At 71.6% G+C, this 54,440-nt stretch carries 56 protein-coding genes and 1 riboswitch (1 of these 57 running past the window's edge); of the genes, 38 read left to right on the forward strand and 18 right to left on the reverse strand.

What is annotated here, in order from left to right; genetic code table 11:
• Positions 1-275 precede the first annotated feature (275 nt).
• The 3 genes from AB0G63_RS22970 to AB0G63_RS22980 all read left to right on the forward strand — a co-directional run bounded on the left by AB0G63_RS22970 (position 276) and on the right by AB0G63_RS22980 (position 4,971).
• Positions 276-2,735 carry a SpoIIE family protein phosphatase gene (locus AB0G63_RS22970; RefSeq protein WP_360753229.1) on the forward strand — a complete coding sequence of 820 codons (2,460 nt, stop codon included), beginning with the start codon at positions 276-278 and terminating at the stop codon, positions 2,733-2,735.
• A gap of 56 nt (positions 2,736-2,791) precedes the next feature.
• Positions 2,792-4,018 carry a SpoIIE family protein phosphatase gene (locus AB0G63_RS22975; RefSeq protein WP_360753232.1) on the forward strand — a complete coding sequence of 409 codons (1,227 nt, stop codon included), beginning with the start codon at positions 2,792-2,794 and terminating at the stop codon, positions 4,016-4,018.
• Between the two features lie 227 nt (positions 4,019-4,245).
• Positions 4,246-4,971, forward strand: coding sequence for a lysophospholipid acyltransferase family protein (locus AB0G63_RS22980; RefSeq protein ID WP_360753234.1), 726 nt, complete (start codon positions 4,246-4,248; stop codon positions 4,969-4,971).
• 57 nt (positions 4,972-5,028) lie between these two features.
• Here AB0G63_RS22980 and AB0G63_RS22985 read toward each other — a convergent pair whose 3' ends face one another.
• From AB0G63_RS22985 to AB0G63_RS23020, 8 genes are all read right to left on the reverse strand, one after another.
• On the reverse strand, positions 5,029-6,630 hold the full coding sequence (locus AB0G63_RS22985; protein ID WP_360753237.1) for an alpha/beta hydrolase: 1,602 nt from the start codon (positions 6,628-6,630) through the stop codon (positions 5,029-5,031).
• 237 nt (positions 6,631-6,867) lie between these two features.
• Positions 6,868-7,671 carry an urease accessory protein UreD gene (locus AB0G63_RS22990; protein WP_360753450.1) on the reverse strand — a complete coding sequence of 268 codons (804 nt, stop codon included), beginning with the start codon at positions 7,669-7,671 and terminating at the stop codon, positions 6,868-6,870.
• Positions 7,668-8,345 (reverse strand): urease accessory protein UreG, encoded by a 678-nt coding sequence (gene ureG / locus AB0G63_RS22995; protein ID WP_360753239.1) that lies wholly within the window; start codon positions 8,343-8,345, stop codon positions 7,668-7,670. Before ureG ends, AB0G63_RS22990 begins: the two co-directional genes overlap by 4 nt.
• A 124-nt stretch (positions 8,346-8,469) precedes the next feature.
• Positions 8,470-9,144 carry an urease accessory UreF family protein gene (locus AB0G63_RS23000; protein ID WP_360753242.1) on the reverse strand — a complete coding sequence of 225 codons (675 nt, stop codon included), beginning with the start codon at positions 9,142-9,144 and terminating at the stop codon, positions 8,470-8,472.
• Entirely contained in the window at positions 9,144-10,865 is a 1,722-nt protein-coding gene (locus AB0G63_RS23005; protein ID WP_360753245.1) for an urease subunit alpha, read from the reverse strand. Before AB0G63_RS23005 ends, AB0G63_RS23000 begins: the two co-directional genes overlap by 1 nt.
• The gene (locus AB0G63_RS23010; protein ID WP_360753248.1) at positions 10,858-11,169 is read right to left on the reverse strand and encodes an urease subunit beta; all 312 of its coding nucleotides are present in this window, start codon (positions 11,167-11,169) and stop codon (positions 10,858-10,860) included. Before AB0G63_RS23010 ends, AB0G63_RS23005 begins: the two co-directional genes overlap by 8 nt.
• A gap of 11 nt (positions 11,170-11,180) precedes the next feature.
• Positions 11,181-11,483 (reverse strand): urease subunit gamma, encoded by a 303-nt coding sequence (locus tag AB0G63_RS23015; protein ID WP_351894403.1) that lies wholly within the window; start codon positions 11,481-11,483, stop codon positions 11,181-11,183.
• A 173-nt stretch (positions 11,484-11,656) separates the two neighbouring features.
• Positions 11,657-11,935, reverse strand: a complete 279-nt coding sequence (locus tag AB0G63_RS23020) for a type II toxin-antitoxin system Phd/YefM family antitoxin (protein WP_360753251.1) — start codon at positions 11,933-11,935, stop codon at positions 11,657-11,659.
• A gap of 97 nt (positions 11,936-12,032) precedes the next feature.
• Here AB0G63_RS23020 and AB0G63_RS23025 point away from each other — a divergent pair, with 97 nt between their 5' ends.
• The 4 genes from AB0G63_RS23025 to AB0G63_RS23040 all read left to right on the forward strand — a co-directional run bounded on the left by AB0G63_RS23025 (position 12,033) and on the right by AB0G63_RS23040 (position 14,684).
• Positions 12,033-12,668 (forward strand): ATP-dependent Clp protease proteolytic subunit, encoded by a 636-nt coding sequence (locus tag AB0G63_RS23025; RefSeq protein ID WP_360753253.1) that lies wholly within the window; start codon positions 12,033-12,035, stop codon positions 12,666-12,668.
• 7 nt (positions 12,669-12,675) lie between these two features.
• Entirely contained in the window at positions 12,676-12,984 is a 309-nt protein-coding gene (locus AB0G63_RS23030) for a hypothetical protein (RefSeq protein WP_324784912.1), read from the forward strand.
• A gap of 335 nt (positions 12,985-13,319) precedes the next feature.
• A riboswitch (cyclic di-AMP (ydaO/yuaA leader) is annotated at positions 13,320-13,531 on the forward strand.
• A gap of 3 nt (positions 13,532-13,534) precedes the next feature.
• Positions 13,535-14,008, forward strand: coding sequence for a C40 family peptidase (locus AB0G63_RS23035; protein ID WP_360753257.1), 474 nt, complete (start codon positions 13,535-13,537; stop codon positions 14,006-14,008).
• A gap of 82 nt (positions 14,009-14,090) precedes the next feature.
• The gene (locus tag AB0G63_RS23040; RefSeq protein ID WP_360753260.1) at positions 14,091-14,684 is read left to right on the forward strand and encodes a DUF6328 family protein; all 594 of its coding nucleotides are present in this window, start codon (positions 14,091-14,093) and stop codon (positions 14,682-14,684) included.
• Positions 14,685-14,752: 68 nt separating this feature from the next.
• Here the strand turns inward: AB0G63_RS23040 and AB0G63_RS23045 are convergent, their stop codons facing one another.
• Positions 14,753-15,211, reverse strand: coding sequence for an ATP-binding protein (locus AB0G63_RS23045; protein ID WP_360753262.1), 459 nt, complete (start codon positions 15,209-15,211; stop codon positions 14,753-14,755).
• A 214-nt stretch (positions 15,212-15,425) separates the two neighbouring features.
• Here AB0G63_RS23045 and AB0G63_RS23050 point away from each other — a divergent pair, with 214 nt between their 5' ends.
• Positions 15,426-16,286: a helix-turn-helix transcriptional regulator gene (locus tag AB0G63_RS23050; protein ID WP_360753264.1), complete on the forward strand. Its 861-nt coding sequence runs from the start codon at positions 15,426-15,428 to the stop codon at positions 16,284-16,286.
• Between the two features lie 9 nt (positions 16,287-16,295).
• Complete coding sequence (locus AB0G63_RS23055; RefSeq protein ID WP_360753267.1) at positions 16,296-16,523, forward strand: DUF397 domain-containing protein; 228 nt, start codon at positions 16,296-16,298, stop codon at positions 16,521-16,523.
• A gap of 82 nt (positions 16,524-16,605) precedes the next feature.
• On the opposite strand, the gene AB0G63_RS23060 is transcribed toward AB0G63_RS23055, so the two are convergent.
• The gene (locus AB0G63_RS23060; RefSeq protein WP_360753270.1) at positions 16,606-17,733 is read right to left on the reverse strand and encodes an 8-amino-7-oxononanoate synthase; all 1,128 of its coding nucleotides are present in this window, start codon (positions 17,731-17,733) and stop codon (positions 16,606-16,608) included.
• Between the two features lie 148 nt (positions 17,734-17,881).
• Between AB0G63_RS23060 and bioB the strand changes: the two genes are divergently transcribed.
• The 11 genes from bioB to AB0G63_RS23115 all read left to right on the forward strand — a co-directional run bounded on the left by bioB (position 17,882) and on the right by AB0G63_RS23115 (position 30,640).
• Positions 17,882-19,108, forward strand: a complete 1,227-nt coding sequence (bioB, locus tag AB0G63_RS23065; RefSeq protein WP_360753273.1) for a biotin synthase BioB — start codon at positions 17,882-17,884, stop codon at positions 19,106-19,108.
• Positions 19,101-20,381, forward strand: coding sequence for an adenosylmethionine--8-amino-7-oxononanoate transaminase (locus tag AB0G63_RS23070; protein ID WP_360753275.1), 1,281 nt, complete (start codon positions 19,101-19,103; stop codon positions 20,379-20,381). Before bioB ends, AB0G63_RS23070 begins: the two co-directional genes overlap by 8 nt.
• Before the next feature lies 1 nt (position 20,382).
• Positions 20,383-21,099, forward strand: a complete 717-nt coding sequence (bioD, locus tag AB0G63_RS23075; protein WP_360753277.1) for a dethiobiotin synthase — start codon at positions 20,383-20,385, stop codon at positions 21,097-21,099.
• A gap of 238 nt (positions 21,100-21,337) precedes the next feature.
• A complete protein-coding gene (locus tag AB0G63_RS23080) occupies positions 21,338-22,024 on the forward strand; it encodes a class I SAM-dependent methyltransferase (protein ID WP_360753279.1) in 687 nt (228 codons plus the stop codon).
• Between the two features lie 226 nt (positions 22,025-22,250).
• On the forward strand, positions 22,251-23,171 hold the full coding sequence (locus tag AB0G63_RS23085) for an ABC transporter ATP-binding protein (RefSeq protein ID WP_360753282.1): 921 nt from the start codon (positions 22,251-22,253) through the stop codon (positions 23,169-23,171).
• Positions 23,172-23,175: 4 nt separating this feature from the next.
• The gene (locus AB0G63_RS23090) at positions 23,176-25,743 is read left to right on the forward strand and encodes an ABC transporter permease (protein WP_360753284.1); all 2,568 of its coding nucleotides are present in this window, start codon (positions 23,176-23,178) and stop codon (positions 25,741-25,743) included.
• A gap of 145 nt (positions 25,744-25,888) precedes the next feature.
• Positions 25,889-26,830, forward strand: a complete 942-nt coding sequence (locus AB0G63_RS23095; protein ID WP_360753287.1) for a hypothetical protein — start codon at positions 25,889-25,891, stop codon at positions 26,828-26,830.
• Positions 26,827-27,252 carry a GNAT family N-acetyltransferase gene (locus tag AB0G63_RS23100; RefSeq protein ID WP_360753290.1) on the forward strand — a complete coding sequence of 142 codons (426 nt, stop codon included), beginning with the start codon at positions 26,827-26,829 and terminating at the stop codon, positions 27,250-27,252. The genes AB0G63_RS23095 and AB0G63_RS23100 overlap by 4 nt, the downstream gene beginning before the upstream one ends.
• Positions 27,253-27,454: 202 nt before the next feature.
• The gene (locus AB0G63_RS23105; RefSeq protein WP_360753293.1) at positions 27,455-28,789 is read left to right on the forward strand and encodes a hemolysin family protein; all 1,335 of its coding nucleotides are present in this window, start codon (positions 27,455-27,457) and stop codon (positions 28,787-28,789) included.
• On the forward strand, positions 28,786-29,799 hold the full coding sequence (locus AB0G63_RS23110) for a hemolysin family protein (RefSeq protein ID WP_360753295.1): 1,014 nt from the start codon (positions 28,786-28,788) through the stop codon (positions 29,797-29,799). The genes AB0G63_RS23105 and AB0G63_RS23110 overlap by 4 nt, the downstream gene beginning before the upstream one ends.
• A 58-nt stretch (positions 29,800-29,857) precedes the next feature.
• Positions 29,858-30,640, forward strand: coding sequence for an SGNH/GDSL hydrolase family protein (locus AB0G63_RS23115; protein WP_360753298.1), 783 nt, complete (start codon positions 29,858-29,860; stop codon positions 30,638-30,640).
• Positions 30,641-30,826: 186 nt separating this feature from the next.
• On the opposite strand, the gene AB0G63_RS23120 is transcribed toward AB0G63_RS23115, so the two are convergent.
• Together AB0G63_RS23120 and AB0G63_RS23125 are read right to left on the reverse strand one after the other, a co-directional pair.
• Entirely contained in the window at positions 30,827-32,014 is a 1,188-nt protein-coding gene (locus tag AB0G63_RS23120; protein ID WP_360753301.1) for a tyrosine-type recombinase/integrase, read from the reverse strand.
• Positions 32,015-32,047: 33 nt separating this feature from the next.
• Positions 32,048-32,635, reverse strand: a complete 588-nt coding sequence (locus tag AB0G63_RS23125; RefSeq protein WP_360753304.1) for a helix-turn-helix transcriptional regulator — start codon at positions 32,633-32,635, stop codon at positions 32,048-32,050.
• A 180-nt stretch (positions 32,636-32,815) separates the two neighbouring features.
• On the opposite strand from AB0G63_RS23125, the gene AB0G63_RS23130 reads away from it, so the two are divergent.
• From AB0G63_RS23130 to AB0G63_RS23195, 14 genes are all read left to right on the forward strand, one after another.
• Positions 32,816-33,040: a helix-turn-helix domain-containing protein gene (locus tag AB0G63_RS23130; RefSeq protein ID WP_360753307.1), complete on the forward strand. Its 225-nt coding sequence runs from the start codon at positions 32,816-32,818 to the stop codon at positions 33,038-33,040.
• Entirely contained in the window at positions 33,040-33,255 is a 216-nt protein-coding gene (locus tag AB0G63_RS23135; protein ID WP_360753310.1) for a DNA-binding protein, read from the forward strand. The genes AB0G63_RS23130 and AB0G63_RS23135 overlap by 1 nt, the downstream gene beginning before the upstream one ends.
• A gap of 131 nt (positions 33,256-33,386) precedes the next feature.
• The gene (locus AB0G63_RS23140) at positions 33,387-33,836 is read left to right on the forward strand and encodes a GIY-YIG nuclease family protein (RefSeq protein WP_360753313.1); all 450 of its coding nucleotides are present in this window, start codon (positions 33,387-33,389) and stop codon (positions 33,834-33,836) included.
• The gene (locus tag AB0G63_RS23145) at positions 33,833-34,231 is read left to right on the forward strand and encodes a hypothetical protein (RefSeq protein ID WP_360753315.1); all 399 of its coding nucleotides are present in this window, start codon (positions 33,833-33,835) and stop codon (positions 34,229-34,231) included. The genes AB0G63_RS23140 and AB0G63_RS23145 overlap by 4 nt, the downstream gene beginning before the upstream one ends.
• A 67-nt stretch (positions 34,232-34,298) precedes the next feature.
• Positions 34,299-36,977 (forward strand): hypothetical protein, encoded by a 2,679-nt coding sequence (locus tag AB0G63_RS23150; protein ID WP_360753318.1) that lies wholly within the window; start codon positions 34,299-34,301, stop codon positions 36,975-36,977.
• A 212-nt stretch (positions 36,978-37,189) separates the two neighbouring features.
• On the forward strand, positions 37,190-37,627 hold the full coding sequence (locus tag AB0G63_RS23155) for a hypothetical protein (protein ID WP_360753321.1): 438 nt from the start codon (positions 37,190-37,192) through the stop codon (positions 37,625-37,627).
• Positions 37,624-37,881: a hypothetical protein gene (locus tag AB0G63_RS23160; RefSeq protein WP_360753324.1), complete on the forward strand. Its 258-nt coding sequence runs from the start codon at positions 37,624-37,626 to the stop codon at positions 37,879-37,881. The genes AB0G63_RS23155 and AB0G63_RS23160 overlap by 4 nt, the downstream gene beginning before the upstream one ends.
• 539 nt (positions 37,882-38,420) lie before the next feature.
• On the forward strand, positions 38,421-38,621 hold the full coding sequence (locus AB0G63_RS23165; RefSeq protein WP_360753453.1) for a WhiB family transcriptional regulator: 201 nt from the start codon (positions 38,421-38,423) through the stop codon (positions 38,619-38,621).
• A gap of 106 nt (positions 38,622-38,727) precedes the next feature.
• Positions 38,728-39,438 (forward strand): hypothetical protein, encoded by a 711-nt coding sequence (locus tag AB0G63_RS23170; RefSeq protein ID WP_360753327.1) that lies wholly within the window; start codon positions 38,728-38,730, stop codon positions 39,436-39,438.
• 193 nt (positions 39,439-39,631) lie between these two features.
• Entirely contained in the window at positions 39,632-40,246 is a 615-nt protein-coding gene (locus AB0G63_RS23175; RefSeq protein WP_360753330.1) for a hypothetical protein, read from the forward strand.
• Positions 40,243-41,244, forward strand: coding sequence for a tyrosine-type recombinase/integrase (locus AB0G63_RS23180; RefSeq protein WP_360753333.1), 1,002 nt, complete (start codon positions 40,243-40,245; stop codon positions 41,242-41,244). The genes AB0G63_RS23175 and AB0G63_RS23180 overlap by 4 nt, the downstream gene beginning before the upstream one ends.
• Before the next feature lie 181 nt (positions 41,245-41,425).
• On the forward strand, positions 41,426-41,713 hold the full coding sequence (locus AB0G63_RS23185; RefSeq protein WP_360753335.1) for a hypothetical protein: 288 nt from the start codon (positions 41,426-41,428) through the stop codon (positions 41,711-41,713).
• A 50-nt stretch (positions 41,714-41,763) separates the two neighbouring features.
• Positions 41,764-42,057, forward strand: coding sequence for a hypothetical protein (locus AB0G63_RS23190; protein ID WP_360753338.1), 294 nt, complete (start codon positions 41,764-41,766; stop codon positions 42,055-42,057).
• On the forward strand, positions 42,050-46,357 hold the full coding sequence (locus AB0G63_RS23195; protein ID WP_360753340.1) for a phage tail protein: 4,308 nt from the start codon (positions 42,050-42,052) through the stop codon (positions 46,355-46,357). Before AB0G63_RS23190 ends, AB0G63_RS23195 begins: the two co-directional genes overlap by 8 nt.
• 122 nt (positions 46,358-46,479) lie before the next feature.
• Here AB0G63_RS23195 and AB0G63_RS23200 read toward each other — a convergent pair whose 3' ends face one another.
• Positions 46,480-46,674, reverse strand: coding sequence for a hypothetical protein (locus AB0G63_RS23200; RefSeq protein WP_360753343.1), 195 nt, complete (start codon positions 46,672-46,674; stop codon positions 46,480-46,482).
• The gene (locus AB0G63_RS23205; protein ID WP_360753346.1) at positions 46,671-47,027 is read right to left on the reverse strand and encodes a DUF6415 family natural product biosynthesis protein; all 357 of its coding nucleotides are present in this window, start codon (positions 47,025-47,027) and stop codon (positions 46,671-46,673) included. Before AB0G63_RS23205 ends, AB0G63_RS23200 begins: the two co-directional genes overlap by 4 nt.
• Positions 47,028-47,154: 127 nt before the next feature.
• Here AB0G63_RS23205 and AB0G63_RS23210 point away from each other — a divergent pair, with 127 nt between their 5' ends.
• Both AB0G63_RS23210 and AB0G63_RS23215 read left to right on the forward strand, forming a co-directional pair.
• Entirely contained in the window at positions 47,155-48,420 is a 1,266-nt protein-coding gene (locus tag AB0G63_RS23210) for a Twin-arginine translocation pathway signal (protein WP_360753349.1), read from the forward strand.
• Positions 48,421-48,436: 16 nt separating this feature from the next.
• Positions 48,437-48,742 carry a 4a-hydroxytetrahydrobiopterin dehydratase gene (locus AB0G63_RS23215; protein ID WP_360753352.1) on the forward strand — a complete coding sequence of 102 codons (306 nt, stop codon included), beginning with the start codon at positions 48,437-48,439 and terminating at the stop codon, positions 48,740-48,742.
• A 98-nt stretch (positions 48,743-48,840) separates the two neighbouring features.
• Here the strand turns inward: AB0G63_RS23215 and AB0G63_RS23220 are convergent, their stop codons facing one another.
• Positions 48,841-49,365 (reverse strand): hypothetical protein, encoded by a 525-nt coding sequence (locus AB0G63_RS23220; protein WP_360753354.1) that lies wholly within the window; start codon positions 49,363-49,365, stop codon positions 48,841-48,843.
• Positions 49,366-49,687: 322 nt separating this feature from the next.
• Entirely contained in the window at positions 49,688-50,083 is a 396-nt protein-coding gene (locus tag AB0G63_RS23225; RefSeq protein WP_360753357.1) for a hypothetical protein, read from the reverse strand.
• Between the two features lie 226 nt (positions 50,084-50,309).
• Here AB0G63_RS23225 and AB0G63_RS23230 point away from each other — a divergent pair, with 226 nt between their 5' ends.
• Together AB0G63_RS23230 and AB0G63_RS23235 are read left to right on the forward strand one after the other, a co-directional pair.
• The gene (locus tag AB0G63_RS23230; protein ID WP_360753360.1) at positions 50,310-51,008 is read left to right on the forward strand and encodes a hypothetical protein; all 699 of its coding nucleotides are present in this window, start codon (positions 50,310-50,312) and stop codon (positions 51,006-51,008) included.
• A gap of 138 nt (positions 51,009-51,146) precedes the next feature.
• Positions 51,147-51,656 (forward strand): hypothetical protein, encoded by a 510-nt coding sequence (locus tag AB0G63_RS23235; protein ID WP_360753363.1) that lies wholly within the window; start codon positions 51,147-51,149, stop codon positions 51,654-51,656.
• Between the two features lie 111 nt (positions 51,657-51,767).
• Here AB0G63_RS23235 and AB0G63_RS23240 read toward each other — a convergent pair whose 3' ends face one another.
• Positions 51,768-52,277, reverse strand: a complete 510-nt coding sequence (locus AB0G63_RS23240) for a hypothetical protein (protein WP_360753365.1) — start codon at positions 52,275-52,277, stop codon at positions 51,768-51,770.
• A gap of 188 nt (positions 52,278-52,465) precedes the next feature.
• Positions 52,466-54,440 carry the 3' portion of an FtsK/SpoIIIE domain-containing protein gene (locus tag AB0G63_RS23245; RefSeq protein ID WP_360753368.1) on the reverse strand. Its footprint extends 125 nt past the window's final position, so only the last 1,975 of its 2,100 coding nucleotides appear in the window; its start codon lies off the right edge, out of view; its stop codon occupies positions 52,466-52,468.

Consider the following 54,440-nt stretch of genomic DNA (forward strand, 5'->3'; position numbering starts at 1 on the left):
CCCCGGGCGTGGCGCGGGTGCCGGCGCTCGCACCGCTGGAGACGGTGCTCCGGCTGGGGGCCTCACCACGGGCCCCCGGGCCGGGCCGGGGCGCGCCCCGCGCGCCCCGGCCGGGCCTTCCCGCGTCTTCCCGCGTGTCCCCCGCTCGCCTTACGCCTTCGCCTTCCACTCCCGCCTTCCGCTTTCGGCTCCCGTCGGCAGGGCTCCCGTGAGCCGGAAGGGCGAAGATTGAGACATGTGGTGGTAGACCACTCTCGACGACGGAGAGGTCGGCCGTGGGAATGCACGAGGAGCGGAGCGTCGCTCGGCAGCGGTTCGACGTGGCTGATGCCGTGCCCTTCCTGCTGGACGCACAGGGCGTGGTGACGAGCTGGACCAGGGGGGCCCAGCAACTGCTGCGCTACCACGCCTCCGAGGTGGTCGGCAGAGACGTCAGGGGGCTGCTGACCCCCCGGGACGCCGCTCGGGTGCCGGAACTCATCGAGCGCTGCCGCGAGGACGGCGGCTGGATGGGCCTGCTGACCGCCCGGCGCGGGGACGGCCAGCCGGTGAAGGTCATGGTCCGCATCACCCCGGCCGTCGAGTCGGGCGGTTTCGCACGCTGGCTGGTCCTGCTGTCCGACATGGCCGGGGCGCCCGGCTGGGACATGAGCCGCACGGTGCTGGAGCAAGTGGTCACGAGCTCGCCGGTCGGCATGGCGATCGTGGACGACGAGCTGCGCTGCGTGTGGTCGAATGCCGCCCTGAGTCAGTTCGGCGGCGGACCGGCCGAGAGCCGGCTGGGGCGGCGGCTCTCGGAGATCCAGCCCGGTCTGGACTTCACGGGGATCGAGGCGCAGATGCTGCACGTCCTCAGGACCGGCGAGCCGGTGATCGGCTACGAGCACGTGGGCAAGATCCGCTCCGCGCCGCACCGGGAGACCGCGCACATGATGTCGTTCAGCCGGCTCGAGGACGACCACGGCCACCCGATGGGCGTCTACTACACGGTCATCGACATCACCGACCGGTACCGGGCCCGGCAGCGCGTGGCCCTGCTCGACCGGGCCGGCGAGCAGATCGGCCGGACGCTGGACGTCGTGCGGACCGCGCAGGAGCTGGCCGACGTGGCCGTGCCGGCCTTCGCCGACCTCGTCTGTGTGGACCTGCTGGAGTCGGTGCTGCGGGGTGCGGAGCCGGCGTCCGGGCCGCTGGACGGCACCGAGCCGGTGCCGCTGCGCCGGGCCGGCCACCGGTCGGTGGACGGCGGCGCCGCGGAGGCCGTCGTGGAGATCGGCGGGGTGGCGGCCTACCTGCCGGGTTCGCCCCCGATCCGCTGTCTGGTCACGGGCAAGTCCTATCGCGAGGAGCGGCTCGACCCGCTGGCCAGGGAGTGGGTGACGGACGTAGCGGGCGGCCGGGGGACGACCTTCCTGGAGTCCGGACTGCACAGCGTGGTGATCGTGCCGCTGCGCGCGCGGGGCGTGACCCTCGGCGTCACCGCCTTCTTCCGGCGCCGCCGCCAGGAGCCGTTCGACGAGGACGACCTGAGCCTCGCCGAGGACCTGGTGTCGCGGGCGGCCGTCTGCGTGGACAACGCCCGCCGCTACACCCGTGAGCGCGACGCCGCGCTGGTGCTGCAGCGCAGCCTGCTGCCGCGCCGGCTGCCCGAGCAGGGCGCGGTGGAGGCCGCCGCCTGCTACCGGCCGGCCGACGAGCTGACCGGGCTCGGCGGCGACTGGTACGACCTCGTCCCGCTGTCCGGCGCGCGGGTCGCCCTCGTCGTGGGCGAGGTGCCCGGTCACGGCATCGACGCGGCAGCGGCGATGGGCCGGCTCCGCACCGCCGTCCGCACCCTCGCGGCACTGGACCTGCCGCCGGAGGAGGTGCTCGGGCACCTCGACGACCTGGTCGCCCGGGCGGCCCACGAGGAGGGCCTGGAACCGGACGTGCCGGGTGTCGAAACGTTCCGCTCCGTGGGCAGCGGCTGCGTGTACGTGGTCTACGACCCCGTCGACGGACAGTGCTCGATGGCCGCCGCGGGCCACCCGGCGCCCGCCGTGATCCTGCCCGACGGCACGGTCAGCTTCGTCGACCTGCCGGTGGGTCCGCCGCTCGGCACCGGCGGACCGGCCTTCGAGGCGGTCGAGCTGGCTCTCGCGGAGGGCAGCACGATCGCGCTGCACACCGACGGGCTGCTGGCCCACGGGGAGGACTGGGCCGTCGACGCCGACCGCGGCCGGCTGCGCCGGGCCCTGGAGAGGGACGCGCCCTCGCTCGAGCTGCGCTGCCGCACGGTGGTCGACGCGCTCGTTCCGGCCCGCCCGCACGACGACGTCGCCCTGCTGATGGCCCGCACCAGGCTGCTGGGCGCCGGGCAGGTGGCGGACTGGGACCTGCCCCCCGACCCGGCCGTCGTCTCCCAGGCCCGCAAGGAGGCCACCCGGCAGCTGACCGACTGGGGCCTGGAAGAGCTGGTCTTCACCACCGAACTCGTCGTCAGCGAGCTGGTCACCAACGCCCTCCGGCACGCATCCGGACCCATCCGCCTGCGTCTGATCCGTGACAGCGCCCTGATCTGCGAGGTGTCCGACGGCGGCGCCACCGCTCCGCATCTGCGCCATCCGCGCACCACGGACGAGGGCGGGCGCGGGCTGCTGCTGGTCTCCCAGTTCTCGCAGCGGTGGGGGACCCGCTTCTTCGCGGAGGGCAAGGTCATCTGGGCCGAGCAGTCCCTGGCCGAGCCACCGGAGTGACGCATGACCGACATACCATGTGAAAACATGATGATCCCGGTGGTGAGGCGGGAGCCATGAGCGAGGCGATCGACTACGCGGCGGTGTTCCAGACGCTGCCCGGCATGGTGGCCCTGCTCACCCCGGACCTCGTCTACGCGGACGTCAACGACGAGTACGTGGCCCTGTCCGGTCGCAGGCGCGAGGACCTGGTGGGCTGCTACCTCTTCGACGTCTTCCCCGACAATCCCAACGACTCCTCTGCCTCCGGCACGCGCAACCTGGCGGCCTCGCTGCGGCGGGTGGTGGCCACCGGCGAACGCGACGCCATGGCCCTGCAGCGCTACGACGTGCAGAACCCGGAGCGGCCCGGGGAGTGGCAGGAGCGGTACTGGAGCCCGGTCAACGCGCCGGTGCTCGACGCGGACGGCAAGGTGGTGCTGCTGGTGCACCGCGTCGAGGAGGTCACCGAGCTGATCAAGGCCCGCGGCGGGCCCAGCGGCAGCCGTGCCCGCGTCCTCGAGGCCGAGCTGTACTCGCGCGCCCGCGAGCTGCAGGCGGTCAACGAACGTCTCCGCCAGGCCCACGCCCACGAACGCGAGGTGGCGCTGGCCCTGCAGGAGGCGATGCTGCCCGCGTGCCGCCAGGTGCGCCACCTCCCGGCGGCGGTGCGCTACCGGCCCGCGATCGGCGCGCTGCACGTGTGCGGGGACTGGTACGACCTCGTCGACCTGGTCGGCGGCAACCGCATCGGCGTGTCCGTGGGCGACGTGGTCGGGCACGGTCTGCCGGCCGCGGGTGTCATGGGCCAGCTGCGCAGCGCGCTCAGCGCCGCCTCCCGCGTCGCGGACGGACCGGCGCAGGCCCTGAACGTGCTGGGGCGGTACGCGCACGTGGTCGACGGCGCCGAATCGGCCACGGTCGTCACGACGTTCATCGACCTCGACGCGCACACCATCACCTACAGCAGCGCCGGTCACCCGCCGCCCGTGCTGCTGCACGCCGACGGACGCGTGGAGTTCCTCGACCAGGCCACCGACCCGCCGCTGGACGCGCGCCCCGTCCCGTATCCCAGACCGCAGGCCACCACCGGCTACGCCTCGGGCGCCACGCTCGTGCTGTACACCGACGGCCTGATCGAACGCCGGGGCGAGGACATCGACATCGGTCTGGCGCGGCTCGCCGACTCCCTGGGCAGCCACCGCGCGGACGACCCCGAGACCCTCGCCGACGCCGTGCTCCTGGAACTGCTGCCGCCGGGGGGCGCGACCGACGACACGGCGCTCGTCATCGTGCGCCTGTGACGGCCCCGCTCGTTCCCGGTCGCCGGTGAGGGGCCGCGCTCGCGCCACGTGGCACCCGCGCGCGAGAGCGGGTGCTGACCTGACGGGCCGTCGGGGAACCCGGGTGGGGACCGAACGGCCCAGTTCCGGCGGGTTGCGCCCGCGCTTAGACTGGCAGCCCCACGGCACGCCGGTTGACCTGCTGAAACGCGGCAGTCCACCGATCCGCCGGAGTGAGGAGTGACCTCTTGTTCTACTACCTGCTCAAATACGTGTTGCTGGGACCACTGCTGAGACTGCTCTTCCGGCCCCGGATCGAAGGCCTCGAACACGTCCCGGACTCGGGCCCGGCCATCATCGCGGGCAACCATCTGTCCTTCTCGGACCACTTCCTGATGCCGGCGATCATCAAGCGCCGCATCACCTTCCTCGCCAAGAAGGAGTACTTCACGGGTTCCGGCATCAAGGGACGCCTCACCGCGGCCTTCTTCCGCAGCGCCGGGCAGATCCCGGTCGACCGCACGGGCAAGGACGCCGGCCAGGCCGCGATCCGCGAGGGGCTGGGAGTGCTGCGCAGGGGCGAACTGCTCGGCATCTACCCGGAGGGCACCCGCTCGCACGACGGACGCCTGTACAAGGGCAAGGTCGGCGTCGCCGTGATGGCTCTGAAGGCCCAGGTCCCGGTGGTCCCGTGCGCGATGATCGGCACCTTCGAGGCGCAGCCGCCGGGACAGGTCGTGCCCGACTTCCGGTCCGTCACGATCCGCTTCGGCAAGCCCCTCGACTTCTCCCGCTACGCCGGCATGGAGAACGAGAAGGCGATCCTGCGGGCCGTCACCGACGAGATCATGTACGCGATCCTGTCGCTGTCCGAGCAGGAGTACGTCGACGAGTACGCGGCCGTCGCCAAGGCCCAGCAGGCCTCCCCGAACGGCGAGAAGGCACGCAGGTTCCCCCGGATGCCGCTCGGCTGAGGGACGAGGAAGGGGCGGCCGGACACCGGCCGCCCCCTCATGCCGTACGGCCGCCGGTCACGGCTTGGGCGTGGCGTGCGGGGTGCACGTCACGTCCGCCGCGTCCAGCTTGCCGGTCAGGAGGTAGTCGTCCACCCGCTGGTTGATGCAGGGGTTGACCAGACCGGTGACGCCGTGGGAGCCCGCGTCCTTCTCGGTGATCAGGCGGGAGCCCTTGAAGCGGTTGTGCAGTTCGACGGCGCCCTCGTACGGGGTGGCGGCGTCACGCGTGGACTGCACGATCAGCACCTGCGGCAGGCCCTTGTGCGTCTTGACCTCGACCGGCGTCTGCTGCTTGACCGGCCAGGTGGCGCACGGCAGGTTCATCCAGGCGTTGGCCCAGGTCATGAACGGGTAGTTCTTGTTGAGCTCGGTGTTGTCCCGGTCCCACTTCTTCCAGCTGGTGGGCCACTTGGCGTCGGTGCACTCGACGGCCGTGTAGACGGCGTTGCTGTTCTCCGAGGAGATGTTGCCCGCGGTGTCCGTGAGGTCCGGCGCGGCCGCGTCGACGAGCGCCTGGGTGTCGCCGGCGACGTACTTGCTGAACACCGTCGCGATGGATATCCACGTCGAGTCGTAGTACGGCGCGCTCTGGAAGAAGGAGATCAGCTCGGCCGGGCCGACGACCCCGCCGATGGGGCTCTGCTTGGCGGTGGCGCGCAGCTGGAGCCACTTGTCCTGCACGGCGGCGCGGGTGGTGCCGAGGTGGAAGGTGGCGTCGTTGGCGGCGACCCAGTCCTCCCAGTCCTTCCAGCGGCCCTCGAAGGCGACGTCCTGGTCCAGGTTGGCCTGGTACCAGATCTTCTCCCGCGAGGGGTTGACCACGCTGTCCACGATCATGCGGCGCAGGTGGCCGGGGAACATCGTGCCGTAGACGGCGCCGATGTACGTGCCGTAGGAGACGCCGAGGTAGTTGAGCTTCTTCTCACCGAGGGCGGCGCGGATGACGTCCAGGTCGCGCACGGTGTTCGGCGTGGTCATGTACGGCAGCATCTCGCCGCTGCGCTCGTAGCAGCCCTCGGCGTACTCGCGGGCCAGCTTGCGCTGGGCCAGCTTGTCGGCCTCGGTGTCGGGCACCGGGTCCGCCTTGGGCGCCTTCACGAACTCCTGCGGGTCCATGCAGGAGATGGGCGCGGAGTGGCCGACGCCGCGCGGGTCGAAGCCCACGAAGTCGTACGCCTTGGCCGCGTTGGCCCACACGGCGCTCTTGGTGGTGACCCGGCGCGGGAAGCGCAGGCCCGAGCCGCCGGGGCCGCCGGGGTTGTAGACGAGCGCGCCCTGGCGCTCCTGAGCGGTCCCGGTGTTGCCGATGCGGTCGACGGCGAGCTTGATCTGCTTGCCGTACGGCTTGGCGTAGTCGAGCGGCACGGTGACCCAGCCGCACTGGATCGGCTTCTCCAGCCCCCAGTCCCCGGGGCAGTCCTGCCAGTCGATCCCGGCCTTCGCGGCCCGCTCCGCCGCGATCGCGGCTCCGCGCGCCTCGCGGTCCTGGCCGTGCCGGGCGCCCGCGCTCGCGCTGGCCGAGGGCGCGGCGACGGCGCCGGCGATCAGCGTCGCCGTGACCAGCACTCCGGCCGAGCCGAGCGCCGCCACACGCCTCTTCGGTCTGATGTCCCTCAAGTGGGGCCTCCCCCTGCGTGGTTGCGGTTGACAGGGGGATCCTTCCGGCTGTGAACCGTCTGGGAACAGGGTTTGTTGACCTTCTTTACCAATCCGATAAACGGATAGGCAAATCCCGCTCAGCGGAGACGTGACGCTCCGCTGGACGGGGGGCGTTGTGCCGTGAGTCGGCTGCGGCGCCGTCGTGGCTGGTCGCGCAGTTCCCCGCGCTCCTTCAGGGCGTTGTCCGACCGCAGCTCAAGTGAGAACGGCCAACGCCTCGTCCAGGACGCGCCGCAGGCGGAGCGCGTCCGTGGCCACCGCGGTCACCAGCACGGCAGGCCCGGCGAGCGGCACCAGCGCGGCGCTCTCCCCGAGCATCCGCGCAGGCATCGCACGGGTCGCGAACTCGGGCCGTGCGACGACCAGTTGCCCCACGGCACGGTGCCCGCCGAGCACGGCCGGCCCGTCCCACCCGGCCGGCGCTCCGGGCCCGCAGCCGAGTTCCTGGTCGAGCACCGTCCGCTGTCCGATCCGTACGGTGAGACGGCTGGTCAGCCGCCCGGGTTCCTCCCCCACCCGCCCCAGCACCTGCTCCTCGCGCAGCACGAGCCGCGCCGCCGGGCCCAGCTCGGCCCGCGTGGTGACGCGCAGGTCGCTCCCCCGGGCGGAGATCAACTGCTCCGGCAGCCAGAGCAGTTCGCCGCCGTCGGCGACGCTGAGCCGGACGTCGTAGCGGGCCTCGCCGCCCGCCTGCCCCGGCAGCGCGATGGTCGCGGCGGCCGACCGGACCCGCAGCCGGGCCCCGTCCCGCACATCGGCCCGCACGGTGAAGTGGTCTCCGCCGAGCGGGCCGCTCATCGCGCCGACCAGCATCACCCGCGCCTCGGCGCCGCTCCCCCGGGTGCGCCGCAGCGCGAGCGGCCCCTCGCTCTCCAGCACGGGCAGCGCGGTGCCGCCGCGCCCGTCGCCCCGCGCCAGCATCCGCGCGGTCGCGCGCACCCCGGCCGAGGTCACGCCGCCCGCGGTCACGTCAGCCGCGGTCACGTCGGCCGCGGTCATGCGGTCCACGCCGCGAGTCGCGCACGCACCCAGTCGGCGACGTCGCGCACGCCCCCCTCGCTCCGCAACGACTGCAGCACGACCGGCAGTTCGCCGCGCTGCGCCTTGGCGTCGGCGGCCATCCGCCCGAGGTCGGAGCCGACGTACGGCGCGAGGTCGGTCTTGTTGACGACGAGCAGGTCGGCGGTGGTGACGCCGGGGCCGCCCTTGCGCGGGATGTCGTCCCCGCCGGCCACGTCGATCACGAAGATCTGCGCGTCCACCAGCCCCTTGGAGAAGGTCGCGGTGAGGTTGTCCCCGCCGGACTCGACTAGCACGAGATCGAGCGGCCCGGCCTCGTCCTCCAGGTCCTCCACCGCCTCCAGGTTGGCGGAGATGTCGTCGCGGATCGCGGTGTGCGGGCAGGCCCCGGTCTCCACGGCGGTGATCCGCTCGGGCGGCAGCACGGCCTCGCGGAGCAGGAACTCGGCGTCCTCGCGCGTGTAGATGTCGTTGGTGACGACGGCGAGGGACAACTCGTCGCGCAGGGCCCGGCACAGGGCGGCGACGGTGGCGGTCTTCCCCGAGCCGACGGGCCCGCCGAGGCCGATCCGCAGCGCCCGGCGGGAGCCGTCGGGGCGCCGGGCGTCGGCGCTGACGGCGGAGGGGCCGTCGTGGGAGTGGTCGAGATGCATGGGTCGGCTCCTATGACGTTGCGAAGGTCTTCCGGCGCCGGTCCGGCGATTCCGGCCCGTCCGGCGTTCTGTGCGGCGGCCGTTCAGGCCGAAGGGAGTCCGGGGCAGGCGGCGGTCCCCGGGGTCACGAGGCGAACAACCGCACGCCCCAGGCCGCGTGCGCCTCCGCGCCGATCTCCAGCAGCGGGGCCGACGCGGCGGGCAGCGCGTCGACGCCCTCGCGGGCGACCCGCCGCGCCGCCTCGACCGCCCGGTCCGCGACGCGGTCCAGCTCCGGCGCCAGCCGCGCCAGCACCCCCGTCGCGTCGAAGGGGTCGAGGGCGAGCAGCCGCACGGTGGCGCTCGCCGGCCCGCTCACGCTCTCGTACGCCGCGCAGTGCGCCGCGTCCTGCGGCGAGAGGCCGGCCGCCCGTGCCGCGAGCCCCAGCACCACGGGCTGGTGCGCCCCCTTGGGGAACTCCTCAGCCAGGGCGTCGAGTTCGCCGGAGGGCCAGGTCGCCCGGGCGGCCCGCGTCAGCTGCCGCCCCAGCTTCCGCGCGGCCAGGCGCAACGCCGGCGAGGGGGTCCGCGCGTCGGCGGCGGCGTCCAGCGCCGACGGGTCCACGCCGAGCACCGCCGCCGCGGCCGTCGCCGCCGCGACGAGGCCCGTGGTGTGCAGCCGCCCCCGGCAGAAGTCCTCCAGGCTCGCCGCCGACGTGATCCGCCCGGCCTTCACCGCCGCCTCCGCCCCGCCGGAGTGCGCGTGCCCTCCGGCGGGAAAGCGGCCGTCGGCCAGGACGAGAAGCGCGGCCCGGGACATCAGAAGAGGAAGTAACGCTGGGCCATGGGCAGTTCGGCGGCCGGCGTGGCCTCGACGAGTTCGCCGTCGATGTGCACGGCGAAGCTGTCGGGGTCGACCCGTACCTCGGGCCGCGCGTCGTTCTCGCGCATGTCCGCCTTGGTCACCCCGCGCGTCGAGTCGATGGCGGTGAACCGCTTGCCGAGCCCGAGCCGTTCCGGCAGCCCGTCCTCGATCGCGAGCGGGGCGACGAAGTTCAGCGAGTTGGCGGCCGGCGCCCGCCCGATCGCCCCGTACATCGGCCGCGGCAGGACCGGCTGCGGCGTCGGGATGGAGGCGTTGGCGTCGCCCATCTGCGCGTAGGCGATCTGGCCGCCCTTGAGGACGAGGTGCGGTTTCACGCCGAAGAACGCCGGCTCCCACAGCACCAGGTCGGCGAGCTTGCCGGTCTCCACGGACCCGATCTCCCGGGCCAGGCCCTGCGCGAGGGCCGGGTTGATCGTGTACTTGGCGACGTAGCGGCGCACCCGCCGGTTGTCCGCCCGCCCGTCACCGGGCAGCGCGCCCCGGCGCCGCTTCATCACGTGCGCCGTCTGCCAGGTCCGCAGGACCACCTCGCCGACGCGGCCCATGGCCTGGGAGTCGGAGGAGATGATCGAGATCGCGCCGAGGTCGTGCAGGACGTCCTCCGCGCCGATGGTGGACGGCCGGATCCGGGACTCGGCGAAGGCCAGGTCCTCCGGCACCGCCGGGTTGAGGTGGTGGCACACCATCAGCATGTCGAGGTGCTCCTCGGCGGTGTTGACGGTGAACGGCCGTGTCGGGTTGGTTGAGCTGGGCAGCACGTTGGGCTGGGAGACGACGGTCATGATGTCCGGCGCGTGCCCGCCGCCCGCGCCTTCGGTGTGGTACGCGTGGATGCCGCGCCCGGCGATCGCCGCGAGGGTGTCGCCCACGAAGCCGGCCTCGTTGAGCGTGTCGGTGTGGATGGCGACCTGGATGCCGGTCCGGTCCGCGACGGTCAGGGAGGCGTCGATGACGGCCGGGGTGGATCCCCAGTCCTCGTGCAGCTTCAGGCCCAGCGCGCCGCCGCGGATCTGGGACAGCATGGCCTCCTGGGAGACGGTGTTGCCCTTGCCGAGGAAGCCGATGTTCAGCGGGTAGGCCTCCATCGCCTCCAGCATCCGGGCCAGGTGCCAGGGGCCGGGGGTGACGGTGGTGGCCTTGGAGCCCTCGGCCGGTCCGGTGCCGCCGCCGACCAGGGTGGTGATGCCGGCGGACAGCGCCTCGTCGGCGATCTGCGGGCAGATGAAGTGGACGTGCGCGTCGATCGCGCCGGCCGTCAGGATGCGCCCGTTGCCGGCGATGACCTCGGTCTCCGGGCCGATCACCAGGTCGGGGTGGACCCCGTCCATGGTGTCGGGGTTGCCCGCCTTGCCGATCCCGGTGATGCGGCCGTCGCGGATGCCGATGTCGGCCTTGACGACGCCCCAGTGGTCGACGACGACGGCGCCGGTGATGACGGTGTCGGGGGCGCCGTCCGCGCGCGTGGCACGCGACTGGCCCATGGACTCGCGGATGACCTTGCCGCCACCGAAGACGGCCTCGTCGCCGGCGGTGCCGGGGCCGCCGCTGCGGTCCTCCTCGATCTCGATCAGCAGGTCGGTGTCGGCGAGCCGGATGCGGTCGCCGGTCGTCGGGCCGAACAGGTCGGCGTACGCGGCGCGCGAGATCTCAGGCATCGAGGGCACCTCCGGTCTCCCCGCGCAGCCCCGGCACGATGCGGGCGCCGGCGAGCGGGACGAGTTCGACGTCGACGGGGATCCCGGGCTCGAAGCGCACGGCGGTGCCCGCGGCGACGTTCAGCCGCTTGCCCCGGGCCGCGGCGCGGTCGAACTCCAGGCCGGGGTTGGCCTCGGCGAAGTGGTAGTGGGAGCCGACCTGGACGGGCCGGTCGGCGGTGTTGAGCACGGTCAGCCGGGTGACCTCGCGGCCCTCGTTGTAGACGATCGGGCCGTCGGCGAACAGGATCTCTCCGGGAATCATCGACGCCCCTCTCAGACGATCGGGTCGTGGACGGTGACGAGCTTGGTGCCGTCCGGGAAGGTCGCCTCGACCTGGACGTCGTGGATCATCTCCGGCACGCCGTCCATGACGTCGTCCCGGGTCAGCAGCGTGCGCCCGGAGGCCATCAGCTCGGCGACCGTGCGGCCGTCGCGGGCGCCTTCGAGGATGTGCGAGGTGATCAGGGCGACCGCCTCGGGGTGGTTGAGCCTGAGCCCGCGGGCCCGGCGCTTCTCGGCGACGTCGGCCGCCACGTGGATCAGCAGCCTCTCTTGCTCGTGCGGCGTCAGTTGCACGTAACCACCTCACAGTCCTCGCTCCGGACCGTGCGGGGCCCGGTTGCCGCGGCCACGGGGCAAAGTCCCTGGTGGCGTGGGAGGGCAGGCTAGTTGGACCGGGTTTCGGGCACGTTAACCGAGCCGTGACCTTCCCGGCCGCCGCCCCGGGAGCCTCTACCCCGGCGCGGGGTCTACGACGCGCCCGGCCTCCGGTGCTCCGCCGCGATGCCGAACCGCCCGGGTTCGCGGGGCGCGGACGCTACCTCGCGGACCGTGGAGACCGCGCTGATCACCTGCTCGTCGTCGGGCTGGTCGAGCGCATCGAGCCGTTCCAGGTCGGCGGCGGAGACGAGGGCGACGAGGGGCTTGCCGTGGCGCGTCACGACGACGCGCTCACCGCCGTACACCACCCGGTTGATCAGGTCGGCGAGCTCAGCCCTGGCTTGCGTCACCGGAATCTCGTAGGCCATGCCTCCATCATAACGTCATGTACGTCCTGTACATTTTTTACAGAGACAGCTCCGGGGACAGCTCCGGGAACAGCTCTGTCGCGAGGAGGGGTATGCCATGACCCGACCGTCCGCCCGACACGTCCTGCCCGGGTTCACCGAACGGACCGCGTCCGGGCGCCGATCGACGGATCCGTACGCGAAGCTGCTGGAGGAGCGGATCCTCTTCCTCGGCACGCCTCTCGACGACACCGCGGCGAACGACCTGACGGCCCAGTTCATGTACCTCGAGCACAAGGACCCCGACCGGGACATCGCGCTGTACATCAACTCGCCGGGCGGCTCGTTCAGCGCCATGACGGCGCTCTACGACACGATGCGGTACGTCTCCTGCGACGTGGAGACGACCTGCCTGGGGCAGGCCGCCTCCTCGGCCGCGGTGCTGCTGGCCGCCGGGACGCCGGGCAAGCGCTCCGTGCTGCCGGGCGCGCGGGTGGTGATCCGCCAGCCCGCGCTCGCCGAGCCGGTGCGGGGCCGGGCGAGTGATCTGGCGGTGCAGACGGAGGAACTGACGCGCAATCGCCGCCTCGTGGAGGAGATGCCGGCCCGGGCCACCGGACACAGCCGGGAGAAGATCGGCGCCGATATCGAGCGGGACCGGGTCTTCGACGCCCGGCAGGCCGTGGACTACGGCCTGGTGGACCGGATCGTCCCCGGCCGCCGGGCCCCCCTCGTCCCGCCCGTCGGGAGGTGAGCGACCGGTGATCCCGCCCGAACTCCCGCCGCTGCCCGCGCTGACCCGCGCCGAGGGCGAGCTGATCGACCGTTACCTCGACGTGGTGGACCTGCTCGGCCGCATCAATCCGGCCCACCACGGCGACACCTACCGCGGGCTGCGGGCCGCGCAGGCGCTGGTGGCCAGGGCGGCCGAACTGCGCGACGCGCTCGCCCTGATGCACCAGCGGGGCGAGACCGAACTGCACGCTCCCACCCTGGCGCGGGCGCTGCGGGTACTGGACGGCGAGCGGCGCACCGCCCGGGTCACCGTGCCTCCCCAGCCCGGCACTTGAGGCACGCGCCGGGCCCGGGCCGCGGTCGCCCGGCGCCGGTGTCCGGGCCGGGGCCGAAACGGACCAAACGGCGTACCGCCTTCCGGACTAGACACACCTCCTCTTTTTTGACCGGTCGAGTTGCGCAACGGGCCCGGCCCCAAGGCGGGATGAGGCATTTCTTCGCTGGTCCGGGCCGTTTCGGAGGTGATGACGCGCCTCCGAACACAGCTGTGGGCACCCGAACGGGTGAGTGGTGAGTAACAACACAAATCCCCGTTTCCGTTGGGCTTTTCGGACATCCGTGAGCCAAGATCCGTGTCTGACGACAAGCCCCCGCCGCCGCGGCGGGGCGATCCGGGCGGACGCCGAGTCCTGCCGCCGCCCGGATGACCGGTCGACAGGAGTGGATCGGCAGGAGTGGAGGACCCAAGCACGACGGGTCGCCGGAACGGTCACGCCATGACCGGGCCGAGCAGCCCTTGGGGTGAAGCCGCGCGAGCGGCCGGGCAACTTCGCCAGCCCGAATCCGACAGGTCATCCTTCACAGGCGGCTGACGAAGGGTTGCGCATGACTGCGCTCAATCGTGTCCCGTCGCTGATGGTCCGGGCCGGCACGGCCTCGGCCCTCACCATCGCCGCGGTGGGCGGCTCGGTCGTGGTTCCGGGCTTCGCCTCCGACGCGGCCGCCGCGACGCCCGCGACGAAGGCACTGCAGATCGCGGCTTCCAAGAAGGGTTCGCCCTACCGGTGGGGCGCCACCGGTCCGCACCGGTTCGACTGCTCCGGGCTCACGCTGTACTCGTACAAGAAGGCGGGCAAGAGCCTGCCGCGTACCGCGGCCCAGCAGTACAACAAGACCCGCCACATCTCCGCCAAGAGCCGCAAGGCCGGAGACCTCGTGTTCTTCCATTCGGGTTCGTACGTCTACCACGTCGGCATCTACGCCGGAAAGGGGAAGATCTGGCACGCCCCGAAGACCGGGGACGTGGTGAAACTGCAGAAGATCTGGACGAAGAGCGTCTGGTACGGCCGGGTCAGCTGATCCTTGCGTGGGGTGGCGGCGCCCCTGACACGCCGCCACCCGACGAGGCGTGACACGGTCCTGGCCGGTTATCCGTTCAACCATGGCCGACCATGTCCCCTGCACCGCACGCAACGAGACCCCGCTGGAGCGCGCCGACCGCAACTTCGGCGAACTGCTCCAGGAACTGCGCGTCACCCAGACCGGCGTGCAGATCCTCTTCGCCTTCCTGCTGACCCTGGCCTTCACCCCGCGCTTCCCGTCCCTCGACCCGGTCCAGCGGGCCACCTACGTCACCACACTGCTGCTCGCGGTCCTCGCCGCCGCCCTGTTCACCGCGCCGGCCGCGCTGCACCGCTCGCTGTTCCAGCGGGGCGCCAAGCCGCGCGTCGTCCAGGTGTCCTCACGGCTCGCCACCATCGGCATGGGTGTGCTGGTGCTGGCGTTCACCGGCTCGGTGCTGCTCGTGGTGGACGTGACGACGGGCCGGGCGGGCGGGGTGGCCGCGGGCGCGGCGACCCTGTGCGTGTGCCTCGGCCTGTGGTGGCTGCTGCCTCGCCTGGTGCGGCGGGCGGGCCTGTCCGCCGAGCAGCAGGCCGCGCAGCAGGCCGCGCAGCAGGCCGCGCCCGTCGTCAGGCAGCCGGGAGCGCCGCGGGACGCGGCCGTGCACCGGGAGCCGTCGGCACGGCGCCGCTGACCCTCGCCCGACGTGGCCGTGCACCGGGAACCGCCGCACGGCGCCGCTGAACCCTCGCCCGAGCCCCGCTACGGCTCCTGCTGCCCGGCTGCCGGCACCGGTCGGGCCGGCACCTTCCACGGCAGTTCGACGGAGACGGTCTTGCCGCCCTCCCGGGTGGGGCGCACGCACAGTCTGCCGCCGCACTCGGCGGTCAGCCAGCGGATGATCACCAGGCCGCGGCCGTTGTCCTGCTGGACGGCGGCGGGCAGCCGCTTCGGGAACCGGGGGTGGCTGTCGGTGACGCCGATGCGCAACTGTTCGTCGCGGTCGAGTTCGAGTCCGACGGTGAAGGTGGGCGACTGCCCGAGGGTGTGCTGGACGGCGTTGGTGGCGAGTTCGGAGACGATGAGCCGGACGGTGTCGGCCACCTCCGTGTGCGGCGCCAGGCCCCACTCCGCGAGGGTGTCGATCGCGTAGGTGCGGGCCGCGCAGACCGAGGCGGGATCGCTCGGCAGAGTGACGGATGCTTCCAGATGGTCTGCCATGGCGACGTCGTCCCTTTCCCACGGGACCGCTGGTCCGACACGGAGCGGATGGTTCGAGTACGGTCCCGGACTGGTGCTTCGCCGTCAGACTGCCATCACCGCACGGGTCACGGCTGGCGATCCACCGAGATATGCATATATCTGTCGCTCAAAGCGGTGAACTCTGCCACGAGAGACCGTGTCGGGGCGCCTCATAAGGAGTAAGGAGGGACCCATGCAGCACGGTCCCGCGGTGCGCCGCAGGAAGCTGGGCGCCGAACTGCGAGCGCTGCGCGCCGAGGCGAGGCTCACCAGCGGTGAGGCGGCGCGGCTGGTGGGCTGGCACCAGTCGAAGGTCAGTCGTATCGAGACGGGCACCAGCGGGGTGAAACCGGCCGATGTGCGGTTGCTCCTGGACGCCTACGGGGTGTCCGATCCGCGGCTGCGCGATCTGATGCTGGTGCTGGCGGGCTCGGACGAGAACACCGGCCGGCACCACTGGTGGCACGCGTATCGCGGCATCCTGCCGCCGGACTACAGCGACTTCATCAGCCTGGAGTCCCAGGCCGACGCGATGCGCACCCTGGAGACGTCGGTGGTGCCGGGGCTGCTGCAGACGCCCGAGTACGCGCGGGCGGTGACCCGGGCCGCGGTCCGCGGGCTGGACGACGCGGGGCTCGACGCGCTGGTCGAGGTGCGCCTGGCCCGGCAGGAGGTGCTGCGGGCCGACCCGCCCCTGGAGTTCAGCGCGGTGCTGGACGAGGCGGTGCTGCGCCGGGAGATCGGCGGGCCCGAGGTCATGGCGCGCCAGCTCGAACTCCTGGTCGAGGCGGCGCGCCTGCCGCAAGTACGGCTGCAGATCCTGCCGTTCGGCGCCGGAGCACACGTCGGCGTCACCGGGTCTTTCGTTATTTTCTCATTTTCGAGCACTTCTGATCTGGACGTGGTCGTTCTGGACCACCTGACGAGTAGCCTCCACTTGGAACGGAAAGAAGACCTCCAGGCCTACACCGAGGCCTTCAACTCCCTTCAGATTCAAGCCCTTTCGCCCGAGGACTCATTGGATTACCTCGCCGGCAGAGTCGTCGGCGGGTGAGGAGGCACCATGTCAGCACTGCCTCGGAACGTCCCCTCCAGCATCGTTCCGCACGGCGTGCGGTGGCTGCGCAGCAGCTACAGCACCGGTGCGAACAACTGCGTGGAGACGGCGGCGCCGCGGTCCGGCCCGTGGGCCGGTCTGCTCGCCGTCCGAGATTCCAAGGACCCGGCCGGGCCCGCACTGCTCTTCTCGCCGGAGAGCTGGGCTGGGTTCACGGCCGCGTTGAAGCGCTGATCAGATCCGCGTCATGCGGAGCCACATCCGCGTCGTGCGGAGAAGATCCGCGTCGTGCGGAGCCCGGCCGTGTCACGCCGACTCATGGTCGAGTCCCGCCGATCACTCGCACCGCATGTTCGATCTGCGCCTCGGAGAGGTCCGCGCGGGCGGTCAGCCTGAGCCGCGAGACGCCGTCGGGCACGGAAGGAGGACGGAAACAGCCCACGGCCAGCCCTGCCGCCCGGCAGTCGGCCGCCCACCGCACGGCCCCCTCCGGGGACGGCGCGCGCACGGAGACGACCGCGGCGTCCGGTCGTACCGCCTGCAGACCGTCGTCCGTCAGGCGTGCGTGCAGCTCGGCCGCCACCGCGCGGGCCCGTGCCGCCCGCTGCGGCTCGCGGCCGAGCAGCCGCAGGGCGGCCAGGGCGGCGCCCGCGGACGCGGGGGCCAGTCCCGTGTCGAAGATGAAGGTCCGGGCCGCGTTCACCAGGTGGTCGATCACCCGGGCGGGACCCAGGACGGCGCCGCCCTGGCTGCCGAGCGACTTGGACAGCGTGACGGTGACGACGACGTCGTCGGCGCCCGCGAGCCCCGCCGCGTGCGGCGCCCCGCGGCCGCCGTCGCCGAGGACGCCCAGCCCGTGGGCGTCGTCGACGACCAGCCCGGCGCCGTGCTCCCGGCAGGCCGCCGCGAGCCCGGCCAGCGGGGCCGCGTCCCCGTCGACCGAGAAGACCGTGTCGGACACGACGACGGCCGTGCCCCGGTGCGTGCCCAGCGCCTTGCGCACCGCCTCCGGATCGGCGTGCCCGACGACCTGGGTGGCGCCCCGGGCCAGCCGGCAGCCGTCGATCAGGGACGCGTGGTTGCCCGCGTCGGAGACGATCAGCGAGCCGTGCGGCGCGAGCGCGGTGACGGCGGCGAGGTTGGCCGCGTAGCCGGAGGAGAAGACGAGCGCCGCCTCGAAGCCGCAGAAGGCGGCCAGCTCGCGCTCCAGCTCGGCGTGCAGTTCGGTGGTGCCGGTCACCAGCCGGGACCCGGTCGAGCCGCCGCCCCAGACGCGCGCGGCCCGCGCCGCGCCCTCGGCGACCTCGGGATGGCGGGCCAGGCCCAGGTAGTCGTTGCTCGCCAGGTCGAGCAGCGGCGAATCGGCCGGACGGGGGCGCAGGGTCCGCACGAGTCCGGCACGGCGGCGCAGCTCCGCCTGCTCGTCGATCCAGCCGAACGCCATGGCTCCTCCGGGGGCATTTGTAGGCAGTGGACAGACCCTAGCCGCACGTCCCCCGGCCCATGATGTGGCGATACCCACACATCGAAGTGTCTCCGTTGTTCAAACTCTCCTTGGCCCGGGGCGGCCTCGTAGGACAGGATCGGCTCTCATGGACCTGCTGAACACGCTGGTGGACAAGGGGCTTCGGCGCGAGCTGCCGACCCGCGAGGAAGCTCTGGCCGTCCTCGCCGCTTCCGACGACGACCTGCTCGATGTGGTGGCCGCGGCCGGCAAGGTGCGCCGGCACTGGTTCGGCCGACGGGTCAAACTCAACTACCTGGTCAACCTCAAGTCCGGACTGTGTCCGGAGGACTGCTCCTACTGCTCCCAGCGGCTCGGCTCCAAGGCCGACATCCTGAAGTACACCTGGCTCAAGCCCGACGAGGCCTCCCGGGCCGCCGCGGCCGGTCTGGCGGGCGGCGCCAAGCGGGTCTGCCTGGTGGCGAGCGGACGCGGGCCGACCGACCGCGACGTGGACCGCGTCTCGGACACCATCAAGGCGATCAAGGAGCAGAACGAGGACGTCGAGGTGTGCGCGTGCCTCGGCCTGCTCTCCGACGGCCAGGCGGAGCGGCTGCGGGAGGCCGGCGCCGACGCCTACAACCACAACCTCAACACGTCCGAGGGGACGTACGGGGAGATCACGACCACGCACACCTACGCCGACCGCGTGGACACCGTGCACAAGGCGCACGCGGCGGGCCTGTCGGCCTGCTCGGGCCTGATCGCGGGCATGGGCGAGTCCGACGAGGACCTGGTCGACGTGGTCTTCTCGCTGCGCGAGCTGGACCCGGACTCGGTGCCGGTCAACTTCCTCATCCCGTTCGAGGGCACCCCGCTGGCCAAGGAGTGGAACCTCACCCCGCAGCGCTGCCTGCTCATCCTGGCGATGGTCCGGTTCGTGTGCCCGGACGTCGAGGTCCGCATCGCGGGCGGCCGCGAGGTGCACCTGCGCACGATGCAGCCCCTCGCCCTGCACCTGGCCAACTCGATCTTCCTCGGGGACTACCTGACCAGCGAGGGCCAGGCGGGCAAGGCCGACCTGGAGATGATCGCCGACGCCGGGTTCGAGGTCGAGGGCAGCGAGCAGGTGACCCTGCCGGAGCACCGGACGGCGGCCGGCGGAGGGTGCGGGTCGCACAAGGGCGCGGGCTGCGGGTCGCACGACGGGGCCGAGGGCGCCGGGTGCGGGTCGCACGAGGGCGGAGGTGTCTGCGGTACGGCCGCGGCGGCCGCGGCGGCCGCAACGGCGGCGCCCAGGGCCGCCGAGCCGCGTACCGACCTGGTCGCGGTACGCCGTCGCGGCGCCGGAACGGACCTCGCGCCCAATGCCTGACCTGCCCGTCGCCGAACTGCTGGAGCTCGACCGGCGCCACGTGTGGCATCCGTACGGTCCGATGCCCGGCCGCGCCGAACCGCTCGTGGTCGGGTCGGCGAACGGGGTGCGGCTGCGCATGGCCGACGGCTCGGGCGAACTGGTCGACGGCATGTCGTCCTGGTGGTCGGCGATCCACGGCTACAACCACCCGGTGCTGAACGAGGCCGCCCGCGAGCAGCTCGGCCGGATGAGCCACGTGATGTTCGGCGGGCTCACCCACGAGCCCGCCGTACGCCTGGCGAAGCTGCTCGTCGACATCTCGCCGGACGGCCTGGAGCACGTCTTCCTCGCCGACTCCGGCTCGGTGTCGGTGGAGGTGGCGGTCAAGATGTGCCTGCAGTACTGGCGCTCGCTGGGCCGCCCCGCCAAGCGGCGGCTGCTGACCTGGCGCGGCGGCTACCACGGCGACACCTGGCAGCCGATGTCGGTGTGCGACCCCGAGGGCGGGATGCACGAGCTGTGGACCGGGGTGCTGCCCCGGCAGGTGTTCGTGGACGCGCCGCCGGCGGACTGGGACGAGGCCTACGCCGAGCGGCTGCGCTCGGCGATCGGGGAGCACGCGGACGAACTGGCCGCGGTGATCGTCGAGCCGGTGGTGCAGGGCGCGGGCGGGATGCGGTTCCACTCCCCCGCGTACCTGCGGGTGCTGCGCGAGGCGTGCGACGCGCACGACGTGCTGCTGGTGTTCGACGAGATCGCGACCGGGTTCGGACGCACGGGGACGCTGTTCGCGGCGGAGCACGCGGCGGTGACGCCGGACGTGATGTGCGTGGGCAAGGCGCTGACCGGCGGCTATCTGACGATGGCGGCCACCTTGTGCACCTCCCGGTTGGCCGACGGCATCTCGCGGGGCGAGGTGCCGGTGCTCGCCCACGGCCCGACCTTCATGGGCAACCCGCTCGCCGCGGCCGTCGCCTGCGCCTCGGTCGGGCTGCTGCTCGGCCAGGACTGGCGGGCGGAGGTCCGGCGGATCGAGGCGGGGCTGCGCGAGGGGCTGGCGCCGGCCACGGAGCTTCCGGGCGTGAAGGACGTACGCGTCCTCGGCGCCATCGGGGTCGTCCAGCTCGACCACGAGGTGGACATGGCGGCCGCCACGGCCGCCGCCGTACACGAGGGCGTGTGGCTGCGGCCGTTCCGCGACCTGGTCTACACGATGCCGCCGTACGTCACGGGCGACGCGGACGTGGCACGGATCACGCGCGCGGTGTGCGCCGCCGCACGGGAGGGATGACATGCCGGTACTGGTGATCACGGGCACGGGCACGGAGGTCGGCAAGACGGTCACCACGGCCGCGGTCGCCGCCGCCGCGCTGGCCGCCGGCCGGTCGGTGGCGGTGCTGAAGCCCGCGCAGACGGGGGTACGGCCGGACGAGCGCGGGGACGCCGACGAGGTGGCCCGGCTCGCGGGCGCCGTGACGACTGCCGAACTGGCCCGCTACCCGGAGCCGTTGGCCCCGGCGACGGCCGCCCGGCGGGCGGGGCTGGCGCCGGTCCGCCCGCACCAGGTGGCCGAGGCCGCGCAGAAGCTGGCGGCCGAGCACGACCTGGTGCTCGTCGAGGGCGCGGGCGGGCTGCTCGTCCGCTTCGACGAGACGGGCGGCACACTGGCGGACGCGGCGGCCCTGCTGGGGGCGCCGGTGCTGGTGGTCGCGCCGGCCGGGCTGGGCACGCTCAACGCGACCGAACTGACGGCCCGCGAACTGCGTTGCCGGCAACTGGAGTTGCTGGGCGTGGTAATCGGCAGCTGGCCCGCTTCGCCCGACCTGGCGATGCGGTGCAACGTCACCGACCTGCCGGAGGTCGCCGGCGCCCCGCTCCTGGGCGCCCTGCCGGCCGGGGCGGGGGCGCTGTCCCCCGCCGCCTTCCGTGCCGCGGCGCCCGGTTGGCTGGCCCCGCGCCTGGCCGGCTCCTGGGAGGCCCAGGCGTTCCGGGCGCGCGAGGCCGCCTGAGCGCTCCGCTGGATGCGCCGCGTTGTGCCACTCCGTGCCGCTTTGTGGCGCTGCGTGCCGCTTTGTGGCGCTGCGTGCCGTCGGTCGGCTGCGGCGCCGTCGTGGCCGGTCGCGTCGTTCGCCGCGCCCCTTCGGGGCGTTGCCCCACCCCAGCGGTGTGCGGGTGAGCCCCGGCGGGGGTGCGGGGGCCCGGTTCGGGGGCAGAATCGCGGTAAGAACTCCGAACGGGGAGGTCCGCATGCCGCTTCGGCCGTCCGGCGCCGCGAAGGTGGCCCGGGATCCCGTGCACCACCCGCTGTTCGCCCGCTGCTACGCCCGGGTCAGTGTGCGGGCCGAGACGCGGATGGGCATGGCCGACGTCCGGGACCGGCTGCTGACCGGGCTGACCGGGCGGGTCATCGAGATCGGCGCGGGCAACGGGCTGAACTTCGCCCGCTATCCGAACGCCGTCTCGGAGGTCGTCGCGATCGAACCGGAGCGGCGGCTGCGGCGGCTGGCCGTCGAGGCGGCCCTGCGCGCCGAGGTGCCCGTGGACGTGGTGCCGGGCGTGGCCGAGGCGCTGCCGGTCAAGAGCGAGGCCTACGACGCGGCGGTGATCTCGCTGGTGCTGTGCAGCGTGCGGGACGTCCCGCGGGCCCTCGGCGAGGTGCGGCGGGTGCTCCGGCCGGGCGGGGTCGTCCGGTTCTTCGAGCACGGCAGGGGCGGCGGGCGGCTCATGGTCCTGACCCAGCGCACGCTGGACCGGACCCTGTGGCCGGCGCTGAGCGGCGGCTGCCATCTCGCCCGGGACCCGGTCGTCGCCCTGCGCGACGCCGGGTTCGAACTCGGCCCCTACCGGCGGGTGATGATGCCCCAGAACGGGCCGGTGCTGCCCAGCTCCTACTGCGTGCTGGGCACCGCGTGGCGGCCGGAGGGCACCGGGTAGTCACGGTCCGGTCAGGCGCGCCGTCCGCGCGGAGGCCACCCCGCACGTCGAGCACGAGCCGACGCCGCCGGGCGCGGCATGCTGCTCTCCCGACCTCGGCCTGTGCCGGCCCCTGCCGGCCCGTGCCGGAGATCAGCCGGGACCTTCGGCGGGTACCGGGCGCTGAACGGACCACACTAGGCTCAGCGCGAACCGGGGGAATCGACACGTCCAGAGGGAGGCGGCCTTGTCCACACCTGCTGCGCGGCCCGCACCGGGTCATGCGTCGGCCGAGAGGGTCGCGGCCCGGGCCCGCGGTCTGACCAAGGCGTACGGCTCGGGCGAGACGACCGTCCTCGCCCTGGACTCGGTGGACGTGGACATCGCGCGCGGCCGGTTCACCGCGGTCATGGGGCCGTCCGGATCCGGCAAGTCGACGCTGATGCACTGCCTGGCGGGGCTGGACACGGTCTCGGCCGGGAAGGTCTGGCTCGGCGACACCGAGATAACGGGGCTGAGGGAACGTGAGCTGACCCGGCTGCGGCGGGACCGGATCGGGTTTATGTTCCAGTCGTTCAACCTCATCCCGACACTGACCGCGGCCGAGAACATCACCCTGCCCATGGACATCGCGGGCCGCAGGCCGGACCGGGAGTGGCTGGACCAGGTCGTCGACACCCTGGGGCTGCGGGCCCGGCTGGGGCACCGGCCCGCGCAGTTGTCGGGGGGTCAGCAGCAGCGGGTGGCCTGCGCGCGGGCGCTGGTCTCCCGGCCCGAGCTGATCTTCGCGGACGAGCCGACCGGCAACCTCGACTCGCGGGCCGGCCTGGAGGTGCTCGCCTTCCTGCGCCAGGCCGTCGACGATCTCGGCCAGACGGTCGTCATGGTCACCCACGACCCGGGCGCCGCCGCCCACTCGGACCTGGTGCTCTTCCTCGCCGACGGACGGATCGTCGACGAGATGGAGCGGCCGACGGCGGAGGCGGTGCTGGAGCGGATGAAGCGGTTCGACGTGATCCGCGGCCAGATCGACGAGGACACGCCCGCCACCGGCGAAAGCCCGTCCGTCACCGGCGAGGAGAGGCCCGCCACCGGCGAGGACACGCCCGCCATCGGTGAGGGCACGTCCGTCACCGGCCGGGGCGCGTCCACCACCGAGGAGGAGTGACACCGTGCTCAAGGCGACGCTCAGGAGCTTCCTGGCGCACAAGGGGCGACTGCTGCTGTCCGCACTGGCCGTCCTGCTGTCCGTGGCGTTCGTCGCGGGCAGCCTGATCTTCTCCGACACCGTCACCCGCACCTTCGACCGGCTGTTCGCCTCCACCTCCGCCGACGTGACGGTCCAGCCCAAGAAGGACCTCGAGTCCCGGGTCCAGACGGGAGCGGTCCGCACCGTGCCCGCCGCGCTCGCGGACCGCGTGGCGAAGGTCGACGGGGTCGCGTCCGCGCACGCGGACGTGAGCGTCGAGAACGTCACGGTCGTCGACAGCGAGAACCGGCCGGTCGGCTCGACCAGCGGCGCGCCCACCATGGCCACCGACTGGTTCGTCACCGACCGCAGCCCCCTGAAGCTGACCTCCGGGCACGCCCCGCACGGCCCCGACGAGGCGCTCCTGGACGCCGACACCGCCGACAGGAAACACGTACGGATCGGGGACACCCTGACGGTGCTCGCCCAGCCGGGCTCCTTCAAGGTCCGGGTCGTCGGCATCGCGACCTTCACCACCACCAACCCGGGCGCGGCCCTGGTCTTCCTCGACCCGGACAACGCGGCGGCCCGGCTGCTCGGTTCGGCGGGCAAGGCGACCAGCATCTCGGTGGACGCGGCGCAGGGCGTGAGCGACGCGCGGCTCAAGGACCGGATCGTCGCCGCGGTCGGCGCCGGGGCCTACGACGTCAAGACCGCCGACGAGGAGGCCAAGTCGGCCACCGAGAGCCTCGGCGGGTTCCTCGACGTCATCAAGTACGTCATGCTCGGCTTCGCCGGCATCGCGGTCCTGGTCGGCGTGTTCCTGATCGTCAACACCTTCTCCATGCTGATCGCCCAGCGCACCCGCGAACTCGGCCTGCTCAGGGCCCTCGGCGCCGACCGGCGGCAGGTGCGGCGGTCCGTGCTGACCGAGGCGGCCCTGCTCGGCCTGGTCGGCTCGACGCTGGGCCTGGCGGCCGGTATCGGGCTCGCCGCCGGACTGATCAAACTCATGGGCGCGTTCGGGATGAACCTGAAGGCGACCGAGATGGTCGTCGGCTGGGGTACACCGGTGGCGGCGTACGTCGTCGGCGTCGGCGTCACCTTCCTGGCGGCGTATCTCCCCGCCCGGCGCGCCGCGGCGGTCTCCCCGATGGCCGCGCTGGCGGACGCCGAGATCGCCGGCATGGGACGGCCGCTGCGCACCCGGGCGGTGGTCGGCGCGTCCGTCGGGGCGATCGGTGCGGCCGCGCTCGCCGGCTGCGCCGCGGCGTCGCGGACGGCCACCGCCGCCTCCCTGCTGGGCCTCGGTGTGGTGCTGACCCTGATCGCGACCGTGATCGCCGGACCGCTGCTGGTCCGGCCCGTGATCCGGGTCCTCGGCGGCGCCTTCCCCGCCCTGTTCGGCTCGGTCGGCCGCATGAGCCAGCGCAACGCCCTGCGCAACCCCCGGCGCACCGGGGCCACCGCGGCGGCCCTGATGGTGGGCCTCGCCCTGGTCGGCGGCATGTCGGTGGCGAGCGCCTCCATGTCGAAGTCCTTCGACCAGCAGATCGACAAGACGCTCGGCGCCGACTTCGTGATCATGAACGGGAACTATCTGCCGTTCCCGAAGGAGGTCACCGACAAGGTGCGAGGCACGCGGGGCGTCGGACTCGTCGTGCGGCAGCGGTTCGCCCCGGTCGCCCTGCGGCTGCCGGACGGCAAGCGGGTGGAGACGACCGCCACGGGCTACGACGGCCGCCTCGACGACGTCGCGCACGTGCCCTACGCGGCCGGCGGCTCGGCGGCGGCGCTGGCGGACGGCAGCCTCGGGATGGACGCCGGCTTCGCCAGGAAGCACCGCGTCCGGGTCGGCAGCACGATCCCCGTCGAGTTCCCGGCCGGGCGGAAGACCGAGTTGCGGGTCGGCGCCCTCACCGACCAGGAGACCTCCGACGGGTTCGGTATGCAGGGCGGGCTGGTCCTCGGCATCGCGACGGTCGAGAAGTACCTGCCGGGCGGCCAGGACTCCGCGCTGTACGTCAACGCGGCCTCCGGCACCAGCCCCGACCGGCTGCGCCAGGCGCTGGAGCGGACGCTCGACCCGTACCCGCAGGTGCAGGTCCGCGACCAGGCCGACTACAAGAAGCTGGTGCACGACCAGATCGCCGTGCTGCTCTACCTCGTCTACGCGCTGCTCGGGCTCGCGATCGTCATCGCGGTGCTCGGTGTGGTCAACACCCTCGCCCTGTCGGTCGTCGAGCGCACCCGGGAGATCGGGCTGCTGCGCGCCATCGGACTGGCCCGGCGGCAGTTGCGCCGGATGATCCGGCTGGAGTCCGTGGTGATCGCGGTGTTCGGCGCGGTGCTGGGGCTGGCGCTGGGGCTGGTGTGGGGCGTGTGCACGCAGCAGGTGCTGGCGCTGCAGGGCATGAAGGCGCTCGCAATCCCGTGGGGCACCATCGTCGCGGTCGTCGTCGGCTCGGCGGTCGTCGGCATCGTGGCGGCGCTGCTGCCCGCGTTGCGCGCCTCCCGGATGAACGTGCTGGCGGCCATCGCGCACGAATGACGCGGTGCGGCGGCTCGGCGCCGGCCTGTCCGGCGACGCGACGGCGAGTGGTGGCGACATGCGCGCCGCGCACCTGTGCGGAGGCGACAGCGGGCCCGGGAAATCCAGGTGTGGCCGACGGCCTGCCGATGGTGGACTGGGAGGCATGTCCACAAGCGATCCGCCCCGGCCGCACCGCTGGGATCTGCTGCGCCCCGACCAGCTCGGCACGCTGCTGGACGGCGTCGAACAGCCGGACCTCTGGTACCTGGACGAGCTGACGGTGTGCGCGGCGAAGGTCGTCGCCCGCTCCGGTTGCGGGGACCTGCGGTTCGTCGGACGGTCGGCGGACAGTCTCTTCGACCTGCTCGGTGGCGCGCTCGCGGAGACCTCCTGGTCGGGGCGGCTCGGTCGCCTGCCGCTGTCGTGCGCCGGCGGCACGGCGGAGCTGTCGCGGCGTGACGTGGGCCGGATGCGCGAGCATCTCGCGGCTGCCGGGGCGGCCCCGTGGGATCTGGCGCGACGGCGGCGGCCACTGGCCCTGGTCGACCTGGTCTGGGCCGGGCGCACCTTCACCACCCTGCACACGGTGCTGCGCGACTGGGTCGAGGAGTCCCGGGAGCCCCGGCCGGTCGTCCGCAGCCGGCTTCGCTGTCTGGGCATCACCGTACGCACCGGGACGAGCCCCAAGACCTGGCGCTGGCAGCAGCATCGCTCCTGGACCCGGGACCTGCCGGCGAGAGCGGTGCAGAACGTCTCCCTCGACCGGAGCGTGTGGCATCTGCTGGCAGACCAAGAGCCGAAGACCGCACCCTCCTTCCCGCCCCGGCGCTGGCACGACGACGCGGTGAGCGTGCCCGCCCGCGGGGTCGGTCCCGCGCTCGCCCTCGCCACCGCCGTCGCCCTGGTCGAGGCCGGGCGGACCGGAACGGTGCGGCGGCGTCTCGTGCGGACCTTCGCCGCGGAGCCCGCCTTCGCCGAGCCCTGGCTGCGCAGCCTCTCCCACGAACTCAAGGTCTCCCCCGAACCGGGGCCGAGGTCATCCGGTTCCCCGGCACGGAAATCCGTTCGCCGGAGAGGCAAGCGCTCTGCTTGGCTCACCCCATGAGCGATCTCCACATCCGTTGCGCCGCGCTCTCGGACATCGGCCCGGTGCTGAGCTTCTGGCGCGACGCCGCGGAAGGAACGAGCATCAGCGACGGCCACGACGGAGTGGTCCGGCTCGTCACACGAGACCCCGGGGCGCTGCTCCTGGCCGAGCAGGACGGCGAACTCGTCGGCACGGTGATCGCCGGCTTCGACGGCTGGCGCTGCCATCTCTACCGGCTCGCGGTGCACCCCGAGCGGCGGCGCCGGGGAATCGGCTCGGCGCTGCTCGCCGCCGCCGAGGAGCGCTTCGTACGGCTCGGCGGGCGGCGCGGCGACGCGATGGTGCTCACCCGCAACGAGCGGGCGGCCCACGCGTGGCGTGCGGCGGGTTACGCGCCGGAGGAGCAGTGGCGGCGCTGGGTGAAGCCACTCGCCGGCTGACACCGGCCGAGACAGGCCGGCACCGGCCGAGACAGGCCCTTTTGCTCATCCTTTACCATTGAGGGACCCTTCGGTCCGCCGCCCGCGGACCACCCGTTCTCCATGAAAGGTGTGAGCGTCCGCCCATGGGCGAGCCCCCCAGTAGTCACCGGAGTCGAGCGATCCTCCCAGCCCTGTCCGACCATGGGACGGAGGTGACCCGATGACGGAAGTGCTCCTGCTGCTGGTGGCGGTGCTGCTCTCGCTGGCCTGCGGCGCCTTCGTCGCGGCCGAGTTCTCGCTCACCACGGTCGAGCGCGGCGAGTTGGAGCGGGCGGCCGAGCGCGGCGAACGCGGGGCGCCGGGCGCCCTGAAGGCCGTACGGAACCTCACGTTCCAGCTGTCCGGCGCGCAGCTCGGCATCACCGTCACCAACCTGGTGGTCGGCATGCTCGCCGAGCCGTCGATCGCCGCGCTGATCGCCGGTCCGCTGGAGGCGCTGGGCATCTCGCGCTCGGCGGCCGCCTCCGTGGCGCTGGTGCTCGGCACCGCCCTGTCGACGGTGTTCCTCATGGTCGTCGGCGAGCTGGTGCCCAAGAACTGGGCGATCTCCTCACCGCTGGCCGTGGCCAAGCGGGTCGGCAACGCGCAGCGCTGGTTCAGCGCGGCCTTCCGCCCGTTCATCTCGCACCTGAACAACATGGCGAACCGTGTGGTGCGCCGCCTGGGCGTGGAGCCGACCGAGGAGCTGGCCGCCGCCCGCGGACCGCAGGAGCTCGCGGCGCTCGCCCGGCACTCCGCGAGGGAGGGGGCGCTGGAGGCCGACACCGCCGAGCTGTTCGTGCGCACCCTGAACCTCGCCGACCTCACCGCGGAGAACGTGATGACGCCCCGCGTGCAGGTCGTCGCCCTCGACACCCAGGCGACCTGCGAGGACGTGGCGAACGCGACACGGGCGACGGGCCTGTCCCGGTTCCCGGTCTACCGCGACAGCCTCGACTCGGTCGTGGGCACGGCGCACATCAAGGACGTGCTGGCGGTGCCCGCCGAGCGCCGGGCACGCGTGCCCGTCTCGGAGCTGATGCGCGAGCCGCTGCTGGTGCCGGAGACGCTCACCGTCGACCGGCTCCTCGACCGGCTGTCCGGCAGGCGCACGATGGCCGTGGTCATCGACGAGTACGGCGGCACCGCGGGCGTGGCCACGCTGGAGGACATCGTCGAGGAGGTCGTCGGCGAGGTGCGGGACGAGCACGACCCGCACGAGACGCCCGACCTGGCCCCGGCGGGCAGCGACGACGAGGGCCGGGCGCTGTACTCGGCCGACGGCTCGGCGCGCGTGGACCAGCTGGCGCGCGTCGGCCTGAAAGCGCCCGAGGGACCGTACGAGACGCTGGCCGGTCTCGTGGCGACGGAGCTGGGCCGCATCCCGGCCGTCGGTGACCGCGTGGAGGTCACCGGGTGGCACCTGGACGTGACGGACGCGTCCGGGCACCGGGCCGCGCGGGTGCTGCTGCACGCGCCGCTCGACGACGAGCGCGAGCAGGAGGACGAGCGATGACCGCTGTGCAGCTGCTGATCGGTCTGGCGACCCTGGTCGTCAACGCCTTCTTCGTCGGCGCCGAGTTCGCGCTGATCTCGGTGCGGCGTTCGCAGATCGAGCCGTACGCCGAGGAGGGCGACCGGCGGGCCCGGAGCGTGCTGTGGGGTCTGCAGCACGTGTCGGCGCTGCTGGCCGCCGCCCAGCTCGGCATCACCCTGTGCACACTGGTCCTGGGCGTGGTCGCGGAACCGGCGATCGCGCACCTGCTGGAACCGGTGTTCCACGCGTCGGGCGTGCCGGCGGGCGCCGGGCACGCGGTGTCCTTCGTCATCGCGCTGACGTTGGCGACGTATCTGCACATGCTGCTCGGCGAGATGGTGCCGAAGAACATCGCGCTCGCCGAGCCGGTGCGCAGCGCGCTGCTGCTCGGCCCGCCGCTGGTCACGCTGTCCCGGGCGCTGCGCCCGGTGATCTTCACGGTGAACGCCTTCGCCAACGCCCTGCTGAAGCTGCTGCGGGTCGAGGCGAAGAACGAGGTCACCGCGACGTTCTCGGACTCCGAGCTGGCCCAGATCGTCAAGGACGCCGGTGAGGCGGGCCTTATCGACGAGCGGGCCCGGGAGCGGCTGCACGACGCGCTGGAACTGGGCCGCCGCCCGGTGCGGGACGTCGTGCTCCCGCTGGAACGCGTCGTCTACGCGCGCGTGGGCGTGACGCCGGAGGAACTGGAGCGGCTGTCCGCGAAGTCCGGCTTCTCGCGCTTCCCGGTGGTGGACGGCTCCCGCCGGATCGTCGGCTACCTGCACGTGAAGGACGCCCTCGACGCCTCCCCGCGCGAGGTGCCGTTCCAGGTGGGCGACATGCGGCCCATCGCGCGGGTGCGGGAGGGCACGCCGCTGGACGACGTGCTCACCGCGATGCGGGGCAGCCGTACGCACCTGGCCGCGGTGCTCGGCGCCGACGGCCGGCTGTCCGGCCTGGTGACCATGGAGGACGTGCTGCGGCAGCTGTTCGGACAGCCGGCGTGAGCGCCCGCCGGGACCGACCGACCGGCGGGTATGGAGTCGGGATACCATCGCTGTCGCCATGCAGACGAACCCCATCTACACCAGCCTGGTCGCCGTAGGCGACTCCTTCACCGAGGGCATGTCGGACCTGCTCCCGGACGGCTCCTACCGGGGCTGGGCCGATCTCCTGGCCGCCCGGATGGCCGCGCGCACACCCGGCTTCCGGTACGCCAACCTGGCGGTGCGCGGCAAGCTGATCGGCCAGATCGTCGACGAGCAGGTTCCGGTGGCGGCGGCCATGGGGGCGGACGTGGTCACGCTGGTGGGCGGGCTCAACGACACCCTGCGGCCCAAGTGCGACATGGGGCGGGTGCGGGACCTGCTGACCGAGGCCGTGGAGCGGCTGGCCCCGTCCTGCAAGCAGCTGGTGCTGATGCGCAGCCCCGGACGGCAGGGGCCGGTGCTCGAGCGGTTCCGGCCGCGCATGGAGCAGCTGTTCGCCTGCGTCGACGAGCTGGCGGCGCGGCACGGAGCGCTGGTCGTCGACCTGTACGGCGCCCCCTCGCTCGCCGACCCGCGGCTGTGGGACGTCGACCGGCTGCACCTGACGGCCGAGGGGCACCGCCGGGTCGCGGAGGCGGTGTGGCAGACGCTCGGCCACGCGGCCGAGGACCCCGAGTGGCACACGCCCATCCCGGCGACGCCTCCGCCGGGCTGGGGCGCGCGGCGGATCGCGGACGTCCGGTTCGCCCGCCGGCATCTGCTGCCGTGGATCGGCCGCCGCCTCACCGGCCGTTCCTCGGGCGACGGCCGCGCGCCCAAGCGCCCCGAACTGCTGCCGTACGAGGGTCCGCTGCTGTAGGCGCGGCCGGTGCAGGCGCGGTACGGCGGCGAGTGACGGGCGTCTCGTAGGTTCCGCCGAACAATCCCGTGGCGCTGGCCTGCACGAATCGCCAGTAGAATCTGGACACTGTTCTACCGCCGATCACGTATCACCTGGTCAAAGGCGCTTTCTCATGGTCCACAAGGGGCCACATCTCACAATTTCTCACACAGGGGCTTTTTGATCTCCCCCATGGAAGGCGTCCCACGCCTTCGCCGCGGCCCGCATGTCCTCAACATCGACCGTGACGTATTTCCGTTTCGTGAAGTTGGCGTTCGTGTGTCCGGCCCATGCGGCAAGGATCACGTCAGGGACGCCGTTCACCGCGAGATACGACAAGCACGAGTGCCGCGCGTCGTACAGCCGCACCTGCCGCATCTCCAGCTCGCGCATGAGCCGGTACGCGTGCTCGCGTAGATGCCGCGTGTTCCTCACGATGCCCAGCTCGTCGACGACCACATACCCCGAGTCCGTGTAGCCCTCGCCCGCGGCGAGCTTCTCGCGGGCCTGGCGCGCCCGGAACTTCTTCAGCGCGTCCAGCACCGGGGCGGGCAGCGGGAGGACCCGTTCGCCGGCCGCTGTCTTGGCGTCCTTCTCCAGCACCTGCACGTTGCCGATCATCGTGCGGGTGTTGACCATCTCGAGCGTGGCCAGCTTCAGATCGAGGTCCGTCCAGCGCAGGCCGACGACCTCGGCCGGCCGCAGCCCCATGAGGGACAGCAGCAGCGGGGCGTACAGGCGGTCCCGTTCGATGCCCGCGATGAACCGCTGCACCTCGGCCACGGTCCACGGCTTGACCTTGGGCCGATCGCGCTTGTCGGCCTTCTTGTCGGCGAGGCTGACCCGTACGAACTGCGCCGGGCTCTCCGCGATCAGCTTGCGGACGACCGCGCGCTTCAGGGCTTCCTTCAGGCGGGTGAGAACGCCCTCGGCGGTGGAGACTGCGAGCCGGGTGCCGGCCTCGCCGCCCTTGCGGCGCCCCTTGGACACGATGTCGTCGATGCAGTCCTTCACCTGGTCCTCGGTGAGCTCCTGCAGGCGGACGTGCCCGATGCGGTCGTACACGTGGACCAAGGCGAGTCGGTAGGTGCGGATCGTCGTCTCCTCGACGTCGCGCCGTTTGAACTCCAGCCACTCGTCAAGCCACTCCCCCACCGTGATCTTGCTGGGGAGGATCAGGATCCCCGCGGAGCGCTGGTGCTGGATCCGGGAGCGCTCGGCGACGACCTCCTTCTTGGTGTCCTTCGTGATGGTGATCTGGATCCGCTTGCCGTTCTCGTCGCGGCCGGCGTCGACCACGGTGCGGTAACGGGTCTTGCCGTTCTGCAGCGTGACCTTCTTGATCTCGGCCATACCCCTCCTCTCAGGCAGCGGCCGACTGGGCCCCTACTCGTCGCCACCCTTGGTCCGTTTCACGACCCACTCGGTGCGCTCAACAAGTCGCCCCTCGGTGTCGTAAACGGAGATGCCAGTCCGGTCGATCTCCATGCGCCCCTTGCCCTCGAACTTCGCCAGCTTCGCAACGGAGGCGGTCAGGATCTCGTTGTACTGGTCGTCCAGCGGGCTTCGGGCCCACGCGGGCGTCGAGTCGACACGGAAGCGCAGCAGTTCGCCGTACCGGTCACCCTCATCCCGGACCATCAAGGGCTTCTGCCCCTCAGCCCACTCCCAGGCCGCCCGAGCGTCGACGGCGCCAGCACCGGTGACCTCTACCGGGGTATTGGCGGTTTCCGTCCACGGAAGCAGCAGGGACTTCGGGGATACACGCAGGGCCTGCGCAAGCGCCGCAAGGTCGTCGACATCCACTCGCCGTACCTGCTTCGGCTCCTCCGCGCCCGGCGCGAGCGTGCGGCCGTTCTCGATCTTGTTCAGGGCGTCCGCGCTCAGCGGGTGCCCAACTTGCTCCAGCTCGGCCGATAGCGCGCGAAGGCTCATGCCCCGCGCGGTGCGCAGCCGCCTGACGTTGTCGGCCACAGTGCGTGCCGTAGCACCCATTCAGTTCACCCTGTCTTCAGAGTCCCGCATCTGTCGATGTTTTCCAGAAGTTGCCTGGATAGTTGCGACAGAGGCCACCGGTCAGCTAGCGTCTGCACTATCCCGGAAGTTACTGGGATATCGCAAGTCTTGCATGGAAAATCAAGACAAGGAGCGGCTGTGTCCAGGACCAGCACCGCTGACTGCAGGACCGAGCGGCAGGACGAGTGGCTGACTCCGAGGGAGGCCTCGGCACTCACGAAGCTCAGCCTGCAGACGCTGGCCAACCACCGATACCTGAAGATCGGCATCCCGTACACGAAGCTCAGCTCCGGGCGCGCCGGCCGAGTGAGGTACCGGCGCAGCGACGTTGAGCGCTACCTGAACTCCCAGGCGGTTGCCTGATGCCCACGAAGAAGGTCGAGCAGCCGACGCTCGCCGAGGTCAAGAAGTGGCCCGCGACGGTCAACGTCCCCCGCGCAGCTCTCGCTCTCGGCTGCAGCAGGTCGCAGCTCTACGAGCTGATCAAGCGCGGCGAGGCGCCGGTACGAACGCTTTCGTTCGGCTCCCGGCACGTCGTGATCACCGCGTCTCTCGTCGCCCTCCTGGAGGCCGCCTGACACGCGGAACGGCCCTGCTGTCGGCGGTACCAGCGCCAGCAGCAGGGCCTTGAGAAGCCCACATCCGACCGAACAAGCCGACGGCCGCGCGGGACTGCCATCCCATAGTGCGCGGCCGTGAAGGGAGCTTCATGAACCAGCGTACGGGCACACCGCCCGACCAGACCACATCCCACGACGAGGCCGAGGCCGAGCGCACCGCGCTGTACCGGTGCTTCGACGCCGACGAGGACCTTCTGTACGTCGGGATCACCAAGGACCCCGCACAGCGCTGGGAGCAGCACCGCAACAAGCCGAGGTGGCGGGACGTCGCCGTGCGCGTTGTCGAGTGGTACGACAACCGGGCCGCGGCTGAGAGCGCGGAGCGCAAGGCGATCCAGAACGAGGGCCCCCGCTACAACGTGCAGCACAATCGGCGGCCTGCCGCGCCGGCGGTCCTCGAGGCGCTCGCCGCGCCGAAGCGGAGCCACCGGACCTTGGCGGACCTGTACCCGGACGGGATCAGTGACGCGCAGGCCCGGCGCATCGTGACGCTGCTCAACCTGCCGCAGCAGATCCGTGAGCGCGAGGCCCGCTCATGACCGCCCGCACGGCCCACGGCCGCCCTCGCCTGATCAACGGCACCAGGCAGGGGCCCGCCGTGCACACGCGCTACCGGCTGCGCCTCCGCGTCGACCACCGCGGCTTCGTACAGCCCCGCTCGGCCGACGACCCCAAGGGGTTCATGCCCCAGTACCAGCCCGGCACAGTCGTCGAGATCGACACCGGGCAGGGCCGCGTACTCCTGGACTACGACGCCGTGTGCATCGCCGAGCAGGTCGCCCACTGCGCGGCCGTCCATCTGGTCAGCTCGGCCGCGAACGGCAGCCGGCCGCACATCCAGAACGGCGCGGCCCACAACGCGGACGGCGTGCTGCACCTGCTGCACCTGGCCATCGAGCGTGTGGCGTCCCACAGAGGCGCGCCAGCGTGCTGAACCTCCCTCACTTCCGCTGCTCCCGCCGCCGGGCGGGAGCGCAGGCACATCCCCCGGAGCGCGACGAGTGAACGACGAGCAGCAGCCACTCACCGCAGACCCTCAGGTCGTGCGGGACTGGCTGACGCACCTGTACAGCGGATGCCCCGGCTTGATCAGCGTGTGCTCGGACGCCGACGGATGGGCCGGTCGACGGTTCACCACCGACGAGGCTGGCATCGCGGCCGCCGTCGAGTACGCCATGAAGCTGGACCAGCGCGGGGCGAAGGGCATCTACGCCCAGACCACGACGCTCCGCGAGCACCCGACCAAGGGCCGCGGCGGCGAGGATCTGGCGTATGGCCTCACGCACCTGTGGGCAGACGGCGACTACGGCACCATCGGGCACAAGCCCAGCCCCGACGACCTCCCCGCGCCGCCGAACGCCGACGCGGTGGCGAAGGTCGTTGCCGAGTCCCCGTTGCCCTCCCCGTCCGGGTGGGCGCGCACGGGCGGCGGCTACAACCCCGCGTGGTTGCTTGCCGCGAACTACGTCATCCGTAACGACGAGGACCGGGCGCGGGTCAAGGAAGTGACGACCGGGCTGCAGGCGATCCTCGCCGCGCAGGCGTACCAGCACGGCTGGTCGTGGGACAGCGAAGTCGGCAACCTCGACCGGCTCATGAAGATCCCCGGCACGGTCAACCGCAAGGAGGGACTGGAGCGGCCTACCGGTCTCCACCCCGGCACCGGCGAGGTGTTCGAGCTCGCCGAGCTCGCCGAGCTCGTGTCGCGTCTTGCCCCCGCCGCGCGGGAATTGCTGCAGCAGGCGGCCCGCGAGAAGCAGGAGCGCAAGGCGCAGCGGACCGGCGCCACGCTCCCGCCCCCGCGGCGGGAGCGCCCTTCAGGGCTTCACAGTGGCGACGGCCCCCTCGACGTCCTGGCGGACACGCTGGAGTTCCGCGATGTCTTGGAGCCCGTCGGCTTCACGTACGTCGGTCAGAACAGTGACGGTCGGCAGAAGTGGCTTCGGCCTACCGCCGGAGGTGACCGGCCGAGCAGCGCCTACAGCCTGCTCTGCGACGACCACGTTGCCGTCAACTGGTCCGAGCGCTCGGACCTCCCCGTCGGGGCGCAGCCGTCCGGGCAGAAGCTCACGGTCGGCACGCTGTACGCCCACCTCCACTACGCCGGGAACACCTCGGAGGCCGCGCGCGACATCATGCGCGCCGCCGCCGGCAAGGCCGCGCGCGGACACGCGGGGCGCCTGCCTGCGTCCGTCCTGGCGGAGGTGAAGCGGCGGTGCCTGACAGACAACGGCGACGCCGAAAAACTGCGTGCGGCGCTCGTTGACGACCCGTGGGACGGCCCGCAGGACGAACCCCCGGCGGACGTCGACGAGGCGCCCGACGCCCCCGCGGACCGGCTCCCGGACAGCCTCTGGAACACCACCCCCACCATGAGCCAGATCCGGCAGATGGCCCAGGCGCGCCGCGCCAACCCCGACGCCGTCCTTCACGCCGTCCTCGCCCGCACCGCAGCCATGGCCGACCCCACCGTCCGCGTCGACAGCGGCATCCACCAGCCCGCAACCCTCGGCTGGTACTGCGGACTGTTCGGCCCGTCCGGCGCTGGCAAGGGCCAGGCCGAGAACACCGCCGAGGAACTTACTCCGTTCCCCAACATCAACCTCGCCTACATCGACATCTCGACCGGGCAGGGCGTCATCGCCGCCTACCTCGACCTCGACGTCGACCCCGAAGACGGCGACGGGAAGAAGAAGGTTCTCGTACAGACGAGGACCCGCGGCTACGCCCTCGCCACCGAAGGCAGCGTTCTCGACGCGATGGCGCAGATGTCCGCCGCCGCGACCCTCAACGGCGTCCTGTGCAAGGCATGGATGAGCGAGCGGCAGGGCACTTCCAATGCCGAGGTCGAGCGCCGTCGGGTCCTGCCCAAGGGCTCCTACACGCTGTCGATGTCGCTCGGTGTGCAAGAGGAACCCGCGGCGAAGTTGCTGGAGATGGGGTCCATCGGCCTGCCCCAGCGCCTCGCTTGGGCACACGCCACCCTCGGCCCCGACACTCCGAAGGAGCGGCCGGCGACTACGGGGCCCGTCACCGTCACCACCCGAGACGGATCCGAGACCCCCGTCACCACGTGGGTGGCCTACCTCCGCAACCTGACCATTCCGGTGCCCAAGCACGTCACCGAGGAGCTCGACGAACTCGCGCTCGCGATCTCGTTCGGGCGCGGCGCTGAGGCCCCTCTCGACACGCACGAGCCGCTGTGGCGGCTGAAGTGCGCTGCGCTCCTCGCTCTCCTGCACGGCCGGACCGCCGTCACGGACGAGGACTGGGACATGGCCAGGGTGATGTGGCAGACCTCGCGGAGCGTCCGCGACCGCGTGCAGGAAGCCGCGAAGCGGCGCACGCAGGCCGAGTTGGACGCGCGCCGTGCCGAGGCCGTCCTGACGGCTGTGGAATCTCAGGCAGCGGTGTACGAGGTCGTACACGGCGTGCATCCGTCCGTCGTGAACGTGGCCAAGCGCGCCCATCGGTACCTCACACGCCACGCCGGCGAGATCCCGGCGCGCGACGTCAGCCGGGCGTGCGTAGCGAAGACGGACCGCGAGAAGTACCGGGCGTCCGGCGAGGACGGCTCGCTGTGGACGGCCGCGCTCCAGTACGGCGCCGAACAGGGCTGGCTGGTGCCGTTGCAGGGCGGCCTGCTGGCTGCTGGCTCGGTTGCTCCGGAGCGGTCGTGATTACGGGGCGTGCTGTCGGAACGTCGGAAGTGTCGGAACGAACTTTCCGACAGCCCCCCGCCCTAAAAACAGACATCACTAGACAAATCTCTCTAGATGAGAATCGCGGATCGCGCGAAGCCGCAGGTCGCCTCGCGAACCCCTGTCGGAAGTTCCGTTTCCGACACCCAAAGTTCCGACACCACGGAGAGTCACAACCACCGGAGGACACCATGAAGACCGGATACGAACGCGCCGTCGCAGCCGACCCCCGACTCCGCGCCCTCGCCGACCTCGTCACCGCCCTCTGCCAGTTCGTCCGCCCCGCCGACACCATGTGCGGCGGCTGCGCCTGGGAGAACCTCGTCAAGCCCCTCGCCACGCCCCTGATCGGCTGGGAACGCGGCTACCGACCCGAGCCCGCCAAGGACCCCACCCCCGACGGCGGATGGCGCCTGTACACCAGCCGTGACCTCACCGCTGCATTGGAGGCCGCCGAGCGGGAGCGCACGCCGGCCAGCACCGCCACCGAGCAGTGGCTGCGCACCTCGCAGGCGTGGGACGCGTACTGCGGCGAGCTGATCCGCCGCCTCAACGACGCCGACCCGGCGCACGGTCACGGCATCTGCCGGTACGGCCGCACCCCCGCGTTGAGCCGGGAGGCATCGTGACCGAGCCGACGAGCCACGTCGAGCAGCAGGTAGCGGCCCGCATCGCAGCGGCCCGCGCCAAGGTCCAGGCGGCGAAGCAGCGCCGTGACGAACTGGGCGCCGCACGCCGGCGCGGCCTCGCCGCCCGGCACGCGAACAAGCTGCGCCGCCTCGCTGAGGCCGAGCACCGCCAGGACGACGAGCAGCCGGACGACGACCACCAGCTCCCGGCCGCCAACCCGAGCGGCCGGCAACCCGAAGGAGAACCGCAATGACCCTGACCATCATCGCCCTGCAGGCCGCGGCCGCCGCCGCGTGGACCGTGGAAGCCGTCCGCGGCTGGCGCCACAGCCGCACGTCCCCACGGGCGCGAGCAGCCGCCAGCCGCGCCAGGACGACCGCACCCTCGGCCGTCTCGGGCGGCGGCCGGGCGCTCTCGACTGAGAGAGTCAGGCTGGCAGATGCGAGGCGTTAGCGGCTCGGCTCCTCGCATCTGCGGCCTGTTTGTTGGGATGGCGTCGGGTTGGTTGGTTGGCCGGTTGGAAGGGGTGGTTCGTGTGGGGCGGTTGCGGAAGGCAGCTGCGGCGTGGGCTGAGGTGCGGTCCGGCGTGATGGACACCGCAGGCGTGGGGTGTCTGGTGACGTCGGCTGCGTTGTGGTCGCCGATTGCGGGGTTCGCGGCGGCGGGGTTGGGGTTGATGCTGTTGTCGTGGTGGCTGGAGCAGGGGTCGCGTGGGTGAGCGGGCGGCATCATGCGGCGGGGGCGCGGCCGGTTGAGCTGGGGATTCCTGCGTTTGTGGTTGAGGCGCGGGAGGTGTTGCGGTGTCGGGCGGATCCTGACGCGTACTTCGCGCAGGGGGTGCGGCCGGAGGTGGCGCGTGGGTTGTGTGCGGGGTGTCCGTGTCTGGCGGAGTGTGCGTCGTATGCGTTGGGGCGGCCGGAGTTGTGGGGGGTGTGGGGCGGAATGACTCGTCGTGAGCGTGAGGTTCTGCGGCGGCGGGCGGCGGCCTCGTAGCGGGGCGCCGATGGGTGGGCGCGAGTGCCCACCCCAGTAGTGGAGAAGTCCTGGGCGTACCTCTGTTCGTCTGGTTGCTGGTAGTTGAGATCAAGGAGTGACGGTCATGGTGAAGGTCAGCGAGGAGCAGGTGCGGCAGGCTGAGGTGCGGGCCGCGGAGGCGGAGGAGTCCCGGGTTCAGGCGGCGCGGAAGTTGGAGTTGTCGCCGTACAGCGATGTGGCGGCGCTGGAGCACGGTGAGGCGTCGCGTCTGGCTGCGCAGTTGGCAGCGAACGCGCGGGAGTTGCGGCAGGCGTTCGAGGAGCAGGTCGCGGAGGAGCGGCGGCGGTCGTCGCGGCCGGAGCTGGAGAAGGCTGCGGCCGGCGAGATCGAGGCGGCGGGCGTGGCGCTGGCGGAGCGGGAGCGGGGGATCGTCGAGGCGCTGGAGCGGGCGCAGGAGGCCCTTGTGGGCGTCTTGGCGGCGGGTGAGGCGTACAACGCGGTGGTGCAGGCTCAGGCGGATGCTCTGGCCGGTGTGGGGCTGGATGTGCGCGGGGGTGAGTCGGGTGGGGACCGAACGTCGTTGAACCGGTTCCGGGTCAAGGTGAAGGGCCGGATGTTCGAGGAGTTGGACGCGGCCGCGCTGGGGGCGTGGGTGTTGTGGCGGGTGGTGGAGGCTCGTGCGGGGCGGTTCCATCCGTTGGCGTCGGGGCTGGAGTGGACGGCGCGGGCGGCTGCGTTGGAGGCGCCGGTGCTGTCGGGGGTGTCGGCCGTGGAGCAGTCGCGGCATCCGCGGTTGGCGGATGCGTTTCAGGCGGTGGTGCGGCTGCGTCGTTGAGTGGCTTGTCGGTGGGTGGCGTCCGGTCTTCCCTGTGGGGTGGGCCGGACGTTCGGCGTTTCGGGGCGTGTTGGGTGCACGCGTTGCGGGTGGTCGGGACTGCGGCGCTGTTGCAGAAGGGTGCTGGCGGGTCTGCGGAATCCACTCCTTCTGACCGACGATAAGGAAGGTTATCGAGGGCTAGACTTGGGGCATGGGAGCCACCATCCACGCGCACAGCGCGGAACAGTTCGCGGGCAAGCTGCGCCAGACCGATGACGGCCGCAGGATCCTCGCCTCGTACCGCGACCTCATCGCTGATCGAAACGCTCGCCCCTACGTCGACGCCATCGCCCAGCCGTACAGCGGGTGGAGTGATGGACAAGTCGCAGCCCTTGCCAGGGTCGACGCACTCGTTGCCTCCGGAGCGGTCCGCAAAGTCCGTGTCCCCGTCGACGCCACGCCCGGCCGCGACCGGGACCGCGCGGGCAACCTGGGGAAGCTGACCAGGGGTCTGCCTCCGGAGTTCTCCGCTGAGGTCTACGAGGGACTCAGCCATGACGGCGACGGCCTGCTGTCCTGGTCCCCCGAGGCGCCGATGCCCTGGACTGACGGCCGCAGCGAGTTCAGCGAGCCACTGAGCGCCTGGCACTCCTGGGCACCTCTTGAGATCGGGCACACCGACGCCTCCCGCACTGTGCTTCATCTGGCGCAGACCGGAATCGTGGCGCGCTGGCCGTACCGGTCCGAGGACGTGTGGGTGTTCAGCTTCGCCTCGTACGAGGCGTGGGCCGACTGGGGCATCGGATCGCGGGCGGTGCGGGCATGAGCGGCGAAGTGGTACCGGCCGGGGTGTCCGACCTCGAGTTGTCCGCGGACCTTGAGCTGTCCGCCGGCGCCCGGGAACGTATCCGGCAGTCTGTGCCGCCCAACACCGCCCGGGCCTACGGGCGTCAGCTCGACAGGTTCACCGCCTGGTGTGCCGACCATCGCGTCCGCTGCCTGCCCGCCGGGCCCGCGACGCTCGCCGAGTACGTCAACCACCTGTGCGACCTCGGGTTGGCCCCGTCGAGTATCGAGCAAGCCATCGCCGCGGTCCGTACCGCTCACCGGGTCAGCGGGCACAAGGGCCAGCCGGACACCGAGGCCGCGTTGCGGGTCCTCAAGGCGTACCGCAGGCAGCGGGCCGAGGGCGGGCAGGGCAAGCGGCAGGCGCCGCCGGTGACCTTGGATCCGCTGCGCGCGATGGTCACGGCCGCCGACCCGAGCACGCTCGCCGGGCGGCGGGACCGTGCGCTGTTGGTCCTCGGGTTCGCGATGATGGCCCGCCGGTCGGAGCTTGCGGCGCTCCGCATCGGCGACCTGGTGTTCGGTGACGATGGGTTGACGGTGACGGTGCGGATGTCGAAGACGGACCAGGAGGCGCGCGGGACGACGGTGCAGATTCCGCACGGCGTGCACCCGGATACCGACCCGGTGCGGGTGACTCGGGCGTGGCTGGCGGCGCTCGCCGAGCTTGGGGTGACTGACGGGCCGTTGCTGCGCCGGGTGAACCGGTGGGATCAGGTGCAGCCGGGCGGTCTGTCTGGTGCTGCGGTGAATGAGCGGGTGCGGGTCCTGGCGCGGCGTGCGGGTCTGGACGGTGCGGACGCGTTCACCGCGCACGGGTTGCGGGCCGGCGGGCCGACGGAGGCGGCGAAGGCGGGTCATCCGGTGTCGTTCATCGCGACGCATGGTCGCTGGTCGAAGAACAGTCCGCAGGTGTTGGAGTACATCCGGCCGGTGGACCGGTGGCGTGACAACCCGATGCGGGGTATCGGTCTGTGACGTCCCGGTAGGCGAGGGGCTCTCGGCATGGTCCGGGGGCCCTTTGTCGTGTCCGGACAACGTATGGCGGTGTGCAGATTTTCCGGTGCTGCATGGTGATATGCAGGAAGGGTTCCGGTCTGCACGGCCAAATGCGAGACATCTTCCGTCGTTTGCGCAGGTTGCGCCGTAAAATCTGCACATGGATGATGTGACTGTGCACGATGCTGCGCCCCTCGATCTGCCCCTGTCTCGTAGGAAGTCGGCCAGGGAACGGGCCGCTGCCATGGTCGCCTTTGGCGCAAGCTCGACAATCGCGGGCCGCGCCCTGGGCGTGGACCCCAGCACGGTTCGGCGGTGGCGGCAGGCGCCTGACTTCCGGGGCGAGGTGGCGCAGTTGCGGATGCGGCTGGTCGGCCACGACCCGGTGGGCGCGTTTGTGTCGCTGTCCGGCCGTTCGGCGGGCGGGGAGCAGGGGGCCGGCCGGTGAGCCGGGGCCGCCGCCGTGAGCGGTCCAAGCCGAGCACGACCCTCACGCTCGTGGAGGGCGAGGGCGCCGGTCTCACGCTGACGATCATCGGGCTCTCCGACGAGGACGTTGCCGAGGCGCGGCGGCAGGTCGCGGCCGGGAATCTCGGCCATGACCTGGTGCTGCGCATCGTGGCCGCGCTGATCGAGGCGTGCGGCGTCGATATCGACGCCTATGAGTGGACCGGGCCGGAGTACGTGGCGCTGCTGGAGATGCTGGGCATGCCGCCCTTCCGGTGGTCGCCGGCCGAGGATGCCGAGCTGGCGCGGCTGCTCGCCGACGGGGTGGGGGGCGAGCGTGGGTAACGACATTGAGATCCGCGTCCGGGTAGCGAATCAGACGGCGGCTGGGCTGGCGTCGCTGAGTCAGTCGATGAACCGTCTGCGGGATTCGGCGCGGGATGCTGGCCGGGGCTTGGATGGGTTTGCGCGGAGGGCGGCGGTTGCGTCGGTCTCGCTGCGGGAGTTGAAGGACTCGACGCAGGACACCTCGCGCGCGCTCGCTGAGCTGCGGGCGGCGTCTGATGTGCGGCTCACGGCCCGGTTCGACGGGGACGCTGCGCAGATCACTGCGGCGGCCCGCTCGATGCGGGATCTCCGCGACGACGCCCAACGCTCCGGCACCGCCCTCACCTCGCTCACCACGCGCGCCACGGCGGCGGCCGCCGCCCTCAACAGCTTGCAGCAGCAGGCCCAGGACGCCTCGCGTGCGCTGCGGACTCTCCGCGGCCGGGCTGCGGCGGCTGCCGCGTCCATGGGGGATCTGGCCGCGTCCACGACGCTCGCGTCGAACGGCCTGCGCTCCTTCAACGTTCGGACGCAGACGGCGCACAACCGGCTCGACGGGCTCGGCGACCGCACTCGGCAGTTGCGATCGGACACGGACGACCTCGACGGCAGCATGCGCCGCCTCACCACCACTATGGGCGGCCTGCGCGGCAGCAACGGCCGCCTGACGGTGGCGACGAACGATGCCGGCCGGGGCGTGGACGGGCTGCGGAAGGCGGCGCTGATGCTGTCTCCGGCGCTGATCCCGATCGCTGCTGCTGCGGTCCCGATTGTGGCGAACGTGGGCGCGGCGGGTGCGGCGGTGGGCGCGTTCGGGCTGGCGATCGCGGGCCAGTTGGTGGCGGTGAAGAACGCCTCCGACGCGCAGCAGAAGTACTCGGATGCGGTGAAGAAGCACGGTGCTGCCAGCAAGGAGGCGTCGCAGGCGGAAGCCCTGTACCTGGAGCAGGTGCAGGGTATGGATCCGGCTACCCGTCGGGCGGCTGCCGCCCTCAGCGTGCTGAAGGACCAGTACAAGCAGTGGTCGAAGTCCCTGGCCGGGGACACGATGCCCGTGTTCACGAAGGGCCTGGCTGTCGTGGGTGCGCTGCTGCCGAAGTTGACGCCGGCGGTGAAGGGTGCGTCGGCGGAGCTGGATCGGTTCATGACGATCCTGGCGGGCGGTGTGCAGTCGGGCGGGTTCTCGAAGTTCATGGACTCGTTCGCGACGTTCGCGACGGGCGCCCTGTCGAAGGCGAACGACGCGCTGGTGCATTTCATGCGCACCATGTCCGGCGGCGCGGGCTCCGGGAAGCTCGGCGAGTTCATGGCCTACGTCCGCAAGGCCGGTCCGCAGGTCGGGGAAACCCTGCTGCACCTGTCCGAAGCGCTGGTGCATGTGGTGGCGGCCGCGTCGGACACCGGCCTGTCGATGCTGACGTTCGTGAACGCGATCGCGAAGCTGGTCGACGCGATCCCGTCCGGGGTGCTGTCGACGTTCCTGCAGTTCGCGGTCGCGCTGAAGGCGGTGAAGCTGGCCGCGGCCGGTATGGCGGCCTTGGGCGGTCTGTCGAGTGTGGCGACGGCGATCGGTGCGATGCGGACGGCGGCGGCCGGCGCGTCGGGTCCGCTGGCCAGCTTGTCGGCGGCTTTTGGGACGTTGTCGCGTAGCGCGAAGGTCGCGCTGGTCGGGACGGGGATCGGCCTGCTGGTGATCGCCCTGTCGCGGCTGTCGGACATCGGGAAGAAGGCGCCGCCGGACATCGACCGGATGACGACGGCGATGGCCAAGCTCGGTGACACCGGGAAGGTGACGGGCGAGGCGGCCCGCGTTTTCGGCAAGGACCTGAGCGGGCTTGGTGACAGCCTGCGCACGCTGGCTCGCCCGTCCAACCTCGACAAGACGCAGCAGTTCCTCACGTCGCTGGTCGGCATGGACTCCACGCCGGTGAAGAAGGCGAAGGAGGACTTCGACAGCATCGACAAATCCCTCGCCAGCCTGGTGAAGGGAGGCAAGGCCGACCTTGCGAAGCAGGCCCTTGAGGACACGATCAAGTCCCTGAAGAAGCAGGGCTACACCGCCAAGGAGGTGACGAGCCAGCTTGACGACTACAAGTCCGCGCTGGCGGACCAGGCGCTGGAAGCGAAGCTCACCGCGGAGAGCCAGGGCCTGTTCGGGCAGGCGGCGCTGTCCACGCAGGCCAAGCTCAACGCGCAGAAGCAGACGGCCGATGGGCTGAGGCAGAGCATCATCGCTCTCAACGACGTCAACCGGGCTGCGCTCGGCGGGATGATCGGCTTCGAGGCGAGCATCGACGCGGCGGCGAAGGCCGCGCGGGAGAACGCCGGCTCGCTGAAGATGGTGAACGGCGAGCTGGACGTGAACAGCCCGAAGGCGCAGGCCGCGGCGACGGCGCTGTCCGATCTCGCGGCCAAGACGGACGATGCCACGTCGAAGGCGCTGGACGCGCACAAGCCGTGGGAGCGGGTCAACGAGATCTACTCGCGGGGTCGCGGGAGCCTGGTCAGGTACGCGAAGCAGATGGGGCTCACCTCGGAGCAGGCCGAGGCGTTCGCGAAGTCGGTGTTGAAGATCCCGACGGGTAAGGAGCTGCGCCTGCAGATGCGCAAGGAGGACGCTCAGCGCGGCCTTGAGGAGTTCAACGCGGCGGTGAAGCGGACGCCGGGCTCGAAGAGCGTCACGATCAAGACCCTGTCGAAGGCCGCGGAGTCGATCCTTGAGGCCGTCGGCTACAAGGTCACCCACCTGCCCAACGGCAAGGTCAAGGTCAGCGCGACCGGCGGCGCCCTCAGCGCCATCCACAACATCGCCGCCGCCCTCAACGCCCTGAACGGCAAGACTGCCACCACCTACGTGAAGACCGTAAAGATCGGCGGCTCGTACGGCAACAAGCAGGTCCCCCTCTCCGCCAGCGGTGGTCTGCTGCGGCGGGCTGGCGGCGGGCCAGTGCAGCACTTCGACGCCGGCGGCTACGTGCAGGGCCCCGGCTCGGGCACCAGCGACAGCATCTACGCCACGTTCGCGTCCGGCGCCGAGTCGATGGTGTCCAACACCGAGTACGTGATCAAGGCCGCCGCGGTCCGCAAGTACGGCGTGAAGTTCATGGACGCGCTCAACGCCGGCCGCCTGCCCGTCGCCCGCCTGGCGAAGGGCGGCAAGGTCTCCAAGCAGGCCAAGGCCGAGCAGCAGGCCCGGCACGACGCCATGGGCGACCTGACCGTCTCCCACTTCGGCCAGTACGCGGGCTACCAGCGCAGCGAGTTCGGGTCGTCGCTCGCGAAGCCGGACAGCATCGGCGCGCTGGTCAACGCCCTGAATCAGTGGCGCGGCATCATCATGAAGGCCACCCACGGCAGCACCGAGTCGAAGCTGCTGAAGCAGCTCGACGCGACGGGCAAGCAGCTGCTGAAGTACGAGAAGCAGCTCAACACGGTCACCAAGAGCCTGGAGAAGGCGAAGGACAAGCTCAACAGCCTGAAGGACGCCGCGGCGCAGCTTGCCGGGTCGGTGAAGGGCAACCTGATCTCCTCGGCGAACATCACCAAGGGCGCGTCGGGTGAGGGCCCGGTCACCCTGTCGTCGATCAAGTCCGGCATGGTCGCCAGCAGGGACAAGGTTGTCGCCTTCGCCTCGGCGTTGAAGCAGCTCAAGGCCAAGGGCTTCAGCAAGACGATCATCCAGCAGGTGGCCGAAGCAGGCATCGACGGCGGCGGCCTGGAGACGGCCGGCGCGCTGCTGCAGGCGTCTGCGTCCGAGGTGCAGACGATCAACCAGATGCAGGGGCAGATCGAGAAGGCCGCCGGCAGCGCGGGGAAGACGACCGCGGACGCCGTGTACGGGCAGGCGATCAAGGAGCAGACGAAGCAGGTCAAGAAGCTGGAGCACTCGCAGGAGAAGCTCCGCAAGTCCATGGACAAGCTGGCCAAGGCCATGGAGAAGCAGATCGAGGCCGCGTTCGGGAAGAAGGCTGCGGGCGGCATCGTCGGCGCGGCCGCGTCGGGCGGGATCCGCTCCCGGCTGACGTGGGTGGGCGAGCAGGGGCCGGAGCTGCTGGATCTGCCGGCGGGGTCGCGGGTGTGGTCGAACGCGGACAGCAGGCGGAAGGCGGCGGCGCCGTGGGCGTCGATGCTGAACACCCCCCACCGCTCGTCGGCGCCTGCCTCGGCGTCTGCTCGGCAGCAGGAGGTGAAGGTCGTGTTGGAGATCCGCGCGGGTGACAGCGGCCGCTACTCGGCCTTCCTGGTGGACGAGCTGCGCAAGGCGGTCCGGTCGCGGGGTTCCATCGAGGCGGCGCTGCAGCCGCCGCGCGGTCGGTAGCGGGCCAGCCCGCTTCCCTCGCATGGAGCGGCCCCGGTCGGGACAGAGGATCCGACCGGGGCCGCGCTGTGCCCCGCCCGCCCCCAAGAACTCACGGGGGTACGGGGACGGGCGGGAGTCTGTCAGAGGCGGCCGGGGACGCGGGCCAGGACGCGCACGGCGCCCGCGCCCGGCCTGAGCAGCCCCACGTGCGCGCGGTGCGCCCAGATGGGCCACCCCGGGCCCGAGTTGGCCATCGTGTGGCCGACATAGACGGCGTCGTCCGGATCCTCGACCGGCTCGTCGCAGGCGCGGCACACGCGCACCAGGGCGGTCACTGGCCCTCACCGCCGAGCGCCTCGAAGTGGTCGCACAGCGCGGCGACCACGCGGGCCAGACGGCGGGCGTGCGCCGCGCTGGCATGCGGCGCCTCCGGGACCGGCAGCCGCACCTTGCGGCGGGCCTCGCCGAGACAGGCGAGCGCGCAATACCGCGGGATGTGCTCCTTCGGCAGGCGATCCGTGATGGCCTGCACCTCGGGGATCATCAGGTTGATGTGCCCGCGCAGCTGCAGCGTCACCGTCTCCAGCTCGCCGGCGGCCAGCGGGTCGGCGTTCTCGGCGAGCAGACGGCGCACCACGGAGCGCATCACGTCCACGTCTGGCGGCCGCTGCTCCCGCTCCGCTGTCACGTCTTCTGTCGCTGTACGTGCACGTCCCGTAGTCACACCGCGATGATGAGTGTGCAAGGTCGGACGCAACTAGGCCGTGGCGTGGCCATCGGTGGCCACGTTGCGGCCATGGCCGGGGACGGGCGCGATGACACTCCAGACTGGACGCATGGGCCGCAACGACGCCTTGAGAGCCGCGCGCCTGCGGGTCGGCTGGCGCACCGCCGAGCAGGCCGCGGCCAAGCTGACCGAGCACGGCCAGCAGCTCCTCGACGACCGCCAGTTCACCGTGTCCGCCCGCACCTGGCGCCGCTGGGAAGGCGAGCGGCCGGGCTGGCCGTCGGAAGAGACCGCGATCGTCCTGCACGACGCGCTCGGCCGCTGGCCCGAAGACCTCGGATTCACCACCCCGCCCGGCTGGATCCGCCCCGAGCACCACGAGGAGGCCGATGTGAAGCGCCGTGCGTTCGTGTCCGTCACCGCCGCCGCGCTCGTCGCCGGCCCCGTGGCGCCGCAGCACGTCGACCCTGCCCTCATCGACTACTTCCAGCAGCAGCTGGAGGGTCATTACCGGGCGGACATGTTCCTCGGCCCGCACGACCTGATCGGCACGGTGTCGGCTCAGTACCAGCTCATCGACAAGCTGGTCCGCTCGGCGAAGGGCGAGACGAGGCGCGGCCTGCTGCGGGTCGGGGCGGCCTACGCGGCGCTCGTCGGCTGGCTGTACCAGGACGCCGGCGACCTGGACGGCGCGCACTTCTGGCGTGGCGTCACGCAGGAGATAGCGATGCGGTCGCGGGACCCGCACCTGATCGGCTACTCGCTGGTGAACCAGGCGCAGGTGCGGACGGATCTCGGCGACGGGCCCGCGGTCATCGACCTGTGCGGGGCGGCCCTTGAGGACTCGGACCGGCTGGCGCCGAAGGTTCGGGTGATGGCGATGCAGCAGCAGGCGCACGGTGCGAGCCTGACCCGGGACCGTACGTCGGTGGACCGGCTCCTCGACGAGGCCGGCGGGCTGCTCGGGCGTGTGGACGATGACCTGCCGTGGGGCAACGCGTGCCGTCGGACGCCCGGCTATCTGGAGGTGCAGCGGGCCACCTGCTACGGGCGGCTCGGTCTCGGCGCGGAAGCTGTGGCGCTGTGGTCGCAGGTCCTCGATGTGGTGCCGCAGACCGCGCGCCGGGACCGCGGCGTGTACCTGGCGCGGCACGCCACAGCGGCGGCAGGAGCGGGCGAACCGGAGCAGGCGTTGGAGATTGCCCGCACGGTCGCTGATATCGCCGTAGAGACCCGCTCAGCGCGTATGCGGAGGGAGTTGGTGACCCTTCAGCGGGCTATGCGGCCGTGGCAGGATGCTCCGGTTGGCCGGGACCTTGCCGAGGTTCTGGCGCCCGTGACCGAGGGGAGCTGACGTGGCAGAGGTACCGGTGCCGCTGACCGAGGACGAGATCCAGGCTGCGCTGGAGGCGGTGCCCGGGTGGAAGCGTGAGGGCGACGAGATCAGCCGCAGCTACGGCATCCGGTATCACGGCGGGGTGGCGATGATCGTGCACGTTGCGGACGTCGAGCGGCTGATCGGCCATCACGCGGACATCGATCTGCGGTGGGGGAAGGTGCGGTTCGCGATCACGACGCACGACGCCGGTCACAAGCTGACGGAAGCTGACTTCGACCTGGCGCGGCGGATCGACGCCATCGCGGCCGCGCATGCGGCTGAGCCGCTGGACGACTGACAGGGCATGCGAACGGCCCCCTGCCCGGTCGTGGTGACCGTGCAGAGGGCCGAACTCCCCACGCTACGGGGGTGGTCTGGCAGTGGGCTTACAGCACCTCAATCGCCCTGCACTGCCACGTCCGTGATCTCCGCCGAGACCTTCGTCCCCGCCGATGCCGTCTGGAGCAACGTGGGCGTGTAGTTCAGGCTCGTCTGATCCGACAGCTCCGCCGTCTCGATGACCGGGCCGGACTCGTCACCATGGATCTCGTAGGTGATCTCGTACACCGCGCTGGGATCGATGCTGGCGCTGTCGCCGAGGTACGTCAGGTGCGGCTCAAGCGTCAGGTTGCAGCCCGCCGAACCGAAGCAGTGCCGTGACTTCGTCTTCAGCTCGATCGTGAAACTGTCCGGGGTCACCTCGTCGTACGACGGTGACGGTGTCGGTTCCGACGCCGCCTCGACTGCGGGTGCGCTCGACTTCGCGACAGCGGTCGGCTTGCTGCCGTCGTCTTTGGACTGCACGACCACGATTCCGGTGCCGATGATGGCCGCGATGACGGCGGCGGCCGAGGCGATGATGACGAGGTTCGTGCGGGACTTCTTCGGTGCCGGCGGTGCGGGCGGGAGGTGGTCAGGCATGGGCGGTGGCGTGAGGTCAGACATGGTCCCCCCAAGGACGTGGTGTGCAGGAAGGCATCATGCGTCGCGCGCGGTCGCCGTGAGCCCTGTGTATCCGTGTTGTGACCCTGAGCATGCAACGCCCTTGCGCTGTAACCGCATAGGTGATGCAGCGTGTGAGGCGTGGCCTGCGGGTTTCTCGTGCGGATGGCACGTGCTTGGCACGGCTCTCGCCGCCCGGCAGGGGTGTCCCTGCCTCAACCGGGCGACGGGTGAGGGCTCCTCTTCCTGACGCCCTCACGGGTAATTCGGAGACGTCGCCCCCCACAGGTGGGGCTTTCCCCTATCCGAAGGGGGTACCGCCCTGCGCATGGATTCCGGCGGTGACTGCGGCCAGGTAGGCGGCGTAGGTCTCGCGCTGGTTCCACGTGAACATGACCGTGCGGGAGTTGTTCGCGATCGCTTTCTCGGCCTCGGCGGTGGCGACGACGAGGCGCCCGCGGTCCTGCTCCGTGGCGAGCTGCACGTAGCCGTTCATCAACCGCGTGGGCTCCTTGGACAGCACCTTGATGACGTCACGGAGGGGAATCACAGAGTCCCGGGCACCCGTCATCTTGCCCATGAACTTTCGCTTGATCTCGGCCCGGTCTGCGTAGAGAGTCACGGTCGCGACGTAGCCCTTGAAGGCCTGCGGCTCCGGCTGACCTGTAGGGGTGCCCTTGGAGAGGTTGTGTGGCATCGGGCCAGTGTGCTGGTTGGGCAGTCGGCGCGGTAGGGGTGAAACCTTGTGGGGGCGGTGGTGATGTCTCTGTGGCGATGGGTGGCCGAGCCTGGTGTAGAGCGATTTCATCGGACCCGAGCTGCTTTTCGGTGCCGCGGGGGGCAAGGCATAGCTCACACCCGTTTGGTACCAGTTCGATCACTTCGCCGCAGCCGGAGCCGTACCGCGCAACACTGCCCCTCCCATGCACGTCACTGGGGGGACCTTGACTGACACACCGCGGCGTCCGCCGCGCCCTGATGAGGAAGACCTGATCCGATTCCACAACGGCGACACGCTCGAGAACATCCCGATCATCCGCCCGCCCGCAGCTGCTCCCGTACAGCGCCCAGCCTGGCTCATGCTGTCCGGGATCGCCGTGGTGGTCGCGCTGGTCAGCGGCCTGGCCGTGGTGGGGGTGCTGCGCCTTCTGGCAGGCGGCGGGTCCCCCGCGGCCGCCCGGCGCCCGGCTGGGGCGCCTGTGCCTGAAACGGCTGTGGCGCCCTCGCCGACCTCGGGCAGTCCGGCTGCTGAGGTGCCGTCCCTCACCCCGTCGACGAGCCCCTCGCCGAGCGAGTCGTTGGCGGTGGCCGCGCAGCCGCAGCTCGAACAAGTGCGGGTCATCCAAGCCCCGGTAACCGGAGGCGACCCGGGCACGTCGTACTGCCTCGTCTACACGAACTCGGCCAGCGGCAGCGTCAAGGAGGCGATCCTCCTTGCGAACGCGCCCGCGTACCAGTGCACGGACCTGCTGCCGTACGACCCGCAGGGCGGGGGCTCGTTCTCCACGGAGGCGCCGTCGTGTGAGGTGCCGGCGCGGGCTGCTGTGCTGAGCTTCGCGGAAGATTCCGAGTGGGCGGGGACTGTGTACTTCACCTGCCTGACCCGGCACACAGGCGCCTGACGGGCGGCGGCGAGCGGCCCTGGCGGAGAAGTTCGCGGTAGTCGGGCCGGGGCGGGCTCAGCGGACGGCCGCGTGGAAGCGGCCTGTCATCGAGGAGCGGAGGCTCTTGGGCCTCTGCATTGATGGAGGGGAACTGAATTGGAAGGCTTCTTCGACGGCCTTGAGCAGGCGATCCGAGAGAGGAACTGGCATGCCGTGCTGGTCATGGCGCTGACGCTGCCGGACATCTGCGCCAAGATCGTAATGCCAGCCGAGCGGTCCGGCCGACGGTATGCGGCGTGGTTCGACCAGCACGTCAAGCCCAAGTACACGTTCCAGATCGGCGTGGGAGCGCAGGAACGCGTCTTTCTCTCCGGCACCGACTGCTACGCCCTTCGCTGCGTGCTCCTACACGAGGGCTCCACGGACACCGCAAGGCAGCCAGCCAGCGATGCTCTCGACCGCTTCCATTTCTGTGTGCCGGGGCAGTTCAACCTCCGCCTGCACTGTAACCAAATCGGCCGTGCGCTCATCCTCATGGTCGATGAGTTCGCAGTAGATGTTCTCAATGCGGCGCGCGCCTGGTGGTCGTCCCTGGACTCCGCCGAACGTGAAGCCACGGCCGGGCGGCTTCTGGCCATCCGCAGCACCGACAACATCTCTTTCTGACGCCAGCGGCTACCTACGCGACCACACACGCCGAAGCCCCCGCCGGCCACAGGGACCGTGCGGGGGCTTCGGTATTCCGTCAGCCGTTGGGGCAGAGCGGCCAGTTCCCGGTCAGTCGTTGATCTCGCCGTTGTTCCTGACGACCAGGCCCTTGGCCGTGGCGTTGACGGTCCGCTGGTCGACGCTGCCGTTGTAGTGGTGGTGGTGGACAGGCGGTGCCGCTTCCACCACCTGCCGGGCACGGCTGGCGAGGCGGGCGAGGGCGAGGATCGGGACGGCGATGCCGGCGGGCGCGGCCGCGGCGATGGCGAGCGCGGTCGGGTCGGCGTGGCCGAGGGTGTAGACGACGAGGGACGTCATGCCGCCGATGGGGACGGAAGCGGCGCCGGCGGACAGCATCAGCACGCTGGCGTCGGTGGCGCGCTGGCTCATCGGCGGTCGGCCTTCCTGCGGGACGGGCGGGGTCGGGCCGATGGCGGGCACGGGGGTGTCGTCGCGGAAGTTGGTCTGTCGGATCGTGTCGCGGACGGCGGCCTCGATAACGGCGTCGGTCAGGCTTCCGCCTGCGGTCTGCCCGGCCGTCTCGTCGGTGGGCTGCTGCGGGTCGGGCAGGGGATTCACAGTGGGTCACTCCTCGCGGATTTCGCTACGTTGCGTGATTGTCAGGAGGGGGTGGGTCTGACAGTCAGAGCGGGTGTCAGACCCGTTGTCAGGCCGAAGTCAGGTGTCTTTCCTTTAGGCCCCCGCCCGGCCTGACAGTCAGGAGTCAGGCCGGGCCGTGACAGTCAGACCGTCACAGAGGGTCACTGCTATGCGGGCACCAGCGGCGAGCGGACGATGGTGTACTGGCCGTGCCCGTCCTTGCGGAGGACGCCCTCGTCGACCAGCCGGGGCAGTTCGCCCTGCGCCCACTGGCGGGTGCGGCCGGCCGCAACGAAGACCGGCGCCAGGTCCCCGGGGGAGAACGTGAGCTGGTTGCCCTCCGCCCACCGGTGCAGCTGCTCGTCGAGCAGGCGGCGGGCCTGATCGGTGGGCAGCTTCTCCCGCTGCGCGAACTCCATCTCGACGTCCGCGTCCTCGGGCATGGCGTCGTCCAGACCGAGGTGGGCGTAGGGGGCGTCAGGCTCCGGGTCGTCCGGGATCATCCCCATGACCTCGCTGTACGCGTCCTCGATCTCCACGGCCATGACCTCTTCCTGCTCTGCGGTGAGTTCGGCGACGGGGCCCGCCTCGGGCAGTTCCCGGCGGGGCTGGGCGATCGGCGGGAGCTCGCTGACGTCGGTGTTCACACGGTTCGTGCCGCGGTGCTTGCGGTTGGCGTACACCAGGCCCAGCGCGTTGGCGGTGGTGTCGTCCAGCGGGTCCCGGTACGACGTACCGGCGGTGACCAGGTCGGCCAGCTCCCGGCGGTCGGTGAGGCCGGACCGCCACTCCATCGTCCATCGGTCCTGGTCAATGCCCATGCCGGTGGCGAAGGCGTAGCCCGGGCGGCTGGATCCCCAGGCCGGGACGGCGCCGGCGTCGGTGACGCTGTCCGGCAGGCAGAACCCGGCGTCCGAGGCCTCGTCGACACCGAAGCAGGCGGAGGCCTGGAGGTTGGCGCGCACGTCGGTGGACACGTTCGTCCAGGTCGCACGCTGGAGGCTGATGACCAGCCAGATCCCCACCGACCGGGCGGCCCGGGCGATGTTGTCCAGCTCGTCGAAGTCGGCCAGGTCGGCGGCCTCTTCGGCCCACACCACGACCGCGTTCAGGCTGGACTTCGGCGTCCACTGGTCCAAGCCCTCGTCGGCGAGGACGTCACCGCGGGCCTTGATGGCGGCGGGCAGCGCCTTGAGCAGCCCCTTCGCCTCCCGCATGTCGCTGATGAACACGTCCAGGCCGTGCTTGATGTGGCCGACGGACTGCCGACCCTTGGAGCAGTCGATGAGCATCACGGACACCTTGCGGCGGGTCATGAAGTGGGCGAGCAGGCCGCGGGCGAACTCGGACTTTCCGGCGCCGGTCACGCCCATGACCAGCAGGTGCTGGAGGATGTCCGCGTCGAACGGGTTGATGATGAAGTCCTCGCCGTCCGCGTACAGGCCCAGCGGGATCGGCTCGTTCGGCAGCATGCCCAGACGGATGGGCGGGATGAACGCCACACCGTCCTTGAGCAGGTCAGCGACGCGGATGTTCAGGACGCCCTGCGCGGCGTTGTCCGGGTCCTTGGTCACGGTGACCCCGGACGGCGGGACGTGCATGCCCGCGGCCAGCTTCGGCAGCGCGGCCTGCACCTCGTCGATGGTCTGCCCACCGGTCGTCTCGATGGACGCCCGGACCATGCCCTTGTCGTTGCCCTTCGCGGCCTTGACCTTGAGCTTCTCCAGGCCGATGGCCTCGGCAAGCTTGGCAAGGCCGCCCTTCGCCTCGACCTGCTCGGTCTCGTCGTGGGCGTTGCGCATGACCTGCCGGATGTTCCAGGAGGCGGCGAACACCCCGCCGCCCAGCAGCCACAGGTCGAGCATCGGGCGGCCGAACGGTCCGGCGGCGGTGGCGCAGGTCAGCCAGCCCATGCCGGCCGCGACGGACGCGGTGGCCTGCGCGCGGCGGAAGCGGCGGAACTTGTTGCTGCCGCCCGCTACCTGCCAGGTCACCGCAGCGAGGGCGGCCCCGCTCACACCGAGGCCGGCGGATGCCAGCCCGGCATGGAGGGCGGTGTCTCCCCACATCGCGTTCGTGGCGAACCCGGCGAGCGGCGGCAGGGTGTAGGCGCCGGCCCACGGGGCGGCATACGGAACGGCC

Source organism: Streptomyces sp. NPDC020996, assembly GCF_040641355.1.
GTDB lineage: Bacteria > Actinomycetota > Actinomycetes > Streptomycetales > Streptomycetaceae > Streptomyces.

What these genes read in the sequence shown, in the direction of transcription:
- AB0G63_RS23010 (WP_360753248.1), bottom strand. Translation starts at nt 11,169, where the DNA reads ATGATTCCCGGAGAGATCCTGTTCGCCGACGGCCCGATCGTCTACAAC.
- AB0G63_RS23220 (WP_360753354.1), bottom strand. Translation starts at nt 49,365, where the DNA reads ATGCCTGACCACCTCCCGCCCGCACCGCCGGCACCGAAGAAGTCCCGC.
- AB0G63_RS23025 (WP_360753253.1), top strand. Translation starts at nt 12,033, where the DNA reads ATGACCCGACCGTCCGCCCGACACGTCCTGCCCGGGTTCACCGAACGG.
- AB0G63_RS23120 (WP_360753301.1), bottom strand. Translation starts at nt 32,014, where the DNA reads ATGGCCGAGATCAAGAAGGTCACGCTGCAGAACGGCAAGACCCGTTAC.
- AB0G63_RS23210 (WP_360753349.1), top strand. Translation starts at nt 47,155, where the DNA reads ATGACACTCCAGACTGGACGCATGGGCCGCAACGACGCCTTGAGAGCC.
- AB0G63_RS23180 (WP_360753333.1), top strand. Translation starts at nt 40,243, where the DNA reads ATGAGCGGCGAAGTGGTACCGGCCGGGGTGTCCGACCTCGAGTTGTCC.
- AB0G63_RS23170 (WP_360753327.1), top strand. Translation starts at nt 38,728, where the DNA reads ATGGTGAAGGTCAGCGAGGAGCAGGTGCGGCAGGCTGAGGTGCGGGCC.
- AB0G63_RS23035 (WP_360753257.1), top strand. Translation starts at nt 13,535, where the DNA reads ATGACTGCGCTCAATCGTGTCCCGTCGCTGATGGTCCGGGCCGGCACG.
- AB0G63_RS23005 (WP_360753245.1), bottom strand. Translation starts at nt 10,865, where the DNA reads ATGCCTGAGATCTCGCGCGCCGCGTACGCCGACCTGTTCGGCCCGACG.
- AB0G63_RS22975 (WP_360753232.1), top strand. Translation starts at nt 2,792, where the DNA reads ATGAGCGAGGCGATCGACTACGCGGCGGTGTTCCAGACGCTGCCCGGC.
- AB0G63_RS23040 (WP_360753260.1), top strand. Translation starts at nt 14,091, where the DNA reads ATGGCCGACCATGTCCCCTGCACCGCACGCAACGAGACCCCGCTGGAG.
- AB0G63_RS23070 (WP_360753275.1), top strand. Translation starts at nt 19,101, where the DNA reads ATGCCTGACCTGCCCGTCGCCGAACTGCTGGAGCTCGACCGGCGCCAC.
- AB0G63_RS23185 (WP_360753335.1), top strand. Translation starts at nt 41,426, where the DNA reads ATGGATGATGTGACTGTGCACGATGCTGCGCCCCTCGATCTGCCCCTG.
- AB0G63_RS23110 (WP_360753295.1), top strand. Translation starts at nt 28,786, where the DNA reads ATGACCGCTGTGCAGCTGCTGATCGGTCTGGCGACCCTGGTCGTCAAC.
- bioB (WP_360753273.1), top strand. Translation starts at nt 17,882, where the DNA reads ATGGACCTGCTGAACACGCTGGTGGACAAGGGGCTTCGGCGCGAGCTG.
- AB0G63_RS23000 (WP_360753242.1), bottom strand. Translation starts at nt 9,144, where the DNA reads ATGTCCCGGGCCGCGCTTCTCGTCCTGGCCGACGGCCGCTTTCCCGCC.
- AB0G63_RS23080 (WP_360753279.1), top strand. Translation starts at nt 21,338, where the DNA reads ATGCCGCTTCGGCCGTCCGGCGCCGCGAAGGTGGCCCGGGATCCCGTG.
- AB0G63_RS23230 (WP_360753360.1), top strand. Translation starts at nt 50,310, where the DNA reads ATGCACGTCACTGGGGGGACCTTGACTGACACACCGCGGCGTCCGCCG.
- ureG (WP_360753239.1), bottom strand. Translation starts at nt 8,345, where the DNA reads ATGCATCTCGACCACTCCCACGACGGCCCCTCCGCCGTCAGCGCCGAC.
- AB0G63_RS23175 (WP_360753330.1), top strand. Translation starts at nt 39,632, where the DNA reads ATGGGAGCCACCATCCACGCGCACAGCGCGGAACAGTTCGCGGGCAAG.
- AB0G63_RS23105 (WP_360753293.1), top strand. Translation starts at nt 27,455, where the DNA reads ATGACGGAAGTGCTCCTGCTGCTGGTGGCGGTGCTGCTCTCGCTGGCC.
- AB0G63_RS23145 (WP_360753315.1), top strand. Translation starts at nt 33,833, where the DNA reads ATGACCGCCCGCACGGCCCACGGCCGCCCTCGCCTGATCAACGGCACC.
- AB0G63_RS22990 (WP_360753450.1), bottom strand. Translation starts at nt 7,671, where the DNA reads ATGACCGCGGCCGACGTGACCGCGGCTGACGTGACCGCGGGCGGCGTG.
- AB0G63_RS23020 (WP_360753251.1), bottom strand. Translation starts at nt 11,935, where the DNA reads ATGGCCTACGAGATTCCGGTGACGCAAGCCAGGGCTGAGCTCGCCGAC.
- AB0G63_RS23050 (WP_360753264.1), top strand. Translation starts at nt 15,426, where the DNA reads ATGCAGCACGGTCCCGCGGTGCGCCGCAGGAAGCTGGGCGCCGAACTG.
- AB0G63_RS23095 (WP_360753287.1), top strand. Translation starts at nt 25,889, where the DNA reads ATGTCCACAAGCGATCCGCCCCGGCCGCACCGCTGGGATCTGCTGCGC.
- AB0G63_RS23060 (WP_360753270.1), bottom strand. Translation starts at nt 17,733, where the DNA reads ATGGCGTTCGGCTGGATCGACGAGCAGGCGGAGCTGCGCCGCCGTGCC.
- bioD (WP_360753277.1), top strand. Translation starts at nt 20,383, where the DNA reads ATGCCGGTACTGGTGATCACGGGCACGGGCACGGAGGTCGGCAAGACG.
- AB0G63_RS23100 (WP_360753290.1), top strand. Translation starts at nt 26,827, where the DNA reads ATGAGCGATCTCCACATCCGTTGCGCCGCGCTCTCGGACATCGGCCCG.
- AB0G63_RS23045 (WP_360753262.1), bottom strand. Translation starts at nt 15,211, where the DNA reads ATGGCAGACCATCTGGAAGCATCCGTCACTCTGCCGAGCGATCCCGCC.
- AB0G63_RS23155 (WP_360753321.1), top strand. Translation starts at nt 37,190, where the DNA reads ATGAAGACCGGATACGAACGCGCCGTCGCAGCCGACCCCCGACTCCGC.
- AB0G63_RS23055 (WP_360753267.1), top strand. Translation starts at nt 16,296, where the DNA reads ATGTCAGCACTGCCTCGGAACGTCCCCTCCAGCATCGTTCCGCACGGC.
- AB0G63_RS23140 (WP_360753313.1), top strand. Translation starts at nt 33,387, where the DNA reads ATGAACCAGCGTACGGGCACACCGCCCGACCAGACCACATCCCACGAC.
- AB0G63_RS23135 (WP_360753310.1), top strand. Translation starts at nt 33,040, where the DNA reads ATGCCCACGAAGAAGGTCGAGCAGCCGACGCTCGCCGAGGTCAAGAAG.
- AB0G63_RS23115 (WP_360753298.1), top strand. Translation starts at nt 29,858, where the DNA reads ATGCAGACGAACCCCATCTACACCAGCCTGGTCGCCGTAGGCGACTCC.
- AB0G63_RS23225 (WP_360753357.1), bottom strand. Translation starts at nt 50,083, where the DNA reads ATGCCACACAACCTCTCCAAGGGCACCCCTACAGGTCAGCCGGAGCCG.